The sequence below is a fragment of the Paenibacillus sp. J2R1T-4 genome (genome assembly GCF_059692235.1).
Map to the genome: position 1 here is coordinate 403,698 of NZ_JCAUBA010000003.1, position 57,671 is coordinate 461,368.

General features: G+C 48.1%; 46 protein-coding genes (2 of these 46 cut by a window edge). 7 read left to right on the forward strand and 39 right to left on the reverse strand.

Annotated features, from left to right (window positions below; translation table 11 throughout):
- From AC58QD_RS08550 to AC58QD_RS08560, 3 genes are all read right to left on the reverse strand, one after another.
- Positions 1 to 311, reverse strand: the beginning of a protein-coding gene (locus AC58QD_RS08550) for an ABC transporter permease (RefSeq protein WP_497332040.1). The gene continues 616 nt to the left of window position 1, outside the view; the window shows 311 of its 927 coding nt (coding positions 1-311); the start codon lies at positions 309 to 311; its stop codon lies beyond the left edge, outside the window.
- A gap of 106 nt (positions 312 to 417) precedes the next feature.
- Positions 418 to 1,974: an extracellular solute-binding protein gene (locus AC58QD_RS08555; RefSeq protein ID WP_497332042.1), complete on the reverse strand. Its 1,557-nt coding sequence runs from the start codon at positions 1,972 to 1,974 to the stop codon at positions 418 to 420.
- A 227-nt stretch (positions 1,975 to 2,201) separates the two neighbouring features.
- On the reverse strand, positions 2,202 to 4,571 hold the full coding sequence (locus tag AC58QD_RS08560) for a helix-turn-helix domain-containing protein (RefSeq protein WP_497332044.1): 2,370 nt from the start codon (positions 4,569 to 4,571) through the stop codon (positions 2,202 to 2,204).
- Positions 4,572 to 4,748: 177 nt separating this feature from the next.
- Here AC58QD_RS08560 and AC58QD_RS08565 point away from each other — a divergent pair, with 177 nt between their 5' ends.
- Positions 4,749 to 5,402, forward strand: a complete 654-nt coding sequence (locus AC58QD_RS08565) for a FadR/GntR family transcriptional regulator (RefSeq protein WP_497332046.1) — start codon at positions 4,749 to 4,751, stop codon at positions 5,400 to 5,402.
- Here the strand turns inward: AC58QD_RS08565 and AC58QD_RS08570 are convergent.
- The 4 genes from AC58QD_RS08570 to AC58QD_RS08585 form a co-directional block, all read right to left on the reverse strand.
- Positions 5,399 to 6,337: an aldo/keto reductase gene (locus AC58QD_RS08570; RefSeq protein ID WP_497332180.1), complete on the reverse strand. Its 939-nt coding sequence runs from the start codon at positions 6,335 to 6,337 to the stop codon at positions 5,399 to 5,401. The two genes, AC58QD_RS08565 and AC58QD_RS08570, sit on opposite strands and share 4 nt — an antisense overlap.
- A gap of 2 nt (positions 6,338 to 6,339) precedes the next feature.
- Positions 6,340 to 7,140, reverse strand: coding sequence for an SDR family NAD(P)-dependent oxidoreductase (locus tag AC58QD_RS08575; RefSeq protein WP_497332047.1), 801 nt, complete (start codon positions 7,138 to 7,140; stop codon positions 6,340 to 6,342).
- A gap of 190 nt (positions 7,141 to 7,330) precedes the next feature.
- The gene (gene pepV, locus AC58QD_RS08580; RefSeq protein WP_497332050.1) at positions 7,331 to 8,755 is read right to left on the reverse strand and encodes a dipeptidase PepV; all 1,425 of its coding nucleotides are present in this window, start codon (positions 8,753 to 8,755) and stop codon (positions 7,331 to 7,333) included.
- Positions 8,756 to 8,772: 17 nt separating this feature from the next.
- Positions 8,773 to 10,449 (reverse strand): hypothetical protein, encoded by a 1,677-nt coding sequence (locus AC58QD_RS08585; protein WP_497332052.1) that lies wholly within the window; start codon positions 10,447 to 10,449, stop codon positions 8,773 to 8,775.
- Positions 10,450 to 10,670: 221 nt separating this feature from the next.
- On the opposite strand from AC58QD_RS08585, the gene AC58QD_RS08590 reads away from it, so the two are divergent.
- From AC58QD_RS08590 to AC58QD_RS08600, 3 genes are all read left to right on the forward strand, one after another.
- Entirely contained in the window at positions 10,671 to 11,741 is a 1,071-nt protein-coding gene (locus AC58QD_RS08590) for a M42 family metallopeptidase (protein ID WP_497332054.1), read from the forward strand.
- A gap of 934 nt (positions 11,742 to 12,675) precedes the next feature.
- Complete coding sequence (locus tag AC58QD_RS08595) at positions 12,676 to 13,029, forward strand: hypothetical protein (protein WP_497332056.1); 354 nt, start codon at positions 12,676 to 12,678, stop codon at positions 13,027 to 13,029.
- Positions 13,026 to 13,331: a CD3324 family protein gene (locus AC58QD_RS08600; RefSeq protein WP_497332058.1), complete on the forward strand. Its 306-nt coding sequence runs from the start codon at positions 13,026 to 13,028 to the stop codon at positions 13,329 to 13,331. The genes AC58QD_RS08595 and AC58QD_RS08600 overlap by 4 nt, the downstream gene beginning before the upstream one ends.
- Positions 13,332 to 13,497: 166 nt before the next feature.
- Here AC58QD_RS08600 and AC58QD_RS08605 read toward each other — a convergent pair whose 3' ends face one another.
- The 31 genes from AC58QD_RS08605 to AC58QD_RS08755 form a co-directional block, all read right to left on the reverse strand.
- On the reverse strand, positions 13,498 to 14,757 hold the full coding sequence (locus AC58QD_RS08605) for an MFS transporter (protein ID WP_497332182.1): 1,260 nt from the start codon (positions 14,755 to 14,757) through the stop codon (positions 13,498 to 13,500).
- Between the two features lie 301 nt (positions 14,758 to 15,058).
- Entirely contained in the window at positions 15,059 to 15,475 is a 417-nt protein-coding gene (locus AC58QD_RS08610) for a hypothetical protein (protein ID WP_497332060.1), read from the reverse strand.
- Between the two features lie 138 nt (positions 15,476 to 15,613).
- Entirely contained in the window at positions 15,614 to 16,987 is a 1,374-nt protein-coding gene (locus tag AC58QD_RS08615) for a DJ-1/PfpI family protein (protein WP_497332062.1), read from the reverse strand.
- 114 nt (positions 16,988 to 17,101) lie between these two features.
- Positions 17,102 to 17,419, reverse strand: coding sequence for a metal-sensitive transcriptional regulator (locus tag AC58QD_RS08620; RefSeq protein WP_497332064.1), 318 nt, complete (start codon positions 17,417 to 17,419; stop codon positions 17,102 to 17,104).
- Positions 17,420 to 17,470: 51 nt separating this feature from the next.
- On the reverse strand, positions 17,471 to 19,267 hold the full coding sequence (locus AC58QD_RS08625; RefSeq protein WP_497332066.1) for an ABC transporter ATP-binding protein: 1,797 nt from the start codon (positions 19,265 to 19,267) through the stop codon (positions 17,471 to 17,473).
- Between the two features lie 233 nt (positions 19,268 to 19,500).
- Entirely contained in the window at positions 19,501 to 19,728 is a 228-nt protein-coding gene (locus tag AC58QD_RS08630) for a cation transporter (RefSeq protein ID WP_497332068.1), read from the reverse strand.
- A gap of 48 nt (positions 19,729 to 19,776) precedes the next feature.
- The gene (locus AC58QD_RS08635; protein WP_497332070.1) at positions 19,777 to 19,956 is read right to left on the reverse strand and encodes a DUF8832 domain-containing protein; all 180 of its coding nucleotides are present in this window, start codon (positions 19,954 to 19,956) and stop codon (positions 19,777 to 19,779) included.
- Positions 19,934 to 20,587: a DUF8832 domain-containing protein gene (locus AC58QD_RS08640; protein ID WP_497332072.1), complete on the reverse strand. Its 654-nt coding sequence runs from the start codon at positions 20,585 to 20,587 to the stop codon at positions 19,934 to 19,936. Before AC58QD_RS08640 ends, AC58QD_RS08635 begins: the two co-directional genes overlap by 23 nt.
- On the reverse strand, positions 20,580 to 23,060 hold the full coding sequence (locus tag AC58QD_RS08645; protein ID WP_497332074.1) for an FtsX-like permease family protein: 2,481 nt from the start codon (positions 23,058 to 23,060) through the stop codon (positions 20,580 to 20,582). The genes AC58QD_RS08640 and AC58QD_RS08645 overlap by 8 nt, the downstream gene beginning before the upstream one ends.
- Complete coding sequence (locus tag AC58QD_RS08650; protein ID WP_497332076.1) at positions 23,057 to 23,740, reverse strand: ABC transporter ATP-binding protein; 684 nt, start codon at positions 23,738 to 23,740, stop codon at positions 23,057 to 23,059. The genes AC58QD_RS08645 and AC58QD_RS08650 overlap by 4 nt, the downstream gene beginning before the upstream one ends.
- Positions 23,741 to 23,946: 206 nt before the next feature.
- Positions 23,947 to 24,594: a response regulator gene (locus AC58QD_RS08655; protein ID WP_497332078.1), complete on the reverse strand. Its 648-nt coding sequence runs from the start codon at positions 24,592 to 24,594 to the stop codon at positions 23,947 to 23,949.
- The gene (locus AC58QD_RS08660) at positions 24,575 to 27,007 is read right to left on the reverse strand and encodes a sensor histidine kinase (protein WP_497332080.1); all 2,433 of its coding nucleotides are present in this window, start codon (positions 27,005 to 27,007) and stop codon (positions 24,575 to 24,577) included. Before AC58QD_RS08660 ends, AC58QD_RS08655 begins: the two co-directional genes overlap by 20 nt.
- Before the next feature lie 307 nt (positions 27,008 to 27,314).
- Positions 27,315 to 27,812, reverse strand: a complete 498-nt coding sequence (locus tag AC58QD_RS08665; RefSeq protein WP_497332184.1) for a DinB family protein — start codon at positions 27,810 to 27,812, stop codon at positions 27,315 to 27,317.
- 29 nt (positions 27,813 to 27,841) lie between these two features.
- Positions 27,842 to 28,213, reverse strand: coding sequence for an iron chaperone (locus tag AC58QD_RS08670; RefSeq protein WP_497332082.1), 372 nt, complete (start codon positions 28,211 to 28,213; stop codon positions 27,842 to 27,844).
- A gap of 168 nt (positions 28,214 to 28,381) precedes the next feature.
- The gene (locus tag AC58QD_RS08675) at positions 28,382 to 30,028 is read right to left on the reverse strand and encodes an extracellular solute-binding protein (protein ID WP_497332084.1); all 1,647 of its coding nucleotides are present in this window, start codon (positions 30,026 to 30,028) and stop codon (positions 28,382 to 28,384) included.
- A gap of 178 nt (positions 30,029 to 30,206) precedes the next feature.
- A complete protein-coding gene (locus AC58QD_RS08680; RefSeq protein ID WP_497332086.1) occupies positions 30,207 to 31,127 on the reverse strand; it encodes a carbohydrate ABC transporter permease in 921 nt (306 codons plus the stop codon).
- Between the two features lie 26 nt (positions 31,128 to 31,153).
- Positions 31,154 to 32,113: an ABC transporter permease gene (locus AC58QD_RS08685; RefSeq protein WP_497332088.1), complete on the reverse strand. Its 960-nt coding sequence runs from the start codon at positions 32,111 to 32,113 to the stop codon at positions 31,154 to 31,156.
- A gap of 176 nt (positions 32,114 to 32,289) precedes the next feature.
- A complete protein-coding gene (locus tag AC58QD_RS08690; RefSeq protein ID WP_497332090.1) occupies positions 32,290 to 33,636 on the reverse strand; it encodes a DUF455 family protein in 1,347 nt (448 codons plus the stop codon).
- A gap of 11 nt (positions 33,637 to 33,647) precedes the next feature.
- Positions 33,648 to 35,054, reverse strand: a complete 1,407-nt coding sequence (locus AC58QD_RS08695; protein ID WP_497332092.1) for a Sapep family Mn(2+)-dependent dipeptidase — start codon at positions 35,052 to 35,054, stop codon at positions 33,648 to 33,650.
- 49 nt (positions 35,055 to 35,103) lie between these two features.
- Positions 35,104 to 36,327: a trans-sulfuration enzyme family protein gene (locus AC58QD_RS08700; RefSeq protein ID WP_497332094.1), complete on the reverse strand. Its 1,224-nt coding sequence runs from the start codon at positions 36,325 to 36,327 to the stop codon at positions 35,104 to 35,106.
- A complete protein-coding gene (locus AC58QD_RS08705; RefSeq protein WP_497332096.1) occupies positions 36,275 to 38,473 on the reverse strand; it encodes a hypothetical protein in 2,199 nt (732 codons plus the stop codon). Before AC58QD_RS08705 ends, AC58QD_RS08700 begins: the two co-directional genes overlap by 53 nt.
- Before the next feature lie 69 nt (positions 38,474 to 38,542).
- Entirely contained in the window at positions 38,543 to 40,033 is a 1,491-nt protein-coding gene (locus tag AC58QD_RS08710; RefSeq protein ID WP_497332098.1) for a hypothetical protein, read from the reverse strand.
- Positions 40,034 to 40,062: 29 nt separating this feature from the next.
- The gene (locus AC58QD_RS08715) at positions 40,063 to 41,865 is read right to left on the reverse strand and encodes an ABC transporter ATP-binding protein (protein WP_497332100.1); all 1,803 of its coding nucleotides are present in this window, start codon (positions 41,863 to 41,865) and stop codon (positions 40,063 to 40,065) included.
- A complete protein-coding gene (locus AC58QD_RS08720) occupies positions 41,858 to 43,633 on the reverse strand; it encodes an ABC transporter ATP-binding protein (protein WP_497332102.1) in 1,776 nt (591 codons plus the stop codon). The genes AC58QD_RS08715 and AC58QD_RS08720 overlap by 8 nt, the downstream gene beginning before the upstream one ends.
- 163 nt (positions 43,634 to 43,796) lie before the next feature.
- Complete coding sequence (locus tag AC58QD_RS08725; protein WP_497332104.1) at positions 43,797 to 43,949, reverse strand: hypothetical protein; 153 nt, start codon at positions 43,947 to 43,949, stop codon at positions 43,797 to 43,799.
- Positions 43,950 to 44,283: 334 nt separating this feature from the next.
- Positions 44,284 to 45,375, reverse strand: coding sequence for a glycoside hydrolase family 88/105 protein (locus AC58QD_RS08730; protein WP_497332106.1), 1,092 nt, complete (start codon positions 45,373 to 45,375; stop codon positions 44,284 to 44,286).
- Between the two features lie 36 nt (positions 45,376 to 45,411).
- Positions 45,412 to 48,258 carry a family 78 glycoside hydrolase catalytic domain gene (locus AC58QD_RS08735; protein ID WP_497332108.1) on the reverse strand — a complete coding sequence of 949 codons (2,847 nt, stop codon included), beginning with the start codon at positions 48,256 to 48,258 and terminating at the stop codon, positions 45,412 to 45,414.
- A 90-nt stretch (positions 48,259 to 48,348) separates the two neighbouring features.
- On the reverse strand, positions 48,349 to 49,980 hold the full coding sequence (locus tag AC58QD_RS08740) for a response regulator transcription factor (RefSeq protein ID WP_497332110.1): 1,632 nt from the start codon (positions 49,978 to 49,980) through the stop codon (positions 48,349 to 48,351).
- Complete coding sequence (locus tag AC58QD_RS08745; protein ID WP_497332112.1) at positions 49,977 to 51,770, reverse strand: sensor histidine kinase; 1,794 nt, start codon at positions 51,768 to 51,770, stop codon at positions 49,977 to 49,979. The genes AC58QD_RS08740 and AC58QD_RS08745 overlap by 4 nt, the downstream gene beginning before the upstream one ends.
- A gap of 223 nt (positions 51,771 to 51,993) precedes the next feature.
- Positions 51,994 to 52,944: a carbon-nitrogen hydrolase family protein gene (locus AC58QD_RS08750; RefSeq protein WP_497332114.1), complete on the reverse strand. Its 951-nt coding sequence runs from the start codon at positions 52,942 to 52,944 to the stop codon at positions 51,994 to 51,996.
- Positions 52,945 to 52,963: 19 nt separating this feature from the next.
- Positions 52,964 to 53,173: a hypothetical protein gene (locus AC58QD_RS08755; protein ID WP_497332116.1), complete on the reverse strand. Its 210-nt coding sequence runs from the start codon at positions 53,171 to 53,173 to the stop codon at positions 52,964 to 52,966.
- Positions 53,174 to 53,667: 494 nt separating this feature from the next.
- Between AC58QD_RS08755 and pdxR the strand changes: the two genes are divergently transcribed.
- Both pdxR and AC58QD_RS08765 read left to right on the forward strand, forming a co-directional pair.
- The gene (pdxR, locus tag AC58QD_RS08760) at positions 53,668 to 55,107 is read left to right on the forward strand and encodes a MocR-like pyridoxine biosynthesis transcription factor PdxR (protein WP_497332118.1); all 1,440 of its coding nucleotides are present in this window, start codon (positions 53,668 to 53,670) and stop codon (positions 55,105 to 55,107) included.
- Positions 55,108 to 55,231: 124 nt separating this feature from the next.
- Positions 55,232 to 55,378, forward strand: coding sequence for a hypothetical protein (locus AC58QD_RS08765; protein ID WP_497332120.1), 147 nt, complete (start codon positions 55,232 to 55,234; stop codon positions 55,376 to 55,378).
- Positions 55,379 to 55,522: 144 nt separating this feature from the next.
- On the opposite strand, the gene AC58QD_RS08770 is transcribed toward AC58QD_RS08765, so the two are convergent.
- A complete protein-coding gene (locus AC58QD_RS08770) occupies positions 55,523 to 56,080 on the reverse strand; it encodes a hypothetical protein (protein WP_497332122.1) in 558 nt (185 codons plus the stop codon).
- Positions 56,081 to 56,306: 226 nt separating this feature from the next.
- On the opposite strand from AC58QD_RS08770, the gene AC58QD_RS08775 reads away from it, so the two are divergent.
- Positions 56,307 to 57,671, forward strand: partial view of a class I adenylate-forming enzyme family protein gene (locus AC58QD_RS08775; protein WP_497332124.1) — the 5' portion only. Its footprint extends 213 nt past the window's final position; only the first 1,365 of its 1,578 coding nucleotides appear in the window; its start codon is at positions 56,307 to 56,309; the stop codon falls past the right edge of the window.

Here is a 57,671-nt window from a genome sequence, read left to right on the forward strand (position 1 = left end):
AGCAGAGCAAGAATGATCGGTGCCGGAAACCCGAACAGAATACGGTAGAAGCTAATCAGGAGCGTGTTGCCAAGAATATCCCAAAAATAGTAGGAGTTAATAAAATCCCTAAAGTGCTTGAGCCCAACCCATTCCGACGAGAAAATACCGTGTAATCCCTCGAACGGGGCAATATCTTTAAACGCGATGATAATACCGTAAATGGGAATATAATGAAATACGATAAAATACAAAATTCCCGGAAACACGAGAGCGTAATGCAATTTATGTTTCCTGAATAAGCTTAATGTTCGCGGGTTCATTCGGTTCATCTCCGCCTCCGCTTCAGAGTTAGCGCGAGCTCAAGAGGCGCGGTCCAGGGTCCAGAGCGCCCAATACCTACCGCGCCCGTCAAGCATCGCGCATCAGTCTTGCTGCCTACTTCCCTTTGACTCGCTTGTATTCAGCGGTATAGGTTTCGATCCATTTATCGAGTCCCGCTTTATTAAGCTCATCTATGAATTTGTCGTACTCACCGATCGGTCTTGCGCCAGTAATGAACTTGATGAGTTCCTGCTCCATCATTCGGGTAATATCACCGGCTGTCGGGATGTTGTCCTTTAATGTTTTCGAATCGAATAGGTAATCGACAGCGGCTGTACCAGCAGACTTAGAACGTTCCTTGTTCGTGATGTACTTCTGAATGTAGTCGAACTGCGGCCCGAATGAGGGGTCGTTCTTCTGATACTGCACCGTATAGGCGAACGTTCCTCCTGGCAGCAGATCGCCCATATAATCCGTATTGATGGCCTCAATGATATTTTTAGACTTGTCCGTGTACTTCCAATGTTTATCTTTAATCCCAAAAAAGACGGTCAAATAGTTTTCGAGGTCGGAGTGTACCCAGTTGATGTATTTCATTGCCGCTTCAGGATTTTGTGCGTTTTTGTTGATCATGATGCCTGAAGTGCCGACGCCTCCTATGGTTGTTACATTTCCTTTGGGTCCTTTCAGCTCTGCCGCAACCGTATATTTCTCATCCGGTACGTTATTCTTAAGCAAATACTCGTTTGCCGTGATCACCGTATTCCAAAGGGCGCCAACCGCTACACGGTTTTGCTTAACCATTTCAATCTGGCGTGTGCGGTCTGTTGAGAACGCTTCCTTGTAAATGTAGCCTTTCTTGTACCAATCAGCCATCTTGGCGATAAATTCGCGATAGCCCGGGTTTAACTGCGGCGGCTTCACCTTGCCGTCGGAGTCGACCCAGTTGCCGAAGCCGACATCCATAAAGCCTGCCGCAAGCGCGCCGTTCAAAGCGTTGAGGTCGGTTAACAGAGGGATCGTTTGACCGTTGCCGGCTGGATCCTTTTCCTTGAATGCAATTAAAATGCTTTCAAGTTCGTCGATTGTTTTTGGCATGGACAAGTTAAGCTTTTTCAACCAGTCCTCACGAACGAGCACGGTATTCCCAGCCACCGGAGGCACTGTTGGGATTGCCCAAATTTTACCGTCACCGGTTGTCAGCGCGTCCCAAGACGTTTTCCAATTCGCTTGCCACAGCTTTCTGACACTCGGTCCATATTTGTCAAGCAGCTCATTAATGGAAAGCGCTGCACCCTTCACTTGATGGGCCGCCATAGATCCCGCGAATAGATCCAACGGTTCATTCGAACCTAACAGAATGTTCAGCTTGTCGGTCTCCGAGCCTTTTGGAGGAATGATTGGGATGACTTCTACGCCTATTTTTTCTTTAATGTAATTTTGAACTTCCAGAAGCGCTTCGGGCTTTGTGGTTACGTTCGTGTTGCCCAAGTTGCCGAAATTCGCGTACAAATACACTTTTTCAAGCTTTTTTTCCTTTGCAGCGCTGGCTGTAGCAGACGGTTGAAGCGAGCTTCCGCCATCCTTTGCAGGCGATGTCGACGAGCAAGCTGCAGCAACGGACATTGTAACGGTCAGCGCGATCCCTGCTGTCATCCATTTTGTCTTCATTTCGGGTAACCCTCCTATTATGGTCTCAAATTCCAAGGAAAGCGGTTTCATCTTCAATGGGGCCGGCCGGGCCTGCAGTGCACTGCTTGTGATTAATATAGCAAGCCTTCCATGACATGAATACACCGACAATGTTACCTGATCCCCTTAATGATGACATCGGGATCGATCAAAAGGTAAAAAGTAATAGTTAAGGTATAAATCAAAAGAACCGGGTATCCTTCTACTCAAGAAGAAAGTCTTCTCGATTGTCGGTATTCCCCTGGTGTCATGCCAGTATGCTCCTTGAACAACCGGATGAAATAGTCCGTTTTCTGGTATCCGACCTGTTCCCCTATTTCCTTAACTTTATAATTGCTTTCAAGTAGTAGCGCTTTGCCTTTTTCCATACGCATTCGGGTTAAAAATTCAGTAAAGGGCTCCCCTGTCTGCTCCTTAAAAATACGGCTTAAATACGACGGATTGAGCTGCAGCCGCTCTGCTATCGCCGTTAGTGAAACTGGCTGTCCGAGCGCGCTCACCATCATCTCAATCGCTTGATCGACATGTCTTGTGTATTTCTCCCGAAATGCGTTGGCGAATTGGTTAGCCAGCTTGCCAATGACTGCATTAAACCAAGTAATCGCTTCTTGCCAATCATTTTTCTGAAGCAGTATACCGTAGAGATTGCTTTTCTCTTCCAGAAGCTGGTTCAAATCGAGCCGCATCCGCCCCGTTGTAGCAATAATACTTCCGAGAAGCTGCATAAAAGCATGCTGCACCTGACGATAATGTATGGTCCCTTGCTGAGCGCGAACGTCTTGGACCCACGCCGCAAACACCCGGTGCGCTTCTTCGGATTTTCCGTTGACAACATAGTTCATTAATGACTCCTCTTTCTCCTTCGGGTAAACGAGCAACGGAGTACCTGCAAGCCGGACGTCCTCAATATAGATTACTTCACCGCGTCCTGCGATTATACGATAACGCAATGCTTCCAAGGCCTCCTCATAGGTCTCGCCAAGCCTTGAAATTTCTGTGCATGGTCGGCCAATGCCAATCGTTCCGCGTACTCCGATACAATCTTCGATTTCACAAATCGCCTTTTCTGCCACGCTGAACAGCGTCGGCAAATCGAGCGCTCCTCCATTCACGATTGCGATGAATAACCCCTCTGCCACCTCAGTTACAACCCGCGGCCATTCAGCTGGCAGCGCCCTTAAGATTGCATCTGTAACCAGCAGCTTGTTGAGCCCTGCAAGTTCGGAATCCGCTTGTTTATCCTTGTCCTCCTCAAGCGATACGGCCAACAAAAGCAAGTTCTCTGATTGAATTCCAATTCCCAGATAGTGCAGCCGTTCTCGGATAAGATCCGGACTATATCTATTCTTGCGCAGCAGTGATCGAACAAAGGTTTCTTTGTAAGCAGGCATGCTTTCCTTAAGCCGGTTCGTCAAGCTTTCCCGATCTTCAAATGCCTTTTCCAGACTGGTGCGGATCAACTGCCATTCACCTGGGATTCGCCCTGCACTGTCTCTCGAGCCTAATGCGCCGTCTTTAATAGTAATGAATTGCAGCAAGCGAACCAGCGGTGCGTATATATTCCTTGCGGTGAGCAGAGCAAGAAGGCCGGCAGCAACGACAAGCAGCATCGAAATGAGAATCGTCAGCCCCTTGATGTAAGATACACTCCGATACAGCTTATCGAGCGGAGTCGCCGTTACGAACGTCCAACCAAGCAAATCGGATCTCATCCCGTTGACTAGCATTTGTTTGCCTCCATATTCGCCTTCGAAGGAGGGATGACCGCCAGCCAGGACGAACTCCTGCTGCAAAATACGACTAAAGCCGATTTCCTCATTTTTCACGTTTGATCTGTCATGCAGCATGAGTCGACCACTGGAGGAGAGAACAAAAAATGCATTTTCCGCCCGGCTTTCCAGGTTGTTTGCGATATTTCCATAAACGGTGTCAGCATCGAGATTAATGACGAGGAAATTACCGTCGACCGAAGTACGGTAAACAAGCGGAATGATGGTAACCGTTTGTCCATCCTTCTGCATGGAGCTGCGAATATCCATGATAATCGGGAAATGTACATCTTTCTTAGGGTAACTGTTCCATTCTTTATCATAAAATTCTTCAGGTGTGTATTGAAGGAGATCCGAAGTCATGATCAATTGCTTGGTATTGTCGTAGTAATAAACAGAGGATATGAATTCGTTGGAAAGCTTAAGGGTCCGCAAATTTTGGAAGACTTGCTTTTTGCCGAGCAAATAGCTTTGCAGACTTGGCAAGTCTTCCTCCATCAATTCCCCGGTTAATGTTTCAAAGTACAAACCGCGCGGGAACTGCTCAAACCGTTCAGTGGCGGTCCCTTCCATAGCGAGTTGGCTGAAGCTGCGAGTAATTTGTTTGATGATCAATTCGACAGCGTTGACGGTTTGTACCAAATAATTTGTATTCGCCTGAAGCAGTTCCCGCTGCATCGTTGTTTTAGCGTTCTGATAAAAAACAATGCCAGCTACAATAATCGGCAGCAAGGAAAGGAGCAGCGTGAAGGTAATTATTTTGTAATAAAATTGGCTTTTACCCGTCGTCAAAGGAATACCGCGCATAGTCCACCTCCAAATAATAAAAGCGCTTTCAAAATTCAGATGTGTTTGTCAGTCCTAGAGATCCCTAAATAATTCCATCCTTTGTTGACTATTCGGTAAGAACAAGATATTATCTAGAGGTCAGACCACTTATTCATAAGTAGCCCCCATACCTAATTATAACAGGAGTTAATGACTATGAAAGCAATCGAACAAACGGAACGTTACACGTTGAGTCAATTAGTCGTGCAAAATCTTAAACAATATATACTGGAGCAAGAGATGGTGCAAGGTGACCGCCTGCCGGCGGAACGGGAGCTATCCCGCATTATGAATGTAAGCCGCGCTATCCTGCGCGAAGCGCTGCGTTCGTTGGAAAGCTCTGGAATCGTGGAAATTCGCCATGGAGAAGGAACATTCGTCTCTAACCGTTATATGAATCCTATGTTGGAATCATTGTCCTTCGCTATGCGGATGAAAGGAACGAGCAGCCGGGAAATAACCGAAATCCGCTATCTGCTGGAAGCGGCCGCACTAGATGCCGCGGTGGAACATGCCGACCCGCACATGTTCGGCGAACTGGAGCAGTTGACCAAGACCGCTGCAGACAGCGGACTCAGCGATGAAGAGCGTATGGCGGCCCATGCCGCGCTTCATCTGGCTATTATCCGGTGCACTGGAAATGAATCGTTCATTCGTCTGGCTGAATTGTTCGTCATGCAGACACCAGAGATCGCTAACCGTTCTGATTCACACCAATTCGAGGAAGAACATCGTCGTTACATAGATGCCTTACGCAGGAAAGATGTAGTAACCGCAAAGCAAATTCTCAAGTCGCAGCTGTTGCGTTAAGTCCACATCGAAGGGGATATCAGCAGTTTCGGGATATCAATGAAAGTGTTCTCTACCTTCCACCGTGTGGCTTCCGACAGCATCGGACCATTCAGAAGGGCTAAATTGGCCTCAATCTGTTCTTGCGTCTCTGCCCCTATCACCAGACAGTGAATACCGACAAGATCTCTCACATAAGAGACCGCCAACTGAGAGATCGATACCCCCTCTTCGAAGGCGATCTTCCGAAGACGTTCCAGCCGGTCTCCCGCTGCTTCACGCAGAGAGCCCGGCAGCGTCCCGTCCGTATGAAAGAATAGCCCCTGTAGAAATACGCTTCGTGCCACAACAACCTTACCGTTTCTGTTGAAGGCTTCCATCGCTCCGCATTTAATAATTCGTCGGTCGAACAAATTGGCGGGGACCTGTACAAACTCATAAATGTCATGCTTGAGATAATCCGAGCAGTATCCGTACTGTTCATCTGGAGAAGCTCCGAGCGACAACCCTCCTCGCTGGATTAATCCGTTAAGCTGGAGACTCTTCATGATGCGGGTTATAGCATCTCCATATCGAAGCAGCATGGCCGGGTCGTGTATCATAAGTGCGGGAAGGGTCTGGAGCTGCAATCGATTCAAGATCGCTTCCGTCCGTTCCGTCATCTGCGCCTCAAGCTCCGACTCTGAAGAGAGGTCAAGATCAACCTTGATCTTCGATACGATGAAAGGCTTTTCTTTTTCCTGGAAAAAAGCCCCTAGCTTAAGCTCTGCATCTCCATAATCAAGTGCCGTGTCGTAACAATTGATGCCAGCCTGTACGGATTGCTCCAACAAAGCGGTTGCATCGACCCGATCAGTCTGACTATGAATCCCATACCCCGCAATTCCCAACTGGACCGTGCCCAGCATAAATTTGGATAATGTCATCCCGTTCACTTGACTATAAACCGGTTGCACTCCTACCAATTGCTCCAACCTCCATCCAATACGAGATTATGTCCGGTCACATAGCTTGACGCTGCAGAGGCGAAGTATACTATGGCTCCTTTGATGTCAGAATCATTAGCCATTCGTCCTAACGGCGTTCGTTCTATATATTTGTTCAGGAATTGTTCGGATTGTATCTCATTGTCTGTCCCTAATGGGTTGTAACCGCCGGGACTGATGCAATTCACACGGATATTGTCTTTCCCGTAGTAATTGGCCATCCATTTGGTCATGCCTACCAGGCCCCACTTGGCATAGGTATACTCGATCCCGCTAGTCATACCCGTATCCCCGTAGACTGGAAAATGCGGACCGAGAATGCCCTGAATGGACGAAATATTGATGATATTCCCTTTCTGGCGCTCCCGCATCTTCGGAATGACCGCTTTATTCAGCAGCATCACACCTAGTCCATTGACTTGCTGAGCTTGCAGCCAACCTGCTGCGGTCGTCTTTTCCAGGTCATTCAGCCCTACACGGGACACGGAGTTGTTAACCAGAATATCGATTCGTCCATATATGTCCATAATCTGAGAGATGAACACTTCGATGCTGTGTTCATCTGCCAAATCTAACTGCATTCCTTTTGCAGACAAACCTCGCTCCCGAAGTTCTAGCGCTACCCGTTCGCAGTTGTCCAAATTCCTGGAAGCCACAATGACCGTGGCACCGGCTTCGCATAGCGCTTCGCAAATGTGAACCCCGTAAAGTCCAGCCCCTCCGGTTACAATCGCAATCTGACCTTCTATTCGAAACATGTCCAACACGTTCATGGCGACTCCTTTCTTAAATCCGTAAGATGGTCATACCATAATATACATCTACTACTATAAGGGGAGATTAGACTTTTGTAAATTACTTGTTCGAAATTTTTTTGCAAGCAATAAGCCCTCAACCTAATGGTTGAGGGCTTATTGCTTGCAGCTATCGTCAGTAATCATCAAAATCAATCGGGTTTCATACTCAGGCTTCGCTCTCTTCGGCTCCAATCAGCTCAAAAATCGCCTGCGTACATATCTCTCCGTGCAGCATCATTTCATCAATAACGATGAATTCATCGGGTTGATGCGCTCTTGTATCGGTTCCGCGGAAGCCTGCCCCGAAGGCGACTCCTCTGTTCTGGAGCTTCCGAGCGTAGGTGCCTCCGCCTATCGAGAGCAGCTCTGCCTTCTCCCCCATTACCGTTTCGTAAGCGCGGCTGAGCTTCTTGATCAAGCTCTGGTCAGGCGGTACAAACAGCGGAGCCAGATAGGCCATTACTTCTATCTCCACCCCAACACTCGCTGCTTTCTGCCTAAGCTTTGCGATCACCGCCTCGCCATCCACCGTAACGGGATACCGAATGTTCAACAGGACCTCCGCATTGTTCTCGTCCACACGGATCTGAGCGAGATTCACTGTGAGCTTCCCGTGCACCGGATCGCTGCACGCCAATTCCAGCGATTCTCCGAAAGCCTCAAATCCGATTGCGGTTCGAATGAAACGCAGAAATGGTTCCTCCGATTCCGACTCATCGCCATTGACCGCGTGTAAGAACTCCAGCATATGGGAGATCGCATTAATTCCCGACGGCGGGTAGGAGCCATGCCCGCTTTTACCCACAGCTGTAATCTCAACCTGACCCGCTTCCGTGGCGGTGACCCTAATATTCGAATTCCCCTCTGCGAGTTGGACCATTCGCTCTAGCTCGTCGGATTCACCACTCGCGGCAGCGAGTACGGTACGGCAGTGCTCCGGTACGACGTTGGGGGCCACTCCGCCAACAATCTCCTGGAGCCGTCGCTGCTTCTCATTCCTGTCAGAGCGCGTTCGATACATACGGATTACGTAATAGCCTTTCTCCGCATTGATGATCGGATAAGCGGCATCAGGTGTGAAGGCGTAATCCGGATTGGGCTCCTTGGCAAAATAATGGTCCATATCCGTCATGCCATTCTCTTCGTTGGTACCAAAAATGATTCGAACCCGCTTCTTGGGTAAGATTCCAAGATCTTTGATCGCTTTCAGTGCATATAAGGCAATAACTGCGGGCCCCTTATTGTCGGACGCCCCCCTGCCATATATACGGCCAGCATCGATTTGCGCACCTAAAGGCTCATACGTCCAACCGCTGCCAACAGGTACGGTATCAAGATGAACGAGAACGGCTACAAGCTCGTCTCCGCTGCCATATTCTACATGACCTGCATAACCGTCCACATTCGCGGTACGAAAGCCCATAGCAGCCCCCAAATCAAGCATGTAACGCAGAGCCTGATCTATTCCTTCACCGTAGGGCTTCCCAGGCAGCTCTTCGGAGCATACACTGCGAATTTGGATTAAAGCTTGAATATGTTCAATAATTTCTGGTTCATATTCTCGTATCGCGCATCCTATCGTAGCAGTCAATGGTCTCTCCACTTCCTTTATTGGTCGAACCCTCGAACCCTTATAGTCACATCAGTCGGGGTGACGTAATTCATCGTGACGTTGAGCGCGTCCCGATTCACTTTCTCGTTGCGCATGGAGACGTCTTTATGCTCCTTGGCTCCAGAGGATATCAGAATGCAGTCTCCCTCGCGGGAAAATACGGCATCCCCTCTTACCAACTGCTTGATATGAGGAGCGGCATCTTCCAGCCCCTCACCCGAAACCTCGCCGGTTGGATCGAACATACAGACTGTCTGCAAATAAATGCCAGGTATTGTTGTTGATCGTATACTTACATCTACGCCATCATCCAACAGGTCGATCTCCACGGTCAGCTTCAGGTATTGTATGTTTGTTTTTTCACGGAGATGGTTTGGCATATTCACATAAATACCGTTCTTATCTGCTATATGTTCTTTGGGTAGAGGATTGAAATAACAGCCTTCCAGCTCAATATCCATGCTGTACCGATGCTCACCCGTCTGTCTGATCGCAGGAAATGCTACACCGCCTATACCGAACCATCCAGCTGCCAGCTTAAGGCCGTACATGCGCGCTTTACCATACTGTACGTACAAAACCTCCGGTTGAGCGGCCATAACCGTAATGCTCAGCTTCCCCCTGCGGTGACGAAGAACAGACGCGCCATGCGGATGCCGTACAAGCTTGCCAAGATAAGGGATGTTCCGTGGAACCGGCACTTCGTTGTTCTCCCCAAGCAGAACGGTGTAATTGTCTGATAAAGGTGGAACATGATCCGGAAGCCGCATAGACTCCGGATACAGCATCCAGTGGATAAGCGCGCTTGCACCCTTCGGAGAGGTCTCTTCTGTCAATTTCGCCATGGAGGCGAACACAGGGTTGTTGTCCAATGATGCCATCAAGTGATAGATCACATAATACCAGTCGTTCATCATCATCGTTTGGCCTAGATCTTGACGGCCGGAATACTCAGTTGCAACAGAAAGATCTGGGTGCAGCATATATTGCATCATGCCGAGATTTTTGCGAATCGCTTCGAATGCGGGCTCATAGGCGAATATGGAGCCTACATCGTACAGATGAATGGCACAGGCTCCGTTATAGATAGCGTTGCTTCGCTCCGTCCATTCCCCGTACTCGGTCATATCGAAGCCTTCCTCAAGGAATTGGAACGCCCGTTCTTTATACGCTGCATCTCCGAATATTTCATACATCTTGGCCAATGCGCCAGCCATGACCCAACGATGATTAGGTGTATGGATCCCTCCAGTAAGCAGGCAAGGACGTGCTCTCTCCATGAACAAATACAAGCCGTCCTGAATCTCGCGAATTTGCTCGAGTCCTGAACGTTCTGCCACCTGATAGACGAGTGACACCAAGTGGGTCATAAAAGCAGTATCTGGAGGAGAGTCAATATTACAATTCACAAGTGAAATACAGCCGCTTTCCAGCTGCGTCAACAGGAATTGGCTAACCGACTCTTTCATTAGTCCATCCAGACCAGTATCCAGATAATAACGGGATTCGGGATGACAATATAAGGGCACGGTCATGGTAAGCAGGCCCAAGCCTAGTTGATCAGTTTCCCGTCCCTCAGCCAAATCAGTCCTGCGCTTCTCCAGGTATTGCTCAAGCCGTTCTTCCTGCAGGTGAATAAGTTCTTTTAAAGGGTCGTGAAGGATCGTATTCATAGGTTCATCTCCTGTGATTTATGGTTCTGTCAGGGCATATCTCAAGGAAAGTATAATACAGCCTGTAAGCGTTTTATATCACTTTATCTTGACCTTTTATTAGTTTTCTTGACATGCAATCTTCCGTTTTTCTCTATGTTGACAAGCCCGGATTTCACATATATTTTTATAGGAGTTGCGTAGCTTTCTTACTACCCATTTCCCTTTGAAGGAGCGTTACGATGCATAATGAAACCTTAGAGCTGTTTAGAACATTGACTGAGCTGCCCGGTGCATCCGGGTTCGAGCATGAGGTGCGCCGATACGTCCGCGGACAGTTGGAGCAGATCACTTCTGAGATTGTCCAGGATCGATTGGGCAGTATCTTCGGGGTACTGCGTGGTGATGAGAGCGGTCCAACAGTTTTGGTAAATGGACATATGGACGAAGTGGGCTTTATGGTAACTGTAATTCTCGACAACGGTATGATTCGTTTCCAGGCGTTAGGCGGTTGGTGGAATCAGGTGCTGCTCTCACAGCGGGTACATATTATCACTCGAAAAGGCCCTATCATCGGCGTCATCGGCTCCACCCCCCGTCACCTGCTCGGTGATGCGGCCAGCAAGCCAGTCGAAATCTCGAATATGTTCATCGATATAGGCGCAGATAGCCGTGAGCATGCCCTCGAGATGGGTGTGCTTCCTGGTTTGTCGATCGTGCCGGTCTGCCCTTTCACTCCGCTTGCCGACGGCAAGAAAATATTAGCGAAGGCTTGGGACAACAGGTTCGGTGTCGGGCTTGCCATCGAGCTTCTCAAGGAACTCAAAACTGCCAAGCTGCCGAATATTGTGTACTCTGGTGCAACGGTCCAGGAGGAAGTCGGGATGCGCGGTGCACAGACTGCCGCAGGACTGATCAATCCCGACATCTGTTACACCCTTGATGCCGGTCCTGCTAACGACACCAGCGGCGATAAGCATGCATTCGGCCAGATCGGCAAAGGCACCGTCGTCCGCATTCTCGACAGCTCCATTGTTACGAATCGCACCTTGGTCGAATTCATAGTCGATATAGCAGAAACTAACAAAATTCCTTTTCAATACTTCATTTCTCCCGGAGCAACTGATGCCGGCCGCGTCCAACTGCATGGGAGAGGCGTTCCGACGGCTGCTCTGGGCATCTGTGCCCGGTATATCCATACATCCGGTTCTATGATCCATACCGACGACTATGCAGCAGCCAAAGAGCTGTTAACCAAGCTTGTGCTGGCTTCGGACAAGACGACGTTGGACACGATCACTCGTTTTGCGTAGCTTCCGTTAGGCGCGCAGGAGGGCAGGAAGGTGGGCTACAACCGCTGTTGTACTTGAATTCTTTTGATTATATTTTATGGTGAGGATTCAAGTACAAAGGCGGACGCTTTCGCTTTTCCGCTCCACCTTCCTGCCCTCAATCTGTTCGACGTTTCTTTTGTGAGTTACGTTCTTAACCATCCTGCAGCTTTGTTTTTCAGGGAATTCATCGTTGAGTCGATATTGCACGTTCAACCTTCTGCGTCAACTCTAAAGCGGATTTTCCGCTCTACAGCAATCTTTCAACCTTCTCAGTCACCTCTAAAGCGGATTTTCCGCTCTACAGTAATCTTTCAGGCCTCTCAGTCGCCTCTAAAGCGGATTTTCCGCTCTAATTTTAAAATTTAGGCTCTGTTATCATACATTGTTGATTTTTGACAAAAGAAATACCGCCCATTAAAATGATGTGACCCCAAACTGCCCGTTCAGCAAAAGAAAAGGGATCCGACTGCACGGCGCCGATGATCCCTTTTAAGTAACGTTCCCGTTAGCCATCCATGCATTCTTCGAGATTTAATTACTGATACACGGCAACCCTACTCCCATAATCAAAAGCTCAATTACTCTGTGCAATTTCTAAAGAAATGGATCTTTCCTGAAGACAGCCAAGCAAGTCCACAAGTAAAAGCATTCGTTCTAGAAGATCATGGAGAAATAAGCGGATTCATGGCTGTAGAAATTCGCGCTGGAATACGGCATTAAACAAGGTTTACATGAGCATCTTGCCGGCTTAGTGGAAAAATGCTCGAGAGTCATAGAAAAGCTCGGTGGCGACAGTTTATTTATTTTTGCTCATACTCAGTTCGGTCAGATTTGCAATCCTGAAATAATTACGTTCGAACAACTAGGATTCCGCTACTCAGATCAATACATGCGTGTTTCGACGCGGCTATTTATGAATGATTGGAAAGCCCCGGAGGAATTGGATACATCACGAATTCAGGTGGAGGACCGGCTGCAACTGAAGGATATTCATGTGATCATGCTAAATGATGATGTTGGGCCCGACGCAAGTATTTTCAACTTCCAATACTCGCCTAGGTTTCAGCCGAATACCGTATTACTTTCCATTCGTAATGAAAAAGATGAAGTGATGGCCATCGCATATTATAAAGTTCAAAAACTCAGAAAAGATCAGGATTTGTTTTCTACGGCAGCATTTAATCTCCACTTTCGCCCGAAGTTTCTATTGTCGCATCAGCAATTCCAATTTCTTTTCCTTATCCAAGAAGCTGGTACCAGAAAATGAAAAGGTATAAAAATGCCCGAGACATCCTACCCGAGGAATTAATTCGAGAAATTCAGAAATATGTTAGAGGCGAACATCTATACATCCCACAGACCGAGCGTACGCAATGGGGGAAAAATTCCGGAGCACGGGAGCAATTGGTGAACAGAAACCGAGAAATTTACCAAGAATATATGGATGGATTTAGTGCTGTTAACAAAGATCATAAATATGTGGAGTATCCTGATGCAAACCATTTTTTATTCATGAATAAATCGAATGAAATAAAAGACGAGCTTATTAATTATTTCATTTCCATTTGAATGCATAACCTGCTCTTGGAAACCTACATCTTCAATTTTTAGGTATTATTAAACATCGCCCGTTAAGTACACAAAGGCAGCCGATCGATTCTTGCCGGCTGCCTTTGTGTATTTATTCCGCTATCGTTCCGTTAGCTGAATCATAATAACACGCAGCGTTTTGTATTCAATGATGGAACCCGGCTGCAGAGGCAGCGATACGGGCGGATGCTTTATGTCGCAGCAGCGGCAGGACGCCGACCGCTCCTATCAGGAACAAGCCTGCTGCAATCCAATAGAGAACGGTCAACGGAAGGCTCGTTTTCAGCATGCCTACAATGCTCATGTTAAGAACCATTCCCCCTATAAAGAGCGGGTTCAGAATCCCGCTGACCCTGCCAACGAAGGCTTCCTCCGCATGACTCATGATCATGGTCTGACAGGCGATATGTATGAATGGCACCATGAGTCCGGAACAGAATTGTGCTATTAGCGCAAGCCCACTCGAGTTGGTCGAGCCGATGACAGCCACCGACACGCTGTTGAAGATGAATCCCACCAGTAGCATGGCTCGGGGCGGCATGCGCTTGGACAGCCCCATAACAAGCATACCACCGAGAATCATGCCGATTCCATTTATTGCCGTAAACCATTGTAAATGCTCTGCCGTTAAGCCCAGGTGTTCGGTTACCACAAAGATGCCGAGCGGATTAATCAAACCGAGGGCCAGACCCGCAGCCAGAAAGAAGCTGCCCATGTAAAGAAAAACTTTGTTCGCCATAACATAATGCAGGCCTGATTTGATATCCTGCACAAGTCCGGCCGGCTGTGCTAGCTGAGTGTTCCGATCTTGCGGCAGGGTTGTTAGAACTGCAGCAGAGAGCAGAAAGCAAATGCCTATAATAACGACCGCCGTCTCGATGTCGAAGCGGAAAAACACGATAGAGCCCAGCATCGGACCCAGAATCATGAATACGGCCTGAATGGTCTGGTACATCGACATTCCCATCTGGATCTGGGATTCCGGTACGTGGAGCTTGAACAGCTTCATGCCGGCCGGCTGCGAGAACTGAGATAGAATCGACGAAACCAGCGTCGCGAAAAAGATGGCTTGCCATCCGCCGTAAATCAGGGCAAGCAAGACTATGAACACGGAAGCTGCGCTCAGAAGATCGCACCACACCATGGTGCGCTTGGGCTTCCAACGGTCGGCGAACGCGCCCCCGATGAAGGAGAAGATGAAGATCGGCGCGAATTCGGCGACGGATATGAGCGAAATGGCGATTGGATCTTTATCCGTCTGTTCCGTTACAAAGAGCAGGATCGCAAAATTACGAATCCAGATGCCGAGCTGTAAAAACACGGCGGAGAGCAGAATGGAACGGATGAAGCGATTTGAAAAAAACGAGAGTTTGTCTGGAACTGATGAAGCTTCTGCATGTGACATGGACAACTACACCTTTCTTATCGAATTGATTTGTTAGGCTTATTGTATAGGGTATCCGCTCATGCCAACCCGCAAGTTTTAAGCACAGACGCGCAAGTTTTTGCGGTAGGCACGCAAGCTTGAGCTTCCTCAGCGGCTTATAGGTGGACAAACAAAGAAAAGGCTGCCGATCATCGGCAGCCTTTCTGTCAACGGTCCCAAAGTTTTAGCAATTTTTGGAGCTTCATATTGAAAAGCAATGTCATTTAAGTTTTCAATTTCGACCTTAAGGATCTTCATATTAATAGTTTCTGAATTGATTCTACAATTTGAAGGAATTGATTCCCTGCCTCAAGAGAAACCAGATCACATATGCTCCGATAACAACGTCCACGGCAGCGCAGAACAACGGGTACCATTCTGGAATACCATGGTTAAGAAATAACTGATCGTGCACGACATCGAACACTGCATGCACTATGTAGAGGATGCCGATGATAATAGCTGACATCTGCACACGGAATATCAGGCACGCCACTCCTCCGATGATGAAAGGCATTCCGAACAACAACTCCATTACGGCCGCGGGGTAGTCCGCATCGACGAGGGCGAAGGTTGCATAAATGAGGGGGAGCAAGATCACGGTGGCAGAATAGAGCCAACTTTCGCCGTGAACTTTGCGGGTGAGTACTATCAACGCGATACCGAGCAATAATCCAACAAGTACTTCTATAAACATTATGAAGTTGTCTCCCTTCAATCATGTGGGTCAGGATTTTGCCTACGTTCGTTGCCGCACCCCCAAGAACACCTTGGATAAAAAAGGAATATAACAACTGTCTATTTTCATGGAAGTGAAACAAGCTAAGATTTCGACTTATGAATGTGCTAATGATTGACGCCCTGTCTCAACTTTTCGAATGAATCGTCTATCAATATAGAAAGCAGTAAGCAATGCAGTTAAACTAATCAAAACTGGTATACAGAAAGCTTCATAGGAAAACGGTTTACCTTCGAAGTTTAGATTGGTCGCACGGTATTCCAATCGCTTGGCACCATATTTAGCGGTTAGGACGTCCTCCTGCTTCGCTAAATCTTCAAGTGGAGCATCAAACATAAATCTGTCAGCGGAGCCGCTGTGAATGAACTCAGGCACCACGTTGTAACCCTCTGCGTTCCACTGCTTGACTTCTTCCGCAGCTAAAGACTGCGCCTCTACTCCCGGAACGAACATTCGATCTAGCTTCGGCGCATTCGACATTTGATATCGGGTGACCAGGTTAAGGTGATACTTCGTAACGATAGGCTGCTTGGCGTCTGAGATGGTGTAAACCTTTGTTGTTCCAGAAGTGGCATAAGTATCAAAAATCGTCGTAAGTGCTCCGTCATCCATCCCGTTATACAACAATACCCCTGCGCTTTTTTTGTTCCATTGGAATGCTTGGTTGAACGAATAAATCAATTCGGTTCGATCAACATAATAAGGGTCTACCTTCGGATTTTTTACGAAATAATAAGAAGGGTAATTCATCTCTTTCGCTAATTTCTCCGCCATAGGTTCGCCTAATTGCTGTGAGATCACATAGAGGACGGCATCTATTCCTGAAGTGAGCGCTGCTGAAGCGACGATGTTCCCGTCTGCGACATAACGCACATCCCTTCTCCATTTTGTTTCAGGATATTTATTGATATCATGATAATCAAAACTTTTCCAGTCGGTAGTTGCTTCTTTCCCATTTAATAAACCTGTATCGGCCAGATTCAACCCTCCAGCGCAAATGCTTAACAACTTCGTATCAGAATGTTTTTGTATCCATTCCCGGACAGGTTTATACTTTGCTTCGTCAACCATAGGCATGGCCGGGATCACAATAAGGTCGGGACTTTTTCCTAATAATCGATCCAGTTCATCAAAAGAATAGTGCGGCATCAGATCCAAACCGCCAGAGAGTGTTTTCATGTTTTTGTCCGGGGCAACTGCATATACGTTATAAGACTCAGTCATCGCAAACATTTCATACGGAACCATAAAATCAAACACTTCTGTCGTCGGATTGGATAAAATGACAGCTACTGTAGGTTTTTTCGGATTATGTTCAGGCACGCTCACGCCTTGTAAAGCAGGCATTGGTGTTTGCCGAGTGGGATACCAATATTCCTGATTGGAGCGAATATACCCAAACGCACCGATCCCTCCGAAAAATATAACGAACGTCATTACATAGACAACTACACGTAATAATAACTTCATCTTTGATTCTCCTCTGACCAATTTTTTTTGTATTTGCTTCCTTAAGTAAAACTATAATTCATCTCTGTGAACTCTTGTAATGCTCCGTTTCCCGACGTTGTAGCCCTGGTTTATTCATCTCATCCATTTATTTACGGTTATTAGCATTTCGTTAATGACATCGAGGTCCCCGGATTGTATTCGTTCTACTATACAGCTCTTCATATGGCTCTCAATCAGCTGCTTCCCAATTCCGTTGAGTGCAGCTTGGATAGCCGCAATCTGATTTAGGATATCATCGCAATGATTGTCCTTTTCAATCATTCCCTTGATCCCACGAATCTGACCCTCGATACGGTTAAGTCGTCCAACCAGCTTAACTTTTTGGCCTTCGGATTGATGACTCTCCCGTTCAGTAACAGTACGCGAACGTTCTTGTTGTTCTGTCGTCATTACTTCCACATCCGATCCTTCGAAACTAATAGAAACCTTGGACATGAATCATTAATCTTGTCCGGACGCCAATATGAATTCCGGTTCGGGCACCGGGAACATGAGAGCCTCGGGATACTGGTTGGCATACAATTCTTTGTAATAGCCGTTTCGTTCCAGTAAGCTTCTATGGTCGCCGCTCTCGACGATTTTTCCGTTTTTCATAACGAAAATCGTATCGGCATCCAACACGGTGGAGAGACGATGTGCCACCATGATAATCGTTTTATCCCGCCCGATCTGATGAATGGATTGCTGCACGAGCTTTTCGCTCTCGTTATCCAATGCGCTTGTCGCTTCATCCAATAGAATCAGTGCCGGATTCTTTAAAAAGACGCGGGCAAGCGCAATCCGCTGCTTTTGGCCGCCGGACAGCTTGATTCCCCTTTCGCCGATTTCCGTGTCATAACCATTGGATAACGAGCTGATGAAATCGTGCGCGAAAGCCTTTTTCGCCGCTGCAACGATCTCCTCGTCCGTCGCCTCGAGCTTTGCCATTCTGATGTTATCTTTCACCGACGAACTGTACAGAAAGCTGTCCTGTGTAACAATTCCAATATGCTCCCTAAGACTCGATAGCGAATAATCCTTGATGTTCACTTCATCGATCAGTACTTCCCCGCGGTCCGCGTCGTACATTCGCGTCAATAGCTGCAATACCGTACTCTTCCCGCCGCCGCTGCCTCCGACGAAGGCATAGGTCTTGCCTCGTTCGATTCGGAACGATACATCCTTGAGAACATCGTCATGACCGTTATAGGAGAAAGAAACGTGCTGAAAACGGATGGAATTCGTAAACTTACTTAGCTGAACGGGCTGATCGATTTCTTTGATGGACGACGGAGTGCCGAAGAAATCAAACACCCTCTGTAGCGCAACACTTCCTTCGGCGATTGTCGGTAAGGCTTGAACGAGAGCGGTAATCGGACTTTTCATTCTATCGACATATGCAAAGAAAGCAATCAGGCTTCCAAGGGTCAAGCTGCCGTCTATGACGAATAAACTGCCGACGGCTACGACGATAAAAGGAGTCACATCGCTTAGAACGTTCACGCAAGCTAATGAAGTCGCATTGATGACGGCTTGCTTATCCGTAATATGTTCGTATTGCTCCAAGTGCCGATCCAGCTCTTCTTCAACCTTTTTTTCCGAGGAGAACAGCTTCGACAAGAAGGAGCCTTGGATTTTCTCCATAATAAAGCCGGTCAAAATAGTACGATAGCTCATCATGTGACGCGTAGTTCGCTTTAACCTCTTGGAGAGAATGTGGGCAAGTAGAAATTGAATGCCGGTGAGAAGGACGGCCAGCAGCGTCAATTGCAAGTTTAACGTAAGCATCGCGCCGATGACGAAGATCAATACGATGGTTTCAATCCAGACGTTGGAGAAAACAGCCGTCATGAAGCCTCTAATTTTTTCGATTTCGTCGAAAAACCGGGTTCCGATTTCCCCGCTTTTGTTCTCAGCGAAATACTTGGCATCAAGGGAACGCACTTTATGGAACGCATCTTTACGAAGGGCCTTGATAATATTGTTATTGCCCTTGTTCATGAAAAACTGTCTCACGTATTCCATAGGCGCACGAATCAGGAAAAATACGGTGATCATGATGCCGACAATGAACAGTAATTGTTCAAGCTTTTCCGTTCGGGATAAAGTGTTGTTTTGCAGCAAGTCATCGAACAGGAATTTAAAAACCAAAGGGATAGAGAGCGGAATCAAGAACCGAAATAAACTGCCGACAAATCCTAAAATATAAAACTTCTTTTCTTTATTCGCATATGGCAATAAATGTCTGAATGCACTCATTCGAAAAACTCCTTTACCTTTTTTTATAAGCTCTTCGTCAAAAGTACCTTCATCATCTGAGATCATCTTATCCCGATTAGAGAACCTTTAGCGCGCAAACAATGAACGCCGCGACGCAAAAGATTGCGGTCTGCACGCAAAACATGATCCTACCTATGAAAAAATCCCCTCGTCCAGCAACTCTATTATGACTTGTCAATGTCCTTCCGATAGCTGGCTAGAGGGGATATCCATCACTTATTAGATTTGAATGTTCTTATTCCAGTTACTTCGTAGCCTTGCTCTTCAATCGCAGCTTGGATCGCTTCCAGAGAGAGCTTACTCGGATCGTACTGTATGGTCACCGACCCTGAAGCTAAATCGACGGTTGCGGTCGCATCAAGTTTAAATAAAGCACCCGAGACCGTGATTACACAATGATTGCAACTCATGCCTTGTACACCCAATGTAACGGTTTGCATTACTGCATTTCACCTCCTCTATAGGGTATATGGAACCATACGAACTCTTTATGGGACATTCACAACAAAGGCTGCAGTAAACACTTGATTGTCCCTTTGAAATTGTCCCCAAATCTTGTAGATTCCGCTCTTCGGAAACGATGTCTCGAATACTGCATCCGGTCCCGTTCCCTGCCCCTCTTCGGCATGAACGTGCAAATATCGCTCACCGTCTTCCGTCAAGATCACAACGTGACCGATCGCGCCCAAATAAGGCTGCAGGTCGGTAATCGGTCCGCTGGTTCTCATCCGTGAAGGAAAACTTAAGCGTCAGCTCTTTGTTCGCCGCCAATTGATCGATGGCAAGCTCTACCCGTTTCCTATCGATAGTCTTGACCAGACTCGTATCCGGGACGATCGGGATGGGCTTCGCGCTCTCTCCCTTGATCCGAACCCATTCCATCTTCGTCATGGCATCGGCTTCAGCCGGTTTGAAATCGGCTATCAGCCTGTATTCGCCGCCCAGTGGAAAATCGTTCTCAATCTCGAACACGCCACCGCCTTTATAATCCGGATGGATGTGATTAAAATAGGATAAATCTTTGCTCACGACCATCAAATGCAGCAGTTTCTCGTGATTGACCTCAAAATCTTCGATCCGCCCGCTGTCCTTTTTCTTGATCTCGACCCGGATCAGCTTTTTCATGCCGGATCCGGACGCTTGATCGTCATCAAGCGTCCAGACTGCTTGCACATCATCCGATAAAATTCTCGTGATGACGGCTGTCATGGTTTCGTTCTCCCACGAAGGTTTGGTTCCGCATGCGGATAACAGCAGGATCGTGATCATCATGAGAAAAATCAAGGGCCTTTTATTCATATCGCAACGCCTCGCTTAATCGGGTTTTCGCGGCTCTGGATGCCGGCGAGAAGCTGGAAACCAAGCTTACCAATATGCCGAACATTCCGATGCACAGGACAATAATCCAAGAAACTCCAAATTGGTAAGTCAAGGAACGGATCTCAACGAATGTTGAGGTGATATAAACCAATAGGATTCCAAAGCTGCACCCCCCCACGGCGGCTGCCAGTCCGATGCCGAAGCCTTCCAGTATGATCATCCGGATCACTTGCCTGCGCGTAACCCCAACTGCTCTCATCATTCCAAGCTCGCGAATCCGCTCCATAATATTGATAAACAGCGTGTTCGTAATCCCCATGCCTGAAATGACGATCGATACAATGACAAGACCGTTGATGACATTGAAGGTCCCTGCGTAGCTGGAACCGACCATTGAGACTATATCTTCAGGACCGAACATATCCTCGATCCTCTCGCCGAATCTGCCGAAAATATTTTCCCTCATTTGCAGCGGGGAGGTAACCGGGTCATTGAGCACCAATGCGTTCTTCGCGTATTTGATCCCGAAGTTTTCGCTGAAGGCATCTTCCTTCATGAAGGCTCCGTAGCCGCCGTTTTTCATTGTGCTGACAACGGCCGCGACTTTGAAGGAGCGTTTGCCCTGCAACGTCACGAGCTCGATGCTTTCACCGAGCTTGCCGCCCCAAGCCGCATAGGCGATTTTATCCAAAATGATTTCATCGCGGTTCAGCCGGCCCAACAACTCGCTGCGCGATGCGCCCGAACCCGCGAATAACGGGAACCGATCGATCCATTCTCCAACACCGAATACGGGGAGCTTGCGCTGCTGGCCGTTCAAGGTCCAAATGGCGGAATACAGCGAGTACATCCTTGCGTCGGCCACGCCCGGAGTTTTCTTCAGTAGTTCCATATCTGTCTTCTCGGTGTGATGAAAGTGGATATCCAGGTTGCCGCCGTAAGAGGAATAGACGGTTTTTTCATAAGACTGAATAAATGCCGAGCTCATCGAGCTCATCAGAACGACCATGGCGATGCCCCAACAAAGGATTACGGAGGTCATCGAAGTGCGTCCCAAGTTCCGCTTCAAATTGCTTTCAGCCATGTGACCGCTGAATCCGAATAGCTTCCGATAGAACGGCCGCAGAAGAACATTGAGCATGTTGAACAGGAACGGATAGACGAACGCCACTCCAAGCATTAAAGGCACGATCAGGAGCAAATGCTTGATAAAGAAGCTGGAAACGATAAGCAGCACCCCAGCGGCAACCTGCCACTTACGTGTAAACGCCGTCTCGGTACGTTTGGGTCTCAACACCTCAATCACGTTGGTCCTGCCGACTTGGCGAATCGGAATCAGGGCGGCGACGAACGGAACCAGCAGTCCGGCCAATACGGAAACCGCAATGCCTTTGATCAGCAGCATGCTGCCTTCGTCATAGATGCTGAATACCATGTAGATCGCTTTTGTTAAGAGAGTGCCGAATCCATATCCGAGCAATAAGCCGGCGGCCGTTCCCGCGATCGACAGCAGCAATACTTCAACAGTGACAAACCCCCGTAATTGCTCAGGTAAATACCCGATCGTCTTGAGAACGGCAAATTCCTGTTTCCGCTCTTTGACGCTTACGTACAAACTGTTGAAAATGATAAACCCGCTGAGAGCAATACCCAAAAATCCGGCTAAATACAGGGCCATAAAGAAGGTTCCTGATTCGCTGACGGAACCGAAATCGACCGAAACAGGCTGCATGTACATGTTTCCGTAACGCTTTACAAGCTCATTCACTTGCTGCTCTACCGCATTCCGGTCAGATTCATGAACGGACTTGATGTGAACATTTTGAATTTTTCCATTCAACCCGAACCATTCCTGCAATACGGAGAGCGGCACGGCTGCCGCCCAATGATGGTACTTCGCCATTCCCCAGCTGGAAGGCCCCATAAGCTCAACCGTGTACTTGACTATGGCCGATACTTGGATACTTTTGATCCCCTGATCCGTATCGAAGGAAAGCGTATCTCCCACGTCGGCATTCCACGCCTTTGCCGATCGGTCCGTAATGACGGCGCCGCCCGACGTCAAGCTTCCTTTGATCACGCTGAAGTTCGTAAGCGGCGTATCCAGTCTCGAGTAACCGCTCAGTTCCACCCTTTTTTGGATGGCGGAAATCCCTTCTTGTTCTACATGCAGTTTCGTATTTTGCTTCAACACGGCGACAGATGCCGTACTGCTCATGTTTTCGACGTCTTTGTATACATCTTCCGGCATATAAGCTTCCGTACCGGAGATGAGATAATCTGCTTTGCCGAAGGCCGCTTTCAAATACAACGGAAATGTTTTCTTGACGGTATCGACGGAAGCGGTAACCGCGAATGTGGAGGCAACTCCGATGACAATCGATAAAAACGTGAGCACGGTCCGCAGCTTACGGCGCATTAAGTTCCGCCATGCGATCTGCCAAATATTCAATGCCGGTCCCCCCCATCTTGCACGACTTCCCCGTCACGGATCATAATGATACGATCCGCTGTTTGTGCAGCTTTCCGATCATGCGTCACCATCACGACGGTGATGCCTTCTTCCTTGTTCAAACTCGACAGAAGCTTCAGAACTCCTTCTCCGTTCGTTTGGTCTAGATTTCCCGTCGGCTCATCCGCCAAAATAAGTTCAGGCTTCATTGCAAGGGCTCTTGCGATCGCAACGCGCTGCTGCTGCCCTCCGCTTAGCTGTGACGGGAAGTGCGCCGCTTTGCCCTTCAGATTGACGTCTTCAAGCAGTTGATTGACTCTCGTTGCGATCTCCGTCGCCGGTGCCTTATTGGCAGACAAAGAGAGGCCGACGTTCTCCGCCACGGTCATCACAGGAAGCAGCTGATAATTTTGGAACACGAAACCTACTCTCGTTCTGCGAAACAATGTCCTTTGTTTCTCGTCCAGATCGTTCAATCGAACTCCATCGACTGTGACATCTCCCGAGGTAGGAAGGTCGAGACCGCCGATCAGTTGCAGCAGCGTGCTCTTTCCCGAACCGCTGGGGCCCATGATGGCAATGAATTCCCCTTTTTTGATGTGAATATTGTTCTCCTTCAGGGCGGTGTAATTCCCCGCTTCCAAGGCAAACACTTTAGATACTTTGTTCAGCTTGATCATGGCAATATCGTCCTCTCCATTGATTTGTTCTTTTTTGTCAATTGGTCTGAAGCTATTCTAATGCGGAAACAAACTTGCAAACGCGCAAATGATGAATAGGAGGCCGCAAATATTTGCGTTCTACGCGCAAAAGCTGCGGCTACGCCGGACCAAACAAAAAGGCCGGCATAAAAAAAAAGACCGGTTTCTCCGGCCTTTCACACTGGTTAATATAAATCTTCCGCTGGAAGTATGCCTAAGCTCTTGGCTTTTTTGATGACGTCAACCCGAGAGCTAACATGAAGCTTTTGGAAAATTTCAGTCAAATTATACTCCAATGATCGTTGGCTGATCATCAAGGTTTTGGAAATCTCCTTATTGCTTCTCCCTTTCGCCAGTTCCCGTAACAGTTTTTCTTCATCGGGAGTAATCGTCGTTTTCTCGCTCTCCGTGTCTCCAAGTACAACAATTTCCTGGCGCCTTAGCTGCTTGAGCAGCTGCATCGGAATAATAGCCTCTTTCCTAGCAGCACAACGTATAGCCTGAATCAGTTGTTCTCGAGTGGACGTTTTGGCAATGAAACCGGAAACTCCAGATTCCATGAGCAAATTGAAATGAGGGGCGATATCAAATCCCGAGTAAATAAGGATGACGGCATCCGAGACGTAGTCAAGCACTTTGCGTGTCAGATCGGCTCCGTTGGTGTTCGGCATGTATAAATCAAAAAGCATCACGTCGAACTTCTTCAGGCGTATCAAATCAGGCACGCAATAAACATCCGTCTCTATCGTAACATTCATATCCGGTTCGGATTCGATCAGCATCTTTGTTCCTTCGACAACGGATCTATGATCGTCAACCAATAAGATTTCCATAGCGCTCACCTTTAAGTTGTGTAGTTATCGGAAGTGAAATCGTGACGTGAAACCCTTGTTGCGGAGCAGATTTCAATTCCACTTCCCCTTCCAAGCTAAGAACCCTCTTTTCGATTCCTGCAATGCCCATATTCTGAAATGAACCTTCAAAAACGGTTAAATCCATTCCGATGCCATCGTCCGAATAGGAAAAACGAATCTTCTCTTTCTCGCTTGTCAGTGACATGGTTACTTTATTTGCCCGGGAATGTTTTGTTGCATTGTTGAGTAATTCTTGAACAATCCTATAGACACCCAGAATTTGTTCCTCCGTTAACGTATACTCCAGTTGTTCGGCAGAGAATTCAATTTCATAGTTGGAAAACATTCGCGTATACGAGAAAAGACTCTTTACTGACTCCACTAGCCCCATTTTAAGGAGGAACGGGGGACGCAGCTCATTGCAAGTTATGCGAATCTGATGAATGGCATCCAAAAGCCCCTCTTCGATTTGCTTAAGCTCAAGGCGAGTTTCCTTAGCGAATGTAGCGGAAGAACGTAGTGATTCAAGCTTGCGATACCAGATAATCAAATCTTGCAGCACCGAATCATGCAAATCGCTGGAAAGCGAGGCCCTCTCCTTTTCCGATAAATTAAACAGCAATCGTAACATCCATTTTGGCGTTTCATTTTTCGCTACCATATCCTCAAGGCGTCTCATCAAATCTTCAATTAAGTGAAGGTTATCATACAGAATAGTGACATAATGAACGGCCGTTTCAAGCCATTCCTCCTCGATCTTAAGCATCGGGATATTCATGCAGATCCTTAAAAAGACCGGTTGCTGCTTCTCGCCGATTTTGATCCAGATGCCCCCCCTGCTGATGATATCGTGTTCATGTCCCCGAGGCACTTCTTCAATGGATACATCGGTGATATGCAGTACTGCCTTTACCTCGTCTATGAGCCTGTTCTCGAGTTCCGATACCTTCATGACGTTTGCGAGGTCATTAGAGAAGCGATTCAAACTCTGTTGGAGAGTTTTATACCGTTCTTCGCTTTGGATCAGCTCTCTCTCTTCTCTTTTCCGTTCCGTAATGTCCTTTACGATACCATGGATACCATGTAATTCATCGGAAAGGAAAATGGGGACAAATGTAATACTTACGATTTTCTCTCCTTGTTTGGACTTCATGATCCGGCATTCAATATCCCTCGACTCTTTCTGTTGGATGACATGGAATAGAGCTTCATACACAAACTCGTGATCCTCATCCATAATTAATCCCATAAAGCAACGATCGTACAAATTGTCGAATTGAATGCCGGTTATGTTTTCAAAAGATCGATTAGCATTGACAAAATAAAATCCGCTCAGATCGATAGAAAATACTCCATCCAAATTGTTTTCAAACAAAGACTTATACCTCTGCTCGCTTTCTTCGAGTGCCAGCTCGGAACGCTTCTTTTCGGTAACATCCATCAATATGGCGTCGAACCGCTCGACTGCTCCCGTATAATCCAAATATGGATGGATCGTCATTTTAATCCATTTGGTTTCTTCACCGTGGAGCAATCGAAATGTTTTAACGACGGGTATTCCCATATCAAGTTGGAACTTCACCTCATGCATGAGGGCAGCGTCATCGTCCGGGTGCATGTGTTTATGCATAATGATGGGACTTGCCATAATGTCTGTTTTGGACAAGCCAAACATCTTCCCGACACTGTCGGAACAGAAGGTTAAACGGGAAAAATCCTTGTCGGTTGACATCACTCCGGCGTTTATATTATCCAATATATTTTCCAGCAACTTCTCCGTCTGTTTCCGCTCGGTCACATCTCTGGCAACAGCCACAACATATTTAACATGACCTTCGCCGTCCAAAACTGGCTTTACCCGGGCCTCAATATGAACTGTATGACCTTGCGCGTGCACGAGCCGATACTCCAATTGCACAGGCAACTTCTTTCGGACAGCCTCAGCATGCAATCGGCGCACACGATCCCTGTCTTCGCGATGAATGACATGGAACGCGTCCATCCCGACGTAATCTTCAACATCGTACCCAACAAGCGACTTTATTGAAGGAGAGACATAGTGAACAATGGCTTCATTATCTACCAGAACAATCGTATCTAATGTATTCTCCGCTATGATTTGGTATTTCTCATCGGATTGCACGACGGGATTATATTTCAATACCACACTAAATGCAATTGTTTCATCAACATCGTTATAAATAGGGGTCTTTTCTTCTTCAAAATCGCCATTTTGGGATGTCAGCTTATATTCCGCTGCGTTTCCAAATAATTTCTGAAACTTGTCGTTCGCCCATATGATTTGATCATTTAGATCAAGGAAATATATTGGAACTGACATGTTCTTAAATAGCTGCTTGGCACTTTTAAGAGCATCATGAATTTGATCCATACAATTTGATTTCTCCTTGTAGAAGGATATCTAAACCAAGTGACTTTCTTTTAAGATTATTATACCTAACCCTGTATGGCTAAGCGCGCAAAAAAATAGCATGCCCCCGCAAATACTGAAGGGCTTTTCCCGATTAATTGAAATATGGGCGTTATGCCAACAATAGAATGGTGCTTTTCAAACTCTTGATCTAATGTTTTTTTTGGACTACACAGATATTCGACGACAATATAAACAGTCGCAGAGTACCGACGGTCATGCCGGTGCCCTGCGACTTTTTGGCGCGTATCGGATCGAGAAACTTAGTTCATTGGGCTTCCTTGTCGGCCGAGGGACCGTAGATGCCCGGCACCGGAATATCGAGAAGCCGCAAGTATACCCCGAGCTGCGCCCGGTGGTGGACCATGTGGCTTAATCCGAAGGTGCGGAGCGCGATCGCCCGCGGCTCGCGGAGGATTATATGGTCGCCGTGGCGCAGCGTCCATTCCTCGCCGAGCGTTTTCTCGTCGCATTCGGGAAGCAACTTTTCAAACTTGTCGACGTTCGCGTCGAAATCCTCCAGAACGTCAGCGCGTTTCTCCAAAGGCTCCCGCCGCAGCGGCACGGTCGAAAGATCGAACTCCGGGTACTGAATAATCGCGATTTGCCAGTTCAGCAGGTTGATCAGGTGCGTGGCCAGCCCGCCTAGCGTCATCGATTTCACGTGCGGCTTCCACGACATATGCTCCTCGGGCAAGCGTTCCAGAATGCGGCGCGTAGTGGCCAGTTCATGCGTTGCGTCGCCGACGATCAGTTGTTTGACCAATGGCAATGGCGAAGGATATCCTATTGTTTCTATTTCCGCCAAAAAGTTGAACAGTCTGCCTTATCCAAAATATTGAACTCGATCATTTTCTCAAGTAATGAGAAATCAAGCGGACTATCCCACTGGATACGTACCAACTCCTTGGTGTGATCATAGCCAGCCTGCACAATTTCATCAGAAAAATGATTAATCCCTGCCCTTTCAGGGGCAACAGCCAAATGATGTTTGGCTACGCTAAAGCCAATAATAAATGTTCCGTGATCGGTAAACATAGGCTGATTCCACGCAATTTTTGGCATTAAATTCGGAAATTTCTTAGTTACCCAACCCAAAATTTCTTCCGTTCGGGCCCGATGTTGCGGGTTATCAATACGCGCTAAATAGTCTACAAAAAGTTCCATGTTGTTCCCTCCTAAAATAAAATTATGTCATGCAGAGAAGTTCCTCAAACCCATACGTCGTTAAAACTACAAACTTTAATCTCATTTTATCATGAATATGAAGTTTTCGATGTCGTCAAAAAAAGGAGCGAACGGAATTCCGTTCGCTCCTTTTGACGCTATATGCGATTACTTTTTCATTGCTTTCATAGCGTCGCTGATTTCTTTGTCGTATTCCTTACCGCCTGCTTTTTCCCATCCGCTGATCATTTCTGCGTAACCTTTTTCATAGTCAGGAGCGATGATCGCTTTCGAAACTCCCTCATACAAGGCTTTCTCAATTGCGGCTACACTCTTTTGTGCAACTGGTCTAGGAGAATCGATTAGTATTTCCGATTTTCCGAATTTCTTGAACGAGTCATACATCTTCAACATCAAGTCCGCATATTCTTCTTTTGCTGCTGGAGTAGTCCAATCCGGGCTATTAGCAACAAGTTTCTGCAACTGCTCTTTGGTGTATGGCGCAACCCCTTGTTGAATTATTGCAAGATCGCCGGATCCGGATACCCAAGTTGTTTTCTTGTTAGCTTCTGGATCAATTGCGATGCGCAGTCCGCCATCATCTTTCCAGTTAACGCCTTCTATTCCTGATGATACGGTTGCGAGGTTCTTCGGTTGAACCATCCAGTCCAAATATTTCACTACAGCTTCAGGGTTCTTGCTAGCTTTCGGCACCGCGATGAACATCCCGTAATCGGCTGCAATCGGCTGACGCTGAGTGCCGTCTGCACGTTTGAATGGCTCCAAGGTTACCCATTGAGCAGTAGGAACGGATTTACGTGTATTAACATTCATAGTTATTGATGCCTCGTTGGAATCAGTGAAACCAGCTACACCGCTGTTGATTTGTTGCGTGTATTGCTGCGAGTTGATGTCCGTTACGAATTCCTTCGAAATCAAACCTTCTTTATACAATTTATTCATCCAGCCAAAGAACGCTTTTCCTTCAGGTCCAGCTACACCGGAAGTGAACACACCATCCTTGTAGTTACCGTTAGGAGCATAGAATTGATTACCTGGTCCATCGTTGTTGACGCCAAATCCGAACATCGGTCCGAAGAAGAATCCTTTAGCGGATTGGTTGATGGCTGGCATAGCGAACGGTACCACTTTATCTTTACCGACGCCGCCCGGATCTTGTTCCTTGAACGCTTTCAATACCTGATAAAGCTCTTCGTTGGTGGTCGGCATTTTCATACCCAGCTTGTCGACCCAGTCTTTACGAATTTTCATATGGGCGCCTGCATAAGTGTTAGCGCGTATGGCCGGAATGGCATACCGTTTTCCTTTGTACATACCTGCTTGATCAAGCGCTTTTTGGTTGTTCTTAACCAAAGCCGGATATTTGGCAAGGTAGGAATCGAGCTCATGCAAACCGCCTTGCTCTGCGAATCTGAAGATGGTGTCGATCGAATAAGTGATGATTACGTCTGGAGCCTCACCGGAAGCCATCCATACATTCAACTTCTCGGACTCCTGTGCTCTAGGCAGGGAGACGAATTCGACGTCGAGTCCGATTTTCTTTGTCTCGTCGATTACGTATTTGATAATCGGGTTGTTGCCCAAGTTTTGACCCTCCGGCGCATTGGCACGATCCCATAGCGTTACACGGAGTTTGACTGGCTTCTCAGGTTCTTTACTAGGAGATGGCGTGCTGCTGCCGCTAGGTGATGGTGTTGCTGCGGGTTCCTCCTTTGAACAAGCCATTAGAACCCCTGAAAGCATTAGTGTCATTGCCAAGCTTCCTACTACCCCTTTTTTTACCACCCTTACCATACCGCTTTCCTCCCCAGTTCTTTATTACAGGAATATATCTTCCAATGGGCTTATGCACCCACTTCCTGTCGGAAAAAATTTCTTGATAAGCGCTTACATTGCAAATATAAGCGTTTTCAATGAATGAAAATATTATACAAACTTGACATTTTGTTAGTTATTTTGCTTTTTTCGGTATTTATCCTTTTACTGACCCCAGGAAAGATCCCTTAACGAAATACTTTTGCAGGAAAGGATATACGATCAGAATCGGAACGGTAGCGAACACAATCGTAGCGGATTTCAGCGACTCCTCAATAACATGGAGTTTATCTTGGTTCTGCATCGTCTCCAAGGACGTATCCATCTGTGCAAGCAGTAATATGTTCCGCAACTTCACCTGTAATGTATACAGTTCCGCTTTGTCGATGAACAGTACCGCACTGAAATAAGAATTCCAGTGACCCACCGCATAAAACAAGCTTATGGTTGCCAGAACGGCGCCGGAAAGAGGGAGCACGATCTGTACTAAGTACCGTATATTGCCGCAGCCGTCCATAATAGCCGCTTCACGCAGTTCATCAGGAAGATTCTGAAAAAATGTTTTCATGATGATTACATTGAACGCGCCAATTAATCCGGGGATCATGATGGACCATAAGGTATTTAACATACCCAGTGATTTGATCAGCAAGTAACCTGGAATTAACCCTCCGCTGAATACCATGGTCACAATCATGAAGTTCATGAAATATTTGCGACCCTTGAAATCTCTTCTGGAAAGAGGATACGCGGTCGTTATGGTGAACAGCATGTTAAGCGCAGTACCCACAACTGTAACATAAATCGTTACCCATAACGACCGGATGATATTGGCATCGGTAATAACAGATTTCATCGCATCCAGCTGGAACTCTACCGGCCAAAGCACTACTTGCCCCGTCTGTATGGCATGACTGCTGCTGAAGGCGTTCGCAATCGTATTGACAAAAGGAAAGATACAAATGAAGGTGAACAAAATGAGCAAGCTATAGTTAACGATGTTAAAGCTTACATCCCAACCGGAATGCTTGCCGAATATGCGGCGTCTGTATCTTCGTGTTTGTTCTGTAGTTGCCATCTCTATAGTCTCCTTTTCATTCAAAATTACCAAAGTCCTTCGTTGCCGAGTCGCTTGGCAAAATAGTTCGCTCCAAGCACAAGAATCAGGTTGATTACCGCTTGCGACATCCCGATTGCCGTTGTTAAGCCGAACATTCCTTGCTTAATCCCAGCGGAGTAGACATAAGTACTGATAACGTCAGCGATATTCATTACAACAGGATTCTGCAAAGCGAAAGGATGCTCAACCCCAATTGACACCATATGACCTACATTCAGAATGAGCAAAACTACAACGGTAGGCATAATTCCCGGCAGCGTGATATGGATCATCCTCTTCCATCGGCCAGCACCATCGATATTAGCGGCTTCGTACAAAGAGGGATCAATCGTTGTCATGGCAGCCAAGTAAATAATGGTACCCCATCCCGCGCCAGCCCAAACACTGGACAAGGTATAGGTAATGACCCACCAGACCTCTTCGATCATGAAATAGATTTCTTCCATGCCCATGAATCTCAACGTTGCGTTAACGATCCCATACTTAGGGGAAAGCAGATTCAGAATGATCCCGCCCATAATGACCCATGACATAAAATGAGGCAAATACAGCAGCGACTGTGTTATCCGCTTGAAATATTTGGCTCTGACCTCATTCAGCAAAAGCGCTAGAATAATGGGAGCCGGAAACCCTACAATCAGACCAAGAACGTTAAGCAGAAGTGTGTTGCGAACAATTCTGTAGAAATCCGGGATCTCCAACATCGTTCTGAAGTGCTCAAGCCCGACCCAATCTGAAGCGAACACGCCTTTGAAAATGTTGTAATCCTTAAAAGCGACGACTAGACCAAACATCGGAATATAACAAAATACAAAAAAGAAAATAACGCCTGGGACGAGCAATAAGTACAAATCGTAATTTTTGAACAGCTCTTTCGAGAAAGCACTTCTTGTTTTTTTACTCGTTTTTGCTATTGCCGGAAGTTTTTGTGTTTGTGCTTCCATACCCTCTCTCCTCTACTGCAGTTTCTACCCACCAAGTGAAAGCGTTTTCTCTATACCAATTAGGCCATTGCCATCTAGCGTATTGCAAGTATACTAATTGGTGTAAGCGTTTTAAATGTAACGATTTTTACTTTTTATTAGTTTTTTTTACTTATTCGCGGCTGGATTAGTATTCCTTAACGGGATTTAATAGTCTTTGTGCCCTTTTCTTCCATCCAGTGTTCCATATGCTCTCTTATGGTTTCCAAAGTATGACGTTCCTCAATAGGCATCGTGCGGACGAATGTCCTCGCTTGTTCTTCGCGCAGTTTGCTGCCCTTCTGTTTAACATAATTAACAAATTCATCGAGAGACCGCTCATCGCCATGATGGCGCATCAGCTTCTCCACCCATTTATGCCCAAAGCTGACATGTAAGGTCTCGTCCGCCAGATCGAACCGCAGCAGCTCAACAGCGAGATCATCCCCGCCCACTTCTTGGGCCAACCGCTCAAGATAATCTGGCTTTACCTGAAAGCTGCCCGGTTCATACCAACAGGTTACCGCTGCATAACGCTCATAAGGCTTAAGCTTCATAGAGCTCATATATGTGGCGACCCATACCTCGAACTCCTCGGGTTTGAAGCCCAGCGCCTGCATCAGCTTGAAGCCAAATTCGGAATGGCGCGCTTCATCCCATGTATGGCGGGCAACGTCGTAGTAGAATTCCCATGGCATTCCTTTGATCTCGTACAAAATCGGTGATATATATTCGGCCGCATCCATTTCATTGTAAAGCCAGACAGCAAGGGCTGCCCGTTCCACGCTTGGATCGCCTTTGAGATTGTGGGACCACAAATAACCTTCGATCGGATGCTCGTACGAATAGTGGGAGTCGGTGGTGCGGTGCATGACTTCCGGCGGTTCATAGCTGTGACCGGCAAATCTCCTTAGTTTGTCCACCGCTTCAGATGTCACCGTTTCACTATAAAGACCGCCAGCTGCCATCAGCAGCTCAGCAATGTGTGTGGTCCATTCATGTAAAGGGCGGGGTGTTTCCCCATATATTCGGTGAAGGAATTCGGTGCCTGTCTGGATCTGATCCGATAATGTACCAATCACTTCTTCCAGGATGTGTACAGTAGGTCGATCAGACAGCTCATTGGTCTGCTGCTTGTAAGTCAGATAAGCGTCTTTAAGCGCAGGAAGGAGGACTGTATAGAGCACTTCCACAAACGGGGCCTCATCCCCCGCGAACATCGCCTCCTCAAGAAGGGCGCTCAAATTGTCTTCGAGTGCGGCGTCCGGCTTGCCTCCCGGCATTTCGGCCAGCCGACGGCGCAGTTTATCCACATGGGTCGTCCATTCCCACAAATGGCGGGCTGCCATATATTTCGCTTCTGCATGGCGGAGCCTCGAGATCCATGCTCCCATCACACGGATTAACTGACGTTCGAATGCCATCGGCCGACGTAGACTGACGGCTTGCGGGATTCTTCGCAGCTCCTTCTTATTAAGCGGCTTCGGTTCGTTCGAGTTCAGCATATTGCTTCCTCCTAATCGATGAGTAGTTCATACATCCCTTGCAGACAAATCTCGGCATGGCGCATCATATCGTCCATGTAAATGAACTCATCGGCCTGATGTACGCGAGTGTCTACGCCGCCAGGCAACCCAGCGCCAAAAGCGACGCCGTTATTACGCAGCTTGCGGGCATATGTACCCGCGCCCATGCGCAGCATCGCGGCTTTTTCACCGGTGATTTTCTCATAAGCGCGGCTTAAACGCACAATGACCGGATGGCTCTCCGGCACGTAAACAGGAGTAAGATGACGCGTCTGTTCAACATCGATGCCACGTGATTGTGCTAGGCGCTCGAGCTCAGACAATAGATGTGCGCCGTTATAGCTAATAGGGTAACGGATATTACACAGTGCTTGTGCCCCATGGATGTCAATGGAAACTGTACGCAGAAACACAACCAGGCTTCCTGATACGCCGTCGCTGCAGGCGATGCCGAGCGACCGCCCGTCTGTCTCCATGCCGATCTTCTCGTGCAGGAATCGCAGCAAGCGATCCCTTCCTGTATCCAGTTCCAGTGCAAGCAAGAAGGCAACCATATTCGCAATGGCATTGCGCGAGCCTGTTGGGCTTCCTTCCACGAGCTCGTTGCCTGCTGTAAGCTCCAACACCTCAGCTGAAGGGTAAGCGGCAGACAGGTTCGCATAAGAATGAACGGCTTGGCGGAGTCGTTGCTCCTGATCTTTGTCCAGATGGACAAGCGACAGCTCCGCCGTGCAACGATTCGGAATCAAGGTAAGCATATTGCCGCCTTGTAAAGACAAGATTGGGAGCAGCGGCCTTACGGAAGACTCCTCTTGCTCAGTCGAGAACACAACGTTCATATTGCCCATCTCTACATTGAAAATCGGATAGCCGGCATCGGGTGCGAATGCCATATCAGGAAGCGGCTCTTTCTCGAAATAGAAGTCGAGGTCTTTCATTCCGCTTTCCTCATTCGTCCCGAAGATCAACCGGAGACGGCGATTGCCGATTATGTCCAGGTCCTTCAGTGTTTTGAGCGCATACAACGCGACCACAGCAGGTCCCTTGTTATCAGAAGCCCCTCTTCCGATGATCCTCCCCTTGTCGATGAGACCGCTGAATGGCGGGTAGGTCCATCCATCGCCTTCGTGAACCGTATCCAAGTGGACAAGCACTGCTGCCAGTTCATTGCCTTGACCGTATTCAACATGACCTGCGTAACCGTCCACGTTCTTCACTTCGAAGCCGAACGATTCGGCCAACCTGAGCATGTATTGCAGGGCCCGGTCGACCCCGATGCCGAACGGCTTACCCGGCTCAGGGGTGTCCATAACGCTGCGTATTTGTACCAGCTCCGAGATGCCGCTTGCGATCTCGGCACGATATTTGTGAATTTCATGTCCTATGATCAAGAGCATGCGTCCCCGCTTCCCTGTTTATTAATAACATTAAAAATGGAAGATTCTCCTACATCTCATTCAAGGCGCGGTCCAGATCACCCATAATGGAATCGGCGCTCTCTAGTCCAACCGAAATACGTATAAGCCCTATTGGAATGCCCGACTGGATGGACGTTTCTTCGTTCACCCATAAACCAGGAGAGTTAATCAGACTCTCGAAGCCGCCCCAGCTTGGGCCTTCTTCGAAGTACTGCAGGCTTTTCATCATCTTCATAATCTGCTGTTTATCGCCTTTCGGGACGAAGCTCAGCAGTCCGCAATAGCCGGACATTTGCTTGCGGCCTAGCTCATATTGCGGGTGACTCCGCAGCCCTGGATAATAAACAGCAGACACTCTAGGATGTGCCTCCAGAAAGGCTGCCACCTTCATTCCGTTCTCCTGATGCTGCTTCAACCTGACCGGCAATGTGCGCAGACTGCGGATCAGCAGCCAAGACTGATGCGGATCCATGACAGCCCCGAACAAGCTTCTCTCATTGTTCATGATAGAGTCCAATACATCCTTGCTTCCTACGATAACGCCGCCCAGAATATCACTGTGTCCGCCCATATATTTGGAGGCCGAGTGAACCACAAGGTCGATTCCATATTTCAATGGATTCTGGTACAGCGGCGTCGCCCATGTGTTGTCAATGATCGTTGCAATCCCATGATATTTCGCCAAGGCAGAGATGGCTTCCAGGTCCTGGAGAGTGAATATATTGGAGAGCGGGCTCTCCAAATATATAATCTTCGTATTGGGACGGATCGCCTGCTCGAATTCCTCCAAGCTTTCCCCTGAAACAAAAGTAACCTCACAACCAAACTTCTTCATGTAAGTCTCTAGAAACACCTTCACGGGCAAATATACCGCTCTTGGACAAATAACATGGCTGTCTTTTTCCAGGTAATGGGTTAGAGCAGCACTAATGGCCGCCATTCCCGAGGAAAAGCATCGGGCTTCCTCCCCTTCTTCTAGAGCCGCAATCTTCTTCTCCGCTATCTCAGTCGTCGGATTGGAGACACGTGTGTAGTTGTAGCCGTGATTTACCGTTTTCCTTGTAAACAGGGTGTTCTGAAAAATCGGAGGGACAATCGCCCCCAGATAACGGTCGTACTCGTCGCCCAGATGGGCGCAAATATCTTCTTTGCTCCATTTGGCATCCTTATCCATATTCATATATCCCATCCCCTTGCCTTTAGTTACTTGCTGCAGAGCAGGAACCATCCCATGCCCGCCACTTGTGGTCAACGATCGCCCAGCTTCGCGATTCGAACTGATAGGAGGACAGCTTCGGTGTTGCGAACAACTCCTTACCATCCAACTCGATCCGGCTGCCGTTCATGAAGCCATATCGGACCTCGCTTGCTCCTTCAAGCACATAAGCAAAATCTGCATCGGTTACTACTCGTCCATAGTTCACTTTTCCATCCTCCCACGTATACCGCGGGTATAGAGCTTCATCAAGCAGCCCTTTCTCAAGATCCAGCTTATACGACAGATGGAAGTTCGTTGTGCTCCCGCGGTAAACCAGTGATAGTGCATCGTCTGTCTCAGACTGATAGGCGATGGAGACGCGTCCAGTTACCTGGTCTGCAAGTTCGCTCCGGCGATGAGGGGTCAGCACCGTGACATAAGCGCGCATGCTGCCCTGCTCGACTGTTCCCGATTCCACCTCGTATAGCATCACGGCGTCCCCGTAACAGCGCTTGATCGCCTCCTGACCTATAGTGTGGCGGCTGCCAGGAAACTCAATGGCTAGTGCCCATTCGTTACGGTTGATGTAAGGGCTCTTGTCACCCGGCCCCCGGTAAATATGCGGTACGCAAGTATCGAAGAAGCCGTCACCCTGCTCTAGCACCATTCCGGTGTGCCACAGATTGGCTGTCGTAGCGGTCTGTGCCGCTTCAGCTCTTGTCCAGTCAACGACAATGAAGACGCCATCTTCTTTTATATACGTCATATTCCGATCCCAAGTAATCTTCCGAGCCACATCGTACAGTCGCGTGCGGCTATACTCGAGCGGTTCGAACTTCTGCATATGGAGCTTCTCGGTAACCGCCTTTTTATAATGACCATGATCATGCAGGAAATCGTAAACGCTTCCGTCAGGAAGCTCACCCTCACGGAAGACGAGTCGGTTATGATATATATCGTTGCGGTATTTGCCGTTTGGCGTCTGCTCCCTGTAGCCGCCTTCGTACAACAATACATTGCCGTCTTTGATCAGCATGCTTACTGAATTCTCGTCGCTATGCCCGTGATGCGCTTTTTCCGCTTTTACGGAAATCGTATTTCGCAAATAGTTGCGAGCCGAGTATGCATAATTGCCCTCATCGCGATAATTTAGCAGCAGGTAGGTGTCTTCCTCGTTCCAGCCATCGCGGAACACGATCTTTTTGCCAATCACATCCTCAAGCAGCTCTTCGCTCCCCCAATCTGGCTTCACCGCTGCCACATCATCGTCCGCCCATAGATAAGCATAGGTCATATAGGCGGCTAGACCGATCGAGACCTGGTCGCCGGCGAAAGCCATTCCGAACTCGAATACTTGGTCGGCCGCATATTTCATATGCCCATCTTGATAAGCAGCGGCGCCCTTTTCCAGGCAAGCCAGCCACAAATACCAATAAGAACCGAAATGAGAATCCCCATAATCGGGAATCAGCCCTCCAGGGGTCAAAATTCGAACGAAGTAATCGTAGTAATATTTGGTTTGCGGCAGCTTGAAGTATTCTTCCTCGCGACCCGCATATCGGGCATATTCCTGACAGGAGCCCAGCCAAAGGGGGAGATAGAGCTGTGCATCCTCGATTGACCATTTGCCGAAAGATTCCTCCGCCAAATACGTCCTCATCTTGTTCCATTGGCTTGTTTCCTCTGTTTCGCCTAACGCTTCTATTGCAAGTGAAAGAGTCCAGACACGCAGCATGGATCGGTTATGAGCGCCCCATTCCGGGTAATGGAACAAACTATCTATGCAGCTGCGGATGGATTGCTCAATACGCAGCTTCTCCTCCGGATTCACAACACCGCTGTCCTTGATGAACAGGTACCCGTATAGAAAATGTGGAGCCTGGAACATCGCCTCCACTACCGGCACTCCCTTGGCATATTCGGGATGTCTCTGCAAGTTTTCTGCAGGAACGATTGACAAGTAGGTATCCGCTTCCAACAGCACTTCTTTGGCCCTATACGCGTAATCAAGATCACCGGTGACATGATACATGAAGCCTTCCAGCTGTACTTGGACGGGAATAATTCCAGGCGCGGTATACATGCCGAGAAACTGGTCCGGTTTATAAGCTTGCTTCCAATTGTTAATGGACTCGCTATAGGTTTCACGGCCGTGAATCAAGGCTACCTTGATGTAAGCCAGGTACTTCGATTTACTCATCGTCTCTCCGCCTTTGCCACACGAAATGTTTGTACATCTGCATCGTAGGAATAAGAATTATCATGTACGTTAACGGATAACGATTTCTGCCCAGATCACCGTGAAATCGCCCTTCGCCGCCAGGTCGATAACGTTATATCCGGCATGGACTGCGCCTTGCGGAATTCGGAAGCTATATACTAGCCCTTCCGGCCGAGGCTTCCTAAGGCTATACGTTCCGGCGAAAGCGCACTCTGCTCCGTTTAAGCGTATTACACAGCTGTCTTTCTCAAGCATTTCGCCTTCTTGAACGCCTATCAGGATCTCCGCTTCGCCCGTTTCGGGCTTCGACCCAATATGAATGCGGAGTGAAGCATGTGAGTCGTTCGCGCATACGATTGGAAGCGCAATGGCGGTTGGTTCACCTGGAGCCCACGTATCCGCATAAGTAACTACATGCCGTCTTGGCTTCCCAGCCAAAGTCTCGAGACTTCCCACTTCCCTCACCAGTTGGGGATAATCGGACAAGTCTTCTATTGTCGTATCCGAATCCATATAGTTGAACAGGTAAATCGAATCAGCACCGCGCGACAGAAGTGATGCCGCGGCTCCTCGCACCGTCTCCAGCGAATTCGTCTGGCGGAGCTTCGAAGCTGGATATGCGCGAATAAGCACTTCCAATCCTGCCGCTAGCCGGACGCCCGTATTATCAAGCAGACGTTTCCATTGCTCGATCGGCATATCCGTTTCGATGGTCGCCCAGAACGGGGTTACAACAAGTAAGTCGATCAGGCCGCGGCGTGCCCATTCGACCGCGTCCATCCCTAGCCCCAAGGACGTGTGCGGTCTGGACGGCACACGAGCCGACAAGCTGATCTGATGTCCCCGCTTCTGTTCCCACTCGTCACAGAGAGTACGTACCTTTGTCATGAATTCCGTTAAGATGATAGCCCCTTCCTGTTCGAAGCCGGGCTTGAAATGATGAGTGAATCGCATCCAATCGAGTTCTAAGCCATCCGCATCATACCGCTCCAACATTTCCTGAATAAGCGAGAATGCGCGATCCCGAACCTCCTCATTTCCGTAATCTAACGCTCGATCCGTCCAGTCAGTGAATCTGTAGGGGACCCTTCTCAAGTCGGGACGATCGCGCCAAAAGCTGCTATGAAGCGGATGCTGCTCCTCATCGACGCTGTGTATATCATTCATTCTCATAGATAACCGGGATGAGATTCCATTTACGCGATTGCGTTCGATCCATCGAGCGAAAAGGTCGATCCCATCATTATGCAAACTCCAAGCAGTATGAATCCACTTACGAGTCCTTTCTCTCGCTGAAGGGGCGACCTCTTTCAGGAAAGGTTGATTGTCGCCGCCCTCCGGGTCATATCCATGCCAAAATGGTTCCCACACCTTACTTCCATAGGAGGTCCTCATTGCATTGACGTTCATGACCAGCTCTGTCACCTGTGTTCCAGCGTATTGGTCCGCCCAAGCATCAACCTCTTGAATCCCTGGATTCGAATCCCGACGATTCACGTAATAATGATTGCAATCTTCATTGAGCATTAATCCTTGCATATACGGATCTCCTCCTGTTCATTGTTTGATTACGAGGCCAGGAAGCGATACTGCGCTTCGATCAATCCGTGATAGATTCCCCGGTTCTCCAGCAGCTCTTCATGGGTGCCCTGCTCCTTGACCTGTCCATGATCGAGTACGACGATCTGGTCTGCGCTGCGAATCGTGCTAAGACGATGTGCGATGATGAAGGAATTGCGGCCTGCGAGAAGCGTCTTCAGCGCCTCCTGAATCTTGACTTCCGTTTCGGTATCGATACTGGCGGTTGCCTCATCGAGAATAAGAATCCGCGGATTCGCAAGCAGCGCCCTTGCGAACGAGAGCAGCTGGCGCTGTCCCATCGACAGCATCGAGCCGCGCTCCTCCACCTCAGTGCGGTAACCGTTCGGCAGCTTGCTGATGAAATCGTGCGCATACACCGCTTTTGCTGCGGCCATTACTTCTTCATCTGTCGCCTCCAGACGTCCGAAGCGGATGTTATCCATAATCGTGCCGGAGAAGATGAAGGTATCCTGCATGACAATCCCGATCTGTGACCGCAGACTGTCCAGCTTGACATCCCGCAGATCGTGTCCATCAATCAGCACCCTGCCTTGTATCGGGTCGTAGAACCGACACAGCAAGTTGACAATCGTACTTTTCCCCGATCCTGTGTGGCCTACCAACGCGATGGACTGCCCTTCCTCGACATCGAGACTGATGCCCTTCAAGGCAGGACGGCCGGCTTCGTATTCGAATACAATCTGGTCGAGTTGAATATGGCCTTTAACGGGTGGAAGAGCATGGGCGTTACGCTTCTCCTGCACAATCGGCTGCTCATCCATAAATTCGAAGATTCGTTCTGATGACGCCATCGCAACCAGTACCTGCGAATACATGGCCCCGAGACGATTGATCGGCTCCCAGAAATTGCCGATGTAGTTGGCGAAAGCCACCAACAGCCCAATGGTAATGGCTTCTGTCTCCACCAATCGTGAGCCATACCAGAACAAGATGAATGTACCCACCGCTGCTGTCATTTCAATTAACGGACCAAAGCTCACGTTCAGTGTCATCGCTTTGTCCCAAGATTTGCGATTAACCTCGTTCATATCGCCGAAGTAATCGATATTGTTGTTTTCTTGAGCGAATGCCTGCGTAACCCGGATGCCTTGAATACTCTCATTCAGGTGGGAATTAATTCTGGACTGGCGGGAGCGAACCTCCTGCCAAGCACGGCGAATCCTGCTCCGAAGCGTATGGGAGACGAAGAACATCAGCGGAACCGTAAGGATGATGGCAATGGCAAGCTTGAAGTTCAACAGCAGCAAAATAACAATAATTCCAACGAGCTGTACACAGTCGATCATCAGGTTGACGACACCATTGGTGAACAAATCCTGGAGCGCATGAATGTCGTTCGTGACCCTGACAAGCACGGAGCCAGCCGGCCTTTTATCGAAGAAGCGGAATGACAGCTGTTGGATATGCTTGAACAGGTCGAACCGCAGGTCATGGATGACCTTCTGCCCGATTATGTTGGTGTACCTAGTGCGGAAGCGGTTCGCTGCCAATTGAATCGTATATAGAACAAGCATCGTAGTCACATATATGGCAAGCAAATTTCCGTTATTTCCGAGAAGTGCCCGGTCGATAGCCAGACTGATGAGGAATGGAATCGCCAGCTTCGTAAGCGCCCCGAGGATCATCATGACGATGACGATGGGCAGCAGCTGTCTGCTGTATGGCTTCATATACGCTGCCAAACGGCGCAATTGTCCCCAATCGAACGCCTTCTCCATTTCCTCATCCTCATGGTATACGAATCTTTGACCTTTAACCGGCTTACTCATGATAGACTAGCCCCCTTTCCTCGGCCTCCTGCTTTTTTGGCGCATTCGCTTCGTGCTGGATCCGATAGGTGTGTGCATAGTGTCCACCCTGGTTCAACAGGTCGCGATGAGTGCCCCGTTCGACAATTCGTCCTTCCTCCAGGACAATAATCTCGTCAGCATGCTGCAGGGAGGAAATCCGATGGGCGATAATAATAACGGTGCAGCCCTGGATTGAGGCGAGCCCCTTTTGAATCTCATATTCGGTCTCCATGTCAACCGCACTAGTCGCATCGTCCAGAATGAGCAGCTTCGGTCGTTTGATCAATGCTCTGGCAATGGCGATCCGTTGCTTTTGACCGCCCGACAGACCAAGCCCTCTCTCTCCGACAACGGTGTCGTACCCTTCCGGGAGCTCCATGATGAACTCATGTGCTTGCCCCAGCTTGGCGGCTTCCATGATCTGTTCCATACCGACATCGTCAACTCCATATGCAATATTATTGCGAATGGTGGATGAGAACAGGAACGTCTCCTGAAACACGAACGCCATCTCCCGACGCAAATCCTCGAGCCGCAAGTCGCGAATATCGCGGCCGTCAAGCGTAACCCGTCCCTCCGTGACATCATAAGCTCGCATCAATAGCTGAATAATCGTTGATTTGCCCGAGCCGGTACCGCCCAGAATCCCGATTGCAGTACCCGGTTTGACATCGATATTGAGATGTTCCAATGCAGGCACCTTACCTTCATAAGCAAAAGAAACATCCTCGAACTGGACTCGGCCTTTCACACTTTCCGCGGGCATTGGCTGCGCATCTTCCTTATCTTTGATCTGCACATAGTGGTGGAGCACCTCCAACACCCTCTCGGCAGACGTCTTAAACTGCGAATACACATTAATATGATGTCCGGTGTGCCATAATGGCCCGATGATATACCAGACCAGGCTGAAAAAAGCTACCAGTTCACCAAGCGTGAGCGCATCTTTCAGGACCAAATAGCCGCCAGCTCCCATAAGGATAACCACACTTAGATTGACCGTCCATTCCATCATTGGGATGTAATTCGACAGGATGTTCCCCGTGTGAATAGTGCTGTCCTTGTAGCCCTCACTGCGTTTGGAGAATTTCTCGACTTCATAAGGCTCCCTGCCAAAAGATTTCACCGTTCTCACACCCGAAATATTCTCCTGGGCGGTCGTAGTCAGCTCACTTACGGAGGTTCGGATTGACCGTAACGCCGGCTGAATCCGCGTCTGGAATCGCACAGCCAAATAGGCCAGCACCGGCATGGTGACGAGCACAAACAGAGCTAGCTGCCAGGAAATCGTGAACATGACGGCTGATCCGAACAGGATGCTGGCACAGAAGTTGAACATGTGCGACAGCTCGTAGCCCAGGAAATGACGGACCGCTTCCAGATCCCCTGTCAGCCGGGACATCAGATCGCCGGTCTTGGCTTTGTCATAATAAGAAAAAGAAAGCGCCTGCAATTTGCGGTATGAAGCATTGCGTAAATTCAAGGCAATGCGATTGCCTGCCCTTCCCCCGTAATGTCCAAAAGCAAACAATAAAGACACTTTCACGGCAACAGCTGAAATCATGAGGACGGCAAGCATGAACACTTTTCCGAACTGCTCTTTCAAAATAACGTCGTCGATCAAATAGCGCAGCAGTATCGGATACAAGAGACCCAGCGCAGTGCTGCTCAGGAGACAGACAGTGGCCAGTGCGATCAGCTTTCTCTCACCCTCATAATACTCTTTCAGCGATCTGAACACATTCATGTTGATTTCCCTCCATCGGCGTCATGCTCTCTTTGCCATGGTTTCAATTTGGGTTCATTTTAATGAAAAAAGGGAGGGGAATATATAGGAACTCCTTGACTTTTTATTAGAATTCTTGACATTGGAGGAATATAATCTGGTCAGCGAAACCTTCCTCCTAGTCCTACTCTCTAAGGCGGATCTTCCGCTTTACAGCCCATTCTTTCTCCCAATCCTGCTCTCTAAGGCTGCTTTTCCGCTCTACAGCCCATTCTTCCTCCCACTCCTTCTCTCTAAGGTGGATTTGAGGCTGCCGATACATTGTGAGTAATTCCACTCTTCGACTCTCCTTTAACTGCAAAAGCTGCAGTTATTTTTCAAGGATTCGGACCCTTTACCAAATTAACTGCATTTCGTGCCGTTAATTTTAACGTATCCGGCTCATCTCGCTACAAATCTAATAATTAGTTGCAGGTTTTGCAGTTATAACTCAAAAATACTGCATTTGAGATAAAATAACTGCAGGTTTTGCAGGTACTTCTCACGCTGTTTAGCTAGATAATCTGCATCTGCACCCTTTCCCTCCATAATGCTCTCTAAGATGGTTTTTCCGATCTATCGTGCATCCCAACAAAAAACCTTCCGATTGAACCGGAAGGTTGTAATACCAATCACTCCACATGCTGCAAGCCTTCGACCAACATCAGAAGTGTCATAGATTGCCCATAGGGCATCGGACATACGGCAATGTCCTTGTAGGATTGCAAGGTGCATCCCACCCTTGTCAGGTAGGATACGCCTTGGACGGCTCCGCTCGCATCAATCTTGCCCATCACCGCTCCCAGTGCCTTTAATCCGACTTCCTTATAAACTTCACTGATATATCCTTTGCGCACGGCCTTGAGGATGCTGTAAGCGAACACTGCTGTAGCCGATGTTTCCTCGTAGGAGGTAGGATCGTCAAGCAGCGTTGTCCACATTCCGCTCGGCATCTGGAGCTCCGTCAGCTTTTGAATCTGCCGCTCCAGTGAGGAGAGCAGGTATAATTCTACACCCATCGGGATCTTCATCATATCCAGGTAATCGACCAGCCCAGCCATATACCAGGCGTTGCCGCGACCCCAGAGTGCTTCAGCATAATGATGATGCTCCTCGAAGGTCCAGCTGTGGAAAAATAACCCCGTCTTCCTATCGGTTAAATACTTAAGATGGACTAGGAACTGACGAACACTTTCTTGAACATAGTAATCATTGTTCAACAGGATCCCCATCCTGCCCATGAACAGCACGGTCATATAGAGCGTGTCATCCCACAACTCTTTCTCTTTCTCGTTATTGTTCTCGCTCAGATTATCATTCATGGCGTATGTAATCCCGAATTCGGGTGTTCGCGGCATCTCATCGGCGGCATAACTGGCCCATTCCTCGCAGATCCGCAAATATTCGGGATGATGCGTTTCTTCGTAGATATAGCTGAGTGTAAGCAAGGGACACATCGTATTAATGTTCTTCGAAGGAAGTCCCTCTCGGATCTGATTATCGAACCAATCGGTCAAATATTGGATTATATCCCGATCGCGTGTTTCTTTGTAGTACAAGTACAACGAACGCAATCTGACTCCTTGCGACCAGTCCCATTGTTCACTGGCAAGGATGTTCATGGATGCGTCTTCCGGGCTCGCGACCCCCAGCCTTTGCATCCTGCCCATTATTTTCTGAATCATGCCTTCTATATCCTGCTTCTGCATTTGCGTTAGAGTCATGCTAAGCACCTCCCACGGCGTGTCTGCTTTGCTGCGTTATTCGATGACAGTGATCAGAATCTCCCATTCCGTGTTCTCGTGTTCTGAACTGATCTCAACTTCAATGTCCCGCGGTACGGTAACACGCATGACTGGCTTCTCCTCTTCCTTCGACCAGGCTACGTCTATGCGCCCATGAGGTGTCGGAACGATACCCTCCGCCCAACGAAGCTCTGTCTTCGGCGGACTTATACGAACCCTTTGGAAGCCATCCTCCAGCTTTTGGACCCCGAGCAATTGATTGCCGAGAATGAAAGCTGGGGCAGCAGACCAAGCGTGCGCATGACTTCTTGGAAACACGGTGAACGTTTCCCATGTAGTGGTAGCCCCATAACGAATCATGCGTCCCCAATCCGTACGGATCTGCGCAAGCATGCGGTCCAATTCGCCGAAGCGCTCCCACACCTCGAACAGATAGAAAGAGAAGAATGGCGTGCCGATCTGAATCCAATCCTCCGGCGGATCCATCAGCTTCGGCTCTATGACGGCGGCCTGCTGTTCGTTCAGACAATCGGCCAGATAAAGCAAAATATGGGTCTGAAGGCTGCGTGTCGTCGATCGCTCCCCTGTTCGGTGAATACCGTCCAGGTAGACCTGTTCCTCCTCGTCCCACAATTGCTCCTGAAGCGCACGCTTCTGTTCTCCCGCGTACCCTCTCAGCTCTACTGCTTCATCCCTCCATCCGAGACGGTCCGCCATATCCGCAGCGATGCTGTGGCATTGCGCCAATTGAGCCTGCTGTGCGGTCACTACGCCGACATACGGAATGTCGATCGGTGCCCAATCGAGCATATTCCACGAGCTGGTGTCGAACAGCCCGTCCTTATTTAGAAACCCGCGGTATGCTTCAAGTGTCAACCTTATCTCGGGGTAGATTTTCCCCAAGAACGCACTATCCCCGCTATAAGCCACATACTCCTTGCAAGCGATGATCCAGCTGAAGGTCCACATCGGAATAGCAGCCTGCCAGTCGGTAGGCAGCAAAGCGAGCAGCAGCGAGCTTTGGCTCCGCGATCGAGGCACCATCTCCAGGCAATGCCTGACGAGCTCATAGGAACCGAATAATTGGTAGTTCACGAGCGCACTTACACGACAGTCTCCTACCCAGAACACCTGCTCATAGGTAGGACAGTCGACGAATGTATCTTCCATGCACATCTGCGACGTATGACGGGAAATTTCCCAAATGTCGTTCAGCATGGGATCAGAGCAGCGGAACAGCGCCTTATCTGTAGCAGGGTAGCTAGATTGGTGCAACTGTAGCCGGTGAATCCTCACAGGGACATCTGACTCTCGTACAGTGACGATGAGATAACGGAATCCCATGCGGGTACCGCTTTTGAACGTTTGTCTGCCTTCCCGGCAGATGTACCGGAAAGCATTGTTGCAGCCGGACGTGTAGGCATTGGCTCCATTGACGCGATTCTCGAACCCGTAGACGTCGATTACAGTCCCCTGCGGAGCGTCGACTTCCAGCTCGATCGTCCCGACGAAGATTTTGCCGAAATCGAGAATCGTCTCGATATCTCCCCCTTCCGCCGGAGAGGGAAGCTCTGTCGGCAGCAAGTGATCATGAAGCATCCGTTCCGTCCGGTTTGTAATCGGATAACGTCGGACTACTTGTTTGCGCAGCATGAGGGAGTAGATCATTTGATTAACGTGCACATGCCGAGGTTCTACGTCCGAGCACATGTCTCGATACCTTTCGAATTCGGCAATAGTAGAGCATGTGCCTATTTGCTTCAGCAGCGGGTGATCGTGGTTCAAGCCTGTGCTCTTCTCAACACCGCCGTAGACAGGCTTGTGCCCATCTGCATAAGACTCTATTGTCTCGAATGGACCTATGGTGACGAATGACATGCCTTCCTTCCCAAATGGATGGGCGAATTCCAACCCGCTGGTGAAGTCCAACTCCATATGGGTGAACAAATCGTTATGTACGCCGCATATTTCCATCAGGAACAGATGCTCCCCCTCAGGAATTTCAATCGCAGCGTTAGGCTCATACCAGGTATGACCGATCTTGAATCGCCCCTGAACTCCATTCCATCTGGAATGAGCGAACGTCAACCGACCGGAAGTTAGCGCTGCTGCAACCAGCTTCACTGCTAGGAACCCGCTAAAAATCTTGGCATTAGCATCTCTTGAATGCGGATACAGATTGTCCCGCATATTGACCGAGATCACCTGCTGAATTGGAACGATCTCACTCAGACTGATTACTTGTTTGGGCCTCACGATCTGTGTCGCGAGCGGCTCAATATCTCTGGGGTACAGCGTTCCCCAAGGAGAGCTTCCGTAAGGAACTACAATGCTGCTCGGCTCCCACCCGCTATCATCATAGGAAGGATGCACCCAATCCTCGTCCATCGCACCCGCATCATAGATTTCCATCCAACCGATGTTCACATTTCGTTTGACCACATCGGCATCATAACCAGCATGTCTGCGATGCAGCCATGTCTCATCAGTCCCGATAATCTCCGTACCCGAAGCAGCGCCGCTTAACTGGAGGGCAGCGATCAGTCCGGCTTCATTTTCTACATATTGATAATTGGAATGGCCATAGTGCCATACTTTCACTGCAATTACATTCGCTCCCGCTCTGATCAGATGCGAAACGTCGAAGGTATCGTAATACCAATGGTCCGCCGTCGAACGGATCGGTCCTTCCCCCAGCTCTATGCCATTCACCCATAGTCGGAACTTGGTATCTGCAGATATGGACAATGTCGCTTGGTCTGCCTTCGCACCTGCCGCATGGAATGTTTTACGGAAGCAGATATGTTCGTTTACTGGCCGCCGGTCACCCGGCTTCCATATCCATTCAGCCTTTTCAAACATTGGATGCCCTCGCTTTCGCCTTTTGTCAATGCCTAGTATTAATGTAAATTACAGCGAAAGCGGTTACCATACGACATTTTTACCCTTTTATTAGGTTTCTTTACTTCTGTTCTTATACTCCTTGGGTGATTGGCCCTCAATTCTTTTGAATACCTGATAGAAGTAGGCATACTCTTTGTAACCGACCATCTCACCAACTTCATTGACCTTATTCTTCGGATCCATAAGCAGACGCTTGGCAGCTTCGATTCGGGCCTTAGACACGAGATCTACGAAATTTATTCCGGTTTCCGTTCGCAGCAGCCGGCTCAGGTAGCTCGGGCTCAGACCGAAATGATCAGCGGTTGAGGTCAAATTTATATTGTCCGCAATATGGCTGTTGATGTGATCAATGACCTTCTTCACCACGAGGGAGTACACCTTGTCTTCTCCTTCCAGCTTCTTTTTGATATGCCCAATGAATGATGCCAGATAAGATGAAGCCTCCTTCATACTCGACAGCCTGTATACCTCCTCCAGTATTTGATCAATGCTTTTACCAAGACCGAACTCGTCGCCGGTTACACGGAAATAGTAACGGGCTGCCACAAGACATACTTCTGACAGCAAGCCTTTCACGACAAGTATATTTCCTTCACTGTAGGCGGTAATTTGTTTGAGAAACCGCTCCAGATGTTCGATCATCTCTTCACTCGACTTGTTCTCCAGCATTTGGTTAAATTGTTCCAGATCCTGTATGATCGAGAACTTCCCCAATTCCTTCACCTGCTGGCCATGATCGGGGAACAGCACATGTTCCTCCGCTCGAAAAAAGCTTGAATCCATAATTTGCGACGCTTCAAGCGAAGCCTCCGGAAGCTCGAGAAGCGACTTGTATACGGAGCTGACCGCGATATAGCAGGATACATGATCTCGGGATTTGACTTCCTCGATGAACTCGCTGCAGAAGCTCTGCAGCTTCATCTTGATCTCCCGCTGCGGGAGTACCTTTGGGAATAAGCACACAAAAACAAGATCATCATTATGCATCAATTCAATCAGATCGAATTCTCGCTTGGCCGTTAATTCATGCGCCTGTTCGGAAAGACGAAGCTGGAGCTGCTGCCTAAGCTTGGCTGCGTTCATTCCGGTGCCGGCAGATTTCTCTTTGGTGCGCACAACAAGCAGCACATACCGGCTGAAAAGGATCTCAAGGTGTTTGGCTTGCTCCTGCACGTTGTCCGTTCCTGCGATTAGATCGCTGATCAGCTTGCTTCTAAGCGTCGGAATGGAGCTGGTACGTTGCTTCTCAAGCTCGACGAAAGCGGTGGCAATCTTGGCCGTATTCTCATTCTGCACGCGCCTGTTGTCGAGCTCCGCCACGGCGCTCGCTATTACCTTACTAAGCTCCTCGTTATTAATGGGCTTGACAATGAAATCATACACACCCAGGCGGACGGCCCGCTTTGCATATTCAAAATCCTGATAACCGGTAACCAGGATCGTCTTGGACATGGGAAATTCCGCGCTCATTATCTCGGCTAGATCGAGCCCGCTGAGCCCCGGCATCTTGATATCGGTCACAAGAATGTCCGGCTGCTGCTCCAGAATCATACGCTTCCCTTCGATGCCGTCCTCCGCCTGCCCGACCACTACGCAGCCTAGCTTATCCCAGGCGATAGTCTGCACAATGGCTTGTCGGATAAATGGTTTGTCATCAATCACCACCACTTTGTATTTCATTCGGAGCCCTCCTCAGTTATGATCGGCAGACGAATTCGAATCGACGTCCCCTGATTAATTTCGCTCATGATGCTTAATCCGTATTCTTCTCCGTACAGTATCTGAATCCGTTTGTGGACGCTGATGATTCCGACGTTCGTGTGTTTATCCTTTTGCTTCTGCTTCTGTTTCGAATCCTCTAGAGGGTTAAGCAAATGCTTCTTCGTTTCTTCGTCTATGCCTACCCCATTGTCGGACACTTCGAGATAGAGATCGTCATTTTTCTCCCAACAACCGATCGTGACAATGCCTTTGCCCGGCTTCTCCTCGATTCCGTGTTTGATCGAATTCTCCACAAGCGGCTGGAGGATGAATTTGGGGACCTTGAAGGACATCAAGCTGTCGTCGAAATGGTAATTCACTTCTATTTTGGGACCATAGATGATTTTATGAATGGACAAATAGTTCCTTATAAACTCTACTTCCTCCTGAAGATCAATAATGTCTCCCTTCTTGCTTATGCTCTCGCGGAGCAGCTTGCCCAAAAGGTAGATCATTTCGCTGATTTGATCATCGCCTCGCAGTTTGGCCAGACTATGAATCGACTCTAGCGTATTGTATAGAAAATGAGGGTTGATCTGGGCTTGCAGCGCTTTATATTCGAATTGCAGCGTGCGGTACTCGGCTTTTTGCTTGAGCAGCTTCTCTTTATAGATTGTATTGATTAGCTCTCCAATCTTCTCTGCCATTGAGTTGAATTTCTCCGCAAGCAACCCAACCTCATCTCTGCTTGTGGGTACAATAACCTTATGGGTGAAATCCACCGAGAAATTGGTCATGCTCTGAAGCAGCAGCCGTACGTTCCCAGTAATGTTTTTGGATATGATTACGGCCAGAATGAAAGCAATAAACAAAGAGACCAGAATCGTACTAATCGTCCACAGCTTGATGGCATCCGTGCCTTGCGTCAATTCATTAACGGCGATGACCTGGACAACCCTCCACTTATCATAAGGAGTCGTGATTATGGTAGAAAGGTAAGACTGCCCTTCGAACTGAAAGCCTTGATTCAGCGTCGGATTATCGTACATCTTGTTTTCCATGAAATAACGGGACGGTTTGGACACGAGCTTGTTGAATAACAGCGGCTCGAGCTCCTCGTTCAAGATCACAATGTTGCCCTTCGTCAGTTCGTCTACATTCGTGTAGATGCTGCTGATCATCTTGTTGTCTACACCGACAATAATGATGCCTACATAGCGATTGGAGGCGACGTCATACACTGCTTTTTCCATAAAAATAACGTTATTAGTCGCTGGGACCCAGGAGGCGCGGCCGCGCTTATCTTTGATAATCTCCATGTCCACATTTTTCAAGTTCTGATTATAATTCTGGGTCGCACTGCGCTCGAACCCGTACTTATTATTCTCGGCGTCAATCACCATTACGGATAAAAAATAGTCTTTGGAAAACAGCAGATCGGCCATAAATTGGCTAACCGCTCTTTCTTTGCTGAACAAATCGCCTTCACTGCTATTTGCGGGAATACTGAGTGTAGAATTGAGCGTGGAATTACGGAAGGTCTGGAAGACATGATCCTCGATATCTCGGGTGCTTTTCTCCAGGTTTATGCCTATTTGTTCAATTAAATATTCGGAGAAGTTGGCTGTATTTCGTTTGATTGCGCTTACAGAAACATAATAATTAACCGAACTAATCATTACTACGGTTAACAAGATGATCACGGTAAAGGATAGGAGGAATTTCGTACGCAGCTTCAAATTCAGAAATTTGGATATAATCGGAACCAATCACTTCACCTACATCCTGATGGAATGGCAAGCGCGTGCAGCAAAAGGGAATCCGTTCCGTTCGCTCACGCACCTGTTAGGATCATTATAAACCATTCCGCAGTGATCAGTCATGGAGTTCCCAGGGATCTGCCTGTAAGGTCACTCCTATTATAAAGAAAGAACGCGCATTATTCTTGGTCGATCTTCCACAAAAGTGGGGCGATTCTTCAATGATAGATCCTCACTTCGCAAAAAGCACACCTTGCTGCTTAGCTTCCTGTACGCTTAATTGAAACACATCAGGACGGCTGTAATGCCCGACAACGTCGAAATCATAACGGCTTTGAGCAATAAGGGATAGATCCAGATCAGCCACCAGTACTCCTTCTTTACCATAGTAAGGTTGGGTAATGTATTGTCCGAGCGGGCCGACGACGGCACTGCCGCCTCTGCACATAATATCAGGATCATCCGCTATGTCCGTGTAAGAGGCTATATCCTCCGGGTAAGTATCTTTTGTAACGAATTGGTTGCAAGAGACCACGAAGCATCGGCCTTCACAAGCAATATGCTGCAAGGTTGCCTGCCACGTATCCCGATCGTCTGCTGTCGGAGTGATCAGGATATCGATCCCCTTGGCATACATAGCCGTTCTGGCAAGCGGCATATAATTTTCCCAACAAATAAGACCGCCTATTCTTCCAAAAGGAGTATCAATGACGGTTAGCGTACTTCCATCCCCTTGTCCCCACAGAAGACGCTCAGAGCCTGTCGGCATCAGCTTGCGGTGCTTGCCAAGAACGCCGCCTTCTGGTCCAAGATAGAGGATGGAATTATATAGAGTGGAACCGCTAGTTTCCTGATCCCGTTCAACAACCCCAATGATCAGATACACTTCATTCTCTCTAGCAATTTCACACAGGGTATCCGTGTCTTCTCCAGGAATATCGATCGCATTCTCCCAGTATCTTGCCCAATCTAACCGCCCTTTGGGCGCACGGCTGCCTACTCGCGTTCCAAAAGAAAGTCCCCTTGGATAGCCCGGCACGAAAGTTTCAGGAAATACCACTACTTTTGCGCCATTTGCTGCCGCTTCCCTAGTCAAATTGGCTATTTTGCCGAAGGAGGAACTTTTATCGAACAATACGGGCGCTGCTTGAACAACCGCTATTCGTAAATGGGAAGGTTTCACTACGTTGTCCCCCTGTCTGCTATAGGATATACTTTACTACGATGACAAAGATAATGATCAGTACAATGGCGGATAGAACATACAAGGCACTTAATCTAGCCCAGTTGCCGCTCGTTCTGGCGGAATAGCCCGTGTTGGTTCTTGCATTTTCTTTGGAGAAGCCGATCAGCAGTGTGCCCACAAGGCTTCCGAGCACTATGACTACAATAATAATAGTTGGAATTAACATGAGTTTGAGCCCCCTCTTTCTATGTTTCTTAGTTCTTACCCTTATCATAAAAGAAATGCTCATAAAACAAACCATCCAAATGGATACTAATATGACCATCCAATTTATTATACTTATGATACTTAATACTTCTAGGTATTACTCCATAAAACTCATGTGCTCACCTTGCTTGAAAAAGTGTGTGTTCGTGTTCGCACTTTATTTTAACTGCAAAAGCTGCAGTTATTATTCTGGGATCAGGGCCTTATACCATATTAACTGCATTTCCTACCGTTAATTTTATGATATCCGGCTCATCTCGGTAAAAGTCTAATTATTAACTGCAGGTTTTACAGTTATAATTCAAATATGCTGCGTTTGAGAGATATTAACTGCAGGTTTTGCAGTTACCTCTCACGCTGTTTCGCTAGATAATCTGCATCCTTTTACTTCCATAGACAACATCTACCTAAGTAATAATGATACTTAATACTAATCGCGAGTGAGGTACAGGAATGTGGACACCGGATCGTTCGAGCAGCACACCGCTCTATCTTCAAATTGCCGATCATATTGAACGCCGAATAGCCTATGGAGAATTTCCGCCTGGAAGCTTGCTCCCCTCCGAAAGAAGATTCGCCATCCAATTAGGTGTCAATCGAAGCACAATCGTACAAGCTTACGAACAACTTCGCGCCCACGGATTAATTGAGGGCCAGACCGGAAGCGGTACGCGGGTCAGTCTGTACAAATGGGGAGTTAGTCCAAAGCACACTCCGAACTGGAAGCAATATGCGGAGGGCGGCACTTTCCTGCCGAACTTGCCCTTTCTGCGGCGTATTCGAGAAGAGGCTCACAATAGGAATACCCCAATTATAGATTTCGCCAGCGGTGAGTTATCCCCTGAACTGTGCCCGAACGAAGATTTCAGACAGCTTTTACAAGAGCATCCGTTCCATGAACAGCTTGGCTATGTAAATCCGCAAGGATATGTGCCCCTGAGGGAAGCTTTAGTCTCACATTTATTGAACTACCGTAATATTCGGGCTACGGATTCCTCTATTCTGATTACTTCAGGCTCACAGCAGTCCTTATATCTGATTACCCAATGTCTGCTTAGTCCAGGGGATGCCGTGGCCATCGAGGATCCTTCCTACTGTTACTCCTTGCCGATGTTCCAATCAGCAGGTCTTCGCTTGTTCCGATTACCCGTTGATGATAAAGGAGTGCGCCCGGAAGATATTCAAGAATTATATAGGCAGCATAGAATACGTATGATTTTTCTCAATCCGCATTATCAGAATCCTACTGGAATCGTGCTCGATCCTGCTCGCCGCGAGCAGTTGCTTCATTTGTCAGAAGAGCTGGGTATCCCTATTGTAGAGGATGACCCATTCAGCTTAACTTCATTCTATAATTGTCCGCCGCTGCCTATGAAATCTTATGATACTAACGGTAACGTGCTCTACATCGGCTCTTTATCCAAAATCGCAGCATCCGGCTTAAGGATTGGTTGGATGATTGCTCCCCAGACTGTTGTGAATCGTTTGGCAGACGCGAGGCAGCAAATGGACTTCGGCCTGAGCATTGTGCCTCAATGGATGGCCGCTCACTACTTGGCGTCGGATCAATTCGAGAACCAGCTTCGCAGCTTGCGTGAAGCGCTCGCCAGAAGATGTGAACTTATGGTGAAGTCGCTGTATGAGGAATTGGCTGACGTGATATCGTTCGAGATTCCCGAAGGCGGACTCCATCTCTGGTGCAAATTAAACAAACCTGTGAATGATTATAAGCTGCTGGAGGAAGGGATCAAGCGGGGTGTATTGTTCGTGCCGGGAAGTGTGTACGGCTCGGAGCCTGGTTATGTTCGACTCTCCTATGCTCGTCCGAAGGAAGAGGATATTGTTCCCGGGGTAGTCAAGTTCGCTGAGGCTTTGCGAGCTATGGGGATATAGGGCGGAAAGCGAGCGGGGCGGGTGCGCCGGGCTTCTCCAAAGCGGAAAATCCGCTTTGCGGCTGGCGGGGCGGGTGCGCCGGGCACTCTAAAGCGGAAATTCCGCTTTGCGGCTGGCGGGGCGGGTGCACAGGGAGCCTCTAAAGCGGAAATTCCGCTTTGCGGCTGGCGGGGCGGCCGCGCCGGGCACTCCAAAGCGGAAATTCCGCTTTGCGACTGGCGGGGCGGGTGCACCGGGCTTCTCCAAAGCGGACTATCCGCTTTGCAGCTAGCGGGGCGGGTGCGCCGGGCTTCTCCAAAGCGGAAATTCCGCTTTGCGGCTGGCGGGGCGGCCGCGCCGGGCTCTCTAAAGCGGAAAATCCGCTTTGCAGCTAGCCGTACGGCGCCTCGGCCTCGGCCTTTTCCCTGATCCAACTTCAAGCAGCTACTAGCGTGGTAATTAGGAAAATGCCAATACAAACAGCAAATACTAGAAGCACTGCCTTCCATTTGTTCACATTCTTCATCCCGAAGAAATATGTTACTGCCGTCTCACCACATAAATAAACCATCAAGAGAGCATTCCACAGCACCCTTATCCCATACTTCGCATAGTTTACTCCCTGATCACTCGCAGGTACACCAAACTGTTCTAATATGCCCCGTATCGATATGAGCACATTGACATTACGGGTTATGGCATAAGCAAAATAGAATAAAGCCAACCACCATCCCCATCTTTTACCTAGCCACATCCCAACCGCTCCTGCAACACCAAGCAAGCCCAAAAAACCAATAGCCCCTTGAAGTATTGCTGCCGGAATACCCAAGACTGACGATGTTTCATTTAACCGGTTAAAAGCGACTAGTTGTGTAATTAGCAGCATGGCCCCGCTAATCGCCAGCAGGACTGCTATTACGCTTACACCAGCAGGGCGATCATACGAACCGTTAATAATCTCTTCTCTTTGATTATTAGCCTGTAAGTTCGACATCGTCATCCTCCTTGAAAGATTTTCTTCATCTTAACACTCGCCCTTTAATGTAACAATATGGTAAAAGAACTAGATATAAGCCTCCTTAGACCATTTATAACGAAAAAACAACTTCTCAATAAACAAATCCAATTTGTCAGTTGTTACCATCCGTGTTACGGTTTAATTACCAAGTAAGCGTATGAATTTTGTCGGTTATTTAATTGAATGAGATGGAGGGAGTCCCATGTTACTTTCACGAATTTTACCGGAGGTTGCACGTCTGCACCCAGATAAGCTCGCATTAAAGAACCGGGAGCAAGCAGTAACCTATGCTGAATTATTAGCACAAGTTCAAAGTGTCGCTCACGGGTACCAACAGCTCCATATCAAACCAGGAGAACGAGTAGCTATACTAGGAAATCCTTCCCCTAATCTAGCCATTGCTGAGTACGCAGCCGTGTCCATTGGCGCTATCCCAGTCGCTATATTCCCAAGTCTGGCCCCTGCGGAAATCCGCAGTATTCTAGAGGATGCTGCCCCTGCTGCTATTATTTATGATGAGAAGCATCGGACTATTGTGGACATCACGGCCTCATTAAATAATGAAAAAATTTTACTTATTCCCTCCCTAGCCAATAATACTACCACCCCTTCTATCCAAAACTTCATTTCTCAAATGCAGCCCCTAACAATCACCTATGAAGCAGATCTAGACGATCCGGCAATCATCATTTATACAGGAGGCACTACAGGGCGCTCCAAAGGTGTAATGCACTCCCATCGAAGTATCCGGAGTTGGGCGCAGATGAATCCGACAGCCGGCGTAGGTCATGCTCCTAACAAGAAATCGCTTGTCTTTAATCTCGCTCATCTCACTGGCCAGTATGCACTTTGGCAATCACTAGTGGACGGCAGCTGTCTCCTTTTCCTCGACTCCTATCCGGTATCTCCTGAAGAAATAGTGTCGCTCATCGAGCGCGAGCAATTAACTCACTTAGGCACGGTAGGTCTTCTTCTGAGAGATATCGTGAATCTGCCTAACATAAAGGAAAGAAACCTGCAATCCGTCAGGGCTATAGGCTGCGGCGGAGCTCCAATAAGCTTAAAGACTCTTGATCAGACGTTAGATGTATTCCCGAAAGCAAATATTGTCCAGGTGTACTCCCAGACCGAAAGCGGTAATTTCATTAGTTTTGCATCCATTAATCAGATCATTAGAGAAGGAAAATTAAATCGCCTCTCCTCCGTTGGCAATCCTGCGAATATGGTTCAATGGGGACAGCAAGTATTTCGCGTGCGCATAGTCGATGATTCTGGAAATGACGTGGCTCAAGGAGCAACTGGTGAAGTTGTGTGTCAGGGGCCGCAAACCATGCTTGGCTATTGGAACAATCCCGATGAAACGAAGAAAGCACTAAGAGATGGTTGGCTGTACACAGGCGATATTGGGAGATTCGATGAGGATGGTTATTTGTTCCTGATGGATCGAAAAAAAGACATTATTATTGTCAACGGTGCAAATGTGTACGGATCGGAAGTTGAAGAGGTGCTCACCAGCCATCCTTCGATTCTGGAAGCGGCTGTAATAGGAACCCCCTTGTCCGATGAA

Coding starts and splice junctions, on each gene's coding strand:
- AC58QD_RS08625 (WP_497332066.1), bottom strand. CDS start 19,267: ATGAGTGCATTCAGACATTTATTGCCATATGCGAATAAAGAAAAGAAG.
- AC58QD_RS08560 (WP_497332044.1), bottom strand. CDS start 4,571: ATGCGCGGTATTCCTTTGACGACGGGTAAAAGCCAATTTTATTACAAA.
- AC58QD_RS08640 (WP_497332072.1), bottom strand. CDS start 20,587: ATGAATAAAAGGCCCTTGATTTTTCTCATGATGATCACGATCCTGCTG.
- AC58QD_RS08740 (WP_497332110.1), bottom strand. CDS start 49,980: ATGAAATACAAAGTGGTGGTGATTGATGACAAACCATTTATCCGACAA.
- AC58QD_RS08755 (WP_497332116.1), bottom strand. CDS start 53,173: ATGTTAATTCCAACTATTATTATTGTAGTCATAGTGCTCGGAAGCCTT.
- AC58QD_RS08720 (WP_497332102.1), bottom strand. CDS start 43,633: ATGAATGTGTTCAGATCGCTGAAAGAGTATTATGAGGGTGAGAGAAAG.
- AC58QD_RS08705 (WP_497332096.1), bottom strand. CDS start 38,473: ATGAGTAAATCGAAGTACCTGGCTTACATCAAGGTAGCCTTGATTCAC.
- AC58QD_RS08675 (WP_497332084.1), bottom strand. CDS start 30,028: ATGGTAAGGGTGGTAAAAAAAGGGGTAGTAGGAAGCTTGGCAATGACA.
- AC58QD_RS08685 (WP_497332088.1), bottom strand. CDS start 32,113: ATGGAAGCACAAACACAAAAACTTCCGGCAATAGCAAAAACGAGTAAA.
- AC58QD_RS08680 (WP_497332086.1), bottom strand. CDS start 31,127: ATGGCAACTACAGAACAAACACGAAGATACAGACGCCGCATATTCGGC.
- AC58QD_RS08660 (WP_497332080.1), bottom strand. CDS start 27,007: ATGGATCAAATTCATGATGCTCTTAAAAGTGCCAAGCAGCTATTTAAG.
- AC58QD_RS08715 (WP_497332100.1), bottom strand. CDS start 41,865: ATGAGTAAGCCGGTTAAAGGTCAAAGATTCGTATACCATGAGGATGAG.
- AC58QD_RS08615 (WP_497332062.1), bottom strand. CDS start 16,987: ATGAAGTTATTATTACGTGTAGTTGTCTATGTAATGACGTTCGTTATA.
- AC58QD_RS08585 (WP_497332052.1), bottom strand. CDS start 10,449: ATGAATACGATCCTTCACGACCCTTTAAAAGAACTTATTCACCTGCAG.
- AC58QD_RS08695 (WP_497332092.1), bottom strand. CDS start 35,054: ATGCTCTTGATCATAGGACATGAAATTCACAAATATCGTGCCGAGATC.
- AC58QD_RS08555 (WP_497332042.1), bottom strand. CDS start 1,974: ATGAAGACAAAATGGATGACAGCAGGGATCGCGCTGACCGTTACAATG.
- pdxR (WP_497332118.1), top strand. CDS start 53,668: ATGTGGACACCGGATCGTTCGAGCAGCACACCGCTCTATCTTCAAATT.
- AC58QD_RS08610 (WP_497332060.1), bottom strand. CDS start 15,475: ATGTTTATAGAAGTACTTGTTGGATTATTGCTCGGTATCGCGTTGATA.
- AC58QD_RS08690 (WP_497332090.1), bottom strand. CDS start 33,636: ATGCTGAACTCGAACGAACCGAAGCCGCTTAATAAGAAGGAGCTGCGA.
- AC58QD_RS08655 (WP_497332078.1), bottom strand. CDS start 24,594: ATGGAAATCTTATTGGTTGACGATCATAGATCCGTTGTCGAAGGAACA.
- AC58QD_RS08730 (WP_497332106.1), bottom strand. CDS start 45,375: ATGACTCTAACGCAAATGCAGAAGCAGGATATAGAAGGCATGATTCAG.
- AC58QD_RS08595 (WP_497332056.1), top strand. CDS start 12,676: ATGAATGATTGGAAAGCCCCGGAGGAATTGGATACATCACGAATTCAG.
- AC58QD_RS08600 (WP_497332058.1), top strand. CDS start 13,026: ATGAAAAGGTATAAAAATGCCCGAGACATCCTACCCGAGGAATTAATT.
- AC58QD_RS08605 (WP_497332182.1), bottom strand. CDS start 14,757: ATGTCACATGCAGAAGCTTCATCAGTTCCAGACAAACTCTCGTTTTTT.
- AC58QD_RS08630 (WP_497332068.1), bottom strand. CDS start 19,728: ATGCAAACCGTTACATTGGGTGTACAAGGCATGAGTTGCAATCATTGT.
- AC58QD_RS08575 (WP_497332047.1), bottom strand. CDS start 7,140: ATGAACGTGTTGGACATGTTTCGAATAGAAGGTCAGATTGCGATTGTA.
- AC58QD_RS08620 (WP_497332064.1), bottom strand. CDS start 17,419: ATGACGACAGAACAACAAGAACGTTCGCGTACTGTTACTGAACGGGAG.
- AC58QD_RS08670 (WP_497332082.1), bottom strand. CDS start 28,213: ATGGAACTTTTTGTAGACTATTTAGCGCGTATTGATAACCCGCAACAT.
- AC58QD_RS08590 (WP_497332054.1), top strand. CDS start 10,671: ATGCATAATGAAACCTTAGAGCTGTTTAGAACATTGACTGAGCTGCCC.
- AC58QD_RS08650 (WP_497332076.1), bottom strand. CDS start 23,740: ATGATCAAGCTGAACAAAGTATCTAAAGTGTTTGCCTTGGAAGCGGGG.
- AC58QD_RS08770 (WP_497332122.1), bottom strand. CDS start 56,080: ATGTCGAACTTACAGGCTAATAATCAAAGAGAAGAGATTATTAACGGT.
- AC58QD_RS08565 (WP_497332046.1), top strand. CDS start 4,749: ATGAAAGCAATCGAACAAACGGAACGTTACACGTTGAGTCAATTAGTC.
- AC58QD_RS08710 (WP_497332098.1), bottom strand. CDS start 40,033: ATGCAAGGATTAATGCTCAATGAAGATTGCAATCATTATTACGTGAAT.
- AC58QD_RS08735 (WP_497332108.1), bottom strand. CDS start 48,258: ATGTTTGAAAAGGCTGAATGGATATGGAAGCCGGGTGACCGGCGGCCA.